This is a genomic window from Rhodococcus sp. AC861 (assembly GCF_979256035.1).
The window spans coordinates 282,538-340,087 of the sequence record NZ_CEEDMW010000006.1 but is presented as its reverse complement, the minus strand read 5'-3'; the positions used below and the strand labels follow the sequence as shown (position 1 = coordinate 340,087).

The following is a 57,550-nucleotide window of genomic DNA, read 5'->3' as shown; positions in this document are numbered from 1 at the left end:
GCTGCGGCGGTACTGTTCGAGCGCGATGAGGTCACCGAACAGCGCGTTGTAGTCGTCGGGCTTGTCGATCGGTGACATCCGCTGCAGCTTCGACTTCAGCTCGGCCACCTGCCGCCCTACCCAGACCTCCTGCAGCCGCGCCAGCACTCCGGAGATGTAGCGGGGGGTGGCCTCGTCGGAAATGGGCATCGATTCGACGGCGAGTTCGGTGACCAGAGAGCGCAGGCCCTTGGGTTCCGCCTTCTTGCCGACGGCGTCGAGCCACTCCCCTCCTCCGAGCCCGGCCGCAGTGCCGCCGGCCTCGCGGACAGCGTCCGACACCGCGGCATACGCGGGGTGGCCGAACGTCTCGGGGGGCAGCGAATCGAACACCGAGCCGGCGATGCCGGGGTGCTGCATGACGGCCTTCAACGCCTCTCGCTGCGGCCACAGCGTGGGATCGTCGCGCTTGGGGTGCGCGGGTCCGACGGGAGCAGCGTCCTCGGTCTCGGTGCTGCGGACGGGTCGACGCAGCGGAGCGGGGGCGCCACCCTTGGCGATCTTCGCGGCTTCCTCGCGGACACGGTTGACCACCATGCGCTCGTCGATCCAGCCGACCCACCCGCTCAGGCGCGTCGCGTAGTTGTCGCGCAGCGCGCGGTCCTTCATCTGAGCGACCATCGGGACAGCGCGACGCAGCGCCTCGACCTGGCCCTCGGCGGTGTCGAGGTTGCACTCCGACAGGGCGCCGCGGATGGCGAACTCGAACAGCGGGGTGCGGCGAGCCACGAGGTCGCGGACGGCCGCGTCGCCCTTCTCGAGGCGTAGATCGCACGGGTCCATGCCGTCGGGCGCGACGGCGATGAACGTCTGCCCCGCCAGCTTCTGATCGCCGGAGAACGCCTTCATCGCGGCCGCTTGGCCTGCCGAGTCGCCGTCGAAGGTGTAGATGATCTCGCCGCGCCAGAACTTGTCGTCCATCAACAGCCGGCGCAGCAGCGCCAGGTGCTCGTCGCCGAACGCCGTGCCGCACGAGGCGACGGCAGTCTTGACACCGGCCTGGTGCATCGCCATGACGTCGGTGTAGCCCTCGACCACGACGGCCTGGTGACTCTTCGCGATGTCCTTCTTCGCCAGGTCGAGCCCGAACAGCACCTGAGACTTCTTGTACAACAACGTCTCCGGCGTGTTGACGTACTTGCCGGGCATGGTGTCGTCGTCGAAGATCTTGCGCGCGCCGAAGCCGATGACGTCGCCCGAGAGGTTGCGGATGGGCCAGAGCAGGCGTCGATGGAACCTGTCCATCGGACCGCGCTTGCCTTCGCGGGAAAGCCCTGCCGCTTCGAGTTCCTTGAACTCGAAGCCCTTTTTCATCAGGTGCTTGGTCAGTGTGTCCCAGCCACTGGGCGCGAACCCGCAGCCGAACTCCTGGGCGACGGCCGCATCGAAGTTGCGCTGCGTGAGGTAGTCACGCGCAGGCTGCGCTTCGGCGGACTGCAACTGCTCGGCATAGAACTGCTGGGCAGCGGCGTTCGCAGCGACGAGACGCGCACGTGTTCCGCGATCGCGCTGGACCGACGTGCCGCCGCCCTCGTACGAGATGGAGTAGCTCAGCCTGTCCGCCAGCTGCTCGACACTCTCGACGAACGTGATGTGTTCGATCTTCTGCAGGAACGTGTAGACGTCCCCGCCCTCACCGCAGCCGAAGCAGTGGAACGTGCCGTGGTTGGGCCGCACGTGGAACGACGGGTTCTTCTCGTCGTGGAACGGGCACAGACCACTCATCGAATCGCCGCGAGGCGCCTTCAGCGCGACGTACTCACCGACGATGTCCTCGATGCGAGTGCGTTCACGAATGGCCGCGACATCGCGTTCAGGTATTCGGCCGGCCACCTGCCCAGTCTAGGTGCACTCGGCGACATCAGCCCCAGGCGGCCTGAGCGCCCAGACTGCCCTGGTCGACGCGTTCGAGCCGGGACTCCGTGTACGACGCGATCTGATCGACGACGACGCGGGTCCGCGCCGCATCGTCCTCCGCAGCGACCCAGGCCGGGACGAACATCGGGTCCAGGCTGGCCGGTGCGGAGTACAACAACCACGCTGCGACGCGGTGGATACGGTCACGCTGGCGGTCCTGCCGCTGACGATGGCCCGCGTCGGACATGACGTACCGCAACGCCATGGTCTTGAGCAGCGCCACCTCCGCACGCACCAGGGACGGCACCGACAGATCGGCGTCGTAACGCCGTACGGGTCGGCCGTCGGAGGCTTCCCGCGTGCTCGAGATGGCGGCGGTGGTGAAGCGGCCGACGAGCTCGCTGGTCATGCGCTTGAGCGCGACGGACCGCACCAGTGTCCCGTCGTAGCCGGCGGCGTCGGTCACGACGGGCATCTCCGAGAGCCGCTGCGCCGCCTCGCGCATGTGGTCGCGATCGAAACCGCGGAACTCGCTGACCGACATGTCCGCCAGCGCAGACTGCTCTGCGGGATCGGCGAGCGACCGCAGATCGATGCGGCCCGCGATGACCCCGTCCTCGACGTCGTGCACCGAGTAGGCGACGTCGTCGGCCCAGTCCATGGCCTGCGCCTCGAGGCTCTGCCGGCCTTCCGGGGCACCCTCGCGCACCCACGTGAGGGTCGCAGCATCGTCGTCGTAGGCGCCGAACTTGGCGCCCGGCCGGGGACGCAGCCACGGGTACTTGATCGACGCGTCGAGAGACGCCCTGGTGAGGTTGAGCCCCGCACTCGCGCCGTCGGCGGTCAGCACCTTCGGTTCGAGGACGGTGAGGATGCGCAGGTTCTGGGCGTTGCCCTCGAATCCGCCGCACGCCTCGGCGACCTCGTCGAGCGCGCGCTCGCCGTTGTGTCCGTAGGGCGGATGTCCGATGTCGTGCGCCAGACCGGCCAGTTCGACCAGGTCGGGATCGCACCCGATGCCGTCGGCGATGCTGCGGCCGATCTGGGCGACTTCGAGCGAGTGGGTCAACCGGGTTCGCGGTGTGTCTCCCTCGCGGGGGCCGGTCACCTGGGTCTTGTCGGCGAGGCGTCGCAACGCCGCGGAGTGGAGGACGCGGGCGCGATCGCGGGAGAAATCCCCTCGGGGGTCGCCGGCGCTGAGCGCTGCGGTCTTCGTGCCTTCGACCACCAACCGTGCGACGTCCGCGGTGTCGTAGGTCGTCACTGGCTGGCCGTGTACTGGAAGTCCGCCGAGTAGTGCGTGAGCTGGTACCACAGCAGAGCGGCTGTCTCCCTGGCAATTCCATGGATCTGCGACTCACGGGTGAACACGGCGGGACCTTGCCTCGTCGGCGACGTCCAGGCGTCGAGACCCGCGTCGCGGGCCATCGTGCGGGTGCGGAGCGAATGCCAGGGATCGCTGACGAGGGTGATGGTGTTCAGCCCGCGCGACGCCAACGTCGCCGACACCGCCTCGATGCTCCGCAGGGTGTCCGAACCTTCCTCGACCGCCACGATGTTCTCGCCGGGTATCCCCTGGTCCATCAGATAGTTTCGGCCCGACGCGGCCTCGGTGTAGTTGTCCCCCACCTGCTTGCCGCCGACGGTCACCACCAGCGGCGCCACGCCACTGACATACAGGGCATGTGCCTGTTCGAGTCGCGCCTCGAACACCGATGACGGAACACCGTCGTACTGAGCCGCCCCCAGAACCACGATCGCGTCGGACGGGGTGTGGTCGTCGATACGGGCAACCTGCCACACGCGTACGGCGGTTCCGCCCACGAGCAGCAGTCCCACGAGCACCACACCGGCGATCACGCGTCGCAGCCAGCGCGCGAGCGTGCCACCGACGCCGAGACGTGCAGGCTGAGGCGGGTAGTCGTACTGGTAGTCGGTACTCACACGGCGATTCTGCCAGTCGGCACCTGTGAGTAGTGGTCGGCGCGCCTTCAGAGCCAGCCGTTGTCCACTGCTGTCCGCACGGCCTCGGCACGCGTCGTGGCGCCCGTCTTGCCGATGGCGGCGGACAGATGGTTGCGCACGGTGCCTTCGGACAGGTGCAGCGCCGACGCGATCGAGGCCGCGGTGGAGCCCGCCCTGGCGGCCGACAGAACTTCCCGCTCACGCGCAGTCAGGGGTGAGGTCCCCGCAGTCAGCGTCTCCGTCGCGAGCTCGGGATCGATTACCCGCAAACCTGCGTGAACCCGTCGCACGGCCTCGGCGAGCTGGCGCGCAGGAGTGTCCTTGACGACGAACCCGCCGGCCCCCGCGTCGATCGCACGTCTGACGTAACCGGGCCGTCCGAACGTCGTCACCACGAGGACGCGGCATGTCGGAAGCGCGGCCCGTAGAAGTCCGGTGGTGACGATGCCGTCGCCGCCCGGCATCTCGACGTCCAGGAGCGCCACGTCCGGTCGGTGCTCGAGAGCCGCGGGAACGACCTCGTCGCCGCGCCCGACTTCGGCCACGACATCGAGATCGTGTTCGAGTCCGAGCAGCGCCGCGAGAGCACCGCGCACCAGGGCCTGGTCGTCGGCAAGCAGCAGGCGGATCGTCATGGCGCTGTCACCGTGAGTACGAATCCGCCGTCACTCCCCCGTGCGGCGCGCACGGTGGCGCCGAGTGCGTCCGCACGGTCGGACAGACCTCTCAGGCCGGTTCCCGTCGATCTACCCTGAGGTCCGACGCCGTTGTCCGTCACGGTGATACGACGCGGTTCCAGGCGGATACGACACTCCGTTCCCCTGCTGTGGCGCACCACGTTGGTCACCGCCTCCCTCATCGCCCACGCGAACAGTTCGCGGCAGTCCTCGTCGACACCCGCCGCGGAACCCTCGATGTGCACCACCATCCCGGCCGACTCGACCGCGCTGCGGACTCCCCGCAGCTCGGTCTCGAGACGCAGGTGACGAAGGCCGCCGACGGTGGACCGTACATCGGCCAACGCTGCACGCGAAAGACTTTCGACGTCGGCGATCTCCGCGGCGGCACGCGCCGGATCCAGCTCGAGGAGTCGACCGGCGAGTTCCGCCTTCACGGTGATGACGGTCAACGAGTGACCCAGGATGTCGTGGACGTCGCGGGCCACTCTCTCGCGCTCCTCGACGACGGCCAGGTCCGACAGGCGGCGACGCGCCTCGTTCAACTGGATGTTGCGGGCGACCAGCTGACTGATCCCCCACGCGGCGAAGGCCGCGACTCCGAGCGTGAACCCTGCGGAGTCGTCCGGCGTCCAGCTCGGGACAATGCGAGGAAGACCCTCGACCGCAACGAAATTCGCAGCCAGCACCACCAGAGCCGACCGGCGCGGCAGCGTCATGACCGCGAGGACCGCGACGAAGACGCACCCGGTCAGAACGGAGTCGCCGGCGGCGGGGGCAGCGGGAACCAGCAGGAGCATCAAGGACACCACCACGGCCCACTGCCGCGGCACCCGTACCTCCTCCGAGGCATGCAAGCGACCACGGAAGTCTCGGAACCCACCGAGGAACACGGCGGCGAAGGCGATCAGCGACAACGCGGCTGCGACCTTCCAGGCCACCGGACCGTCGTAACCGGCCACGGCGCGCACCGGGTAGATCAGATAGATCAACCAGACGGCGCTGAAGACCCAGCCGCGACGCACGGCATCCCGTAGCCGCGTGCCCTCGCTGTCGTCGAGGTTCACCTCGCGCGGCTCGATCACGAAGTGCGACCGTAGCGATCGGTACAGCGTGGCACCGGTGGTCCTGCTCACCGGTGCCACGCTAGACCCGCTGCCCTCGTCCGTGTCATACGCGGGCGGTGTCCTTACGGAACATCGTCCTCGCGCCGACCACGAAGATCGCCGTCCAGACGGCAACGTTGACCAGCGCCTCGATCAGCGAGGACCAGCTGGTGTCGCCGAGCGGCGACCGCGCCAACGTGGCCACACCGTACGTGGGAACGAATTTAGCCACGGTCTCGAACCATCCGCTGGCGGGGACGAACAACCCGCCCGCGAAGGCAAGGACGGCCAGGCCGGGACCGAGGATCTGCATCACGTTCTCCGACGGCAGCAGGTAGCCCATGAAGAGCCCGAAGGCGGCGAACACGATCGAGGTGATCCAGGCGAGCACGAAGCATTCGACCCAGGCGGCCGCGGGAAGTGTTGCTCCGGCTGCCGCGCCGACAGCGAACACGACGGCGACGGACACCAGTCCGAGTGCCATGGCGACGACGACCTTGATCGCGATGTACGCCGTAGGCGTGAGCGGTGTGAGCCTGAGCTGTCGGCTCCACCCCAACCCTCGCTCGATGGACACCATGGCGCCGCCGCTCGTCGTGGCGAGCATCGCCCCGTACAGCGCCATGCTGACCATGACATATCCCGTCACGTTGGCCGACCCGGCGGACTCGGTCTTCAGATCGCCCTGCAACCCGAAGATCAGGAAGAAGATCGGCGGGACCACGAGCGCGAACACGATGGTGCGCCGGTTCCGCAGCATTCGCCGCATCTCGAGCGCGAGAAAGCCTGCGTTGAACCCACCGTGGGCGGGCAGTGAGCGAGAACGGACGAGCGATCCTGTGGTGGTCATGCGTGGCTCCCGGCGGTATCGGTGGTGAGGGTCAGAAAAGCGTCTTCGAGGGTGTGCGCGACGATCTCCACATCGCGGGCTTCGGTGCGCTGGAACAGGTATCGGGCAACCTGGTCGGAGTCCGATGCGTGGACGGTCAGGCGGTCACCCCGGATCTCCACGTCGTCGACACCCGGAATCGAGAGAAACTCGGCAGCGTCGGCCCCCGGCAGCACCGCGGACACGCGGCGACCGGACGCGACGTTCTTGATCTCGGCGGCAGTGCCGTCGGCCACGATGCGACCGTCGCGGATCAACACGATGCGGTCGGCGTAGGCGTCCGCCTCGTCGAGGTAGTGGGTGGCGAACAGCACGGTCCGGCCGCGCGAGGAGTCCTCCTGCATCGCCGACCATAACTCGCGGCGGCCCTCGACATCCATCCCGGTGGTGGGCTCGTCGAGAACGATCAGGTCCGGATCGGGGAGCAACGCGAGGGCGAATCGCAGGCGTTGCTGCTGCCCGCCCGAGCACTTGCCCACCATCCGGCCACCGATGTCGGCGATGCCGGCCCGCGCGAGCACCTCCGACACCGGCCTTGTCGACGCGTACAGAGTCGCGATGAGCCGCACGGTCTCCTCGACGGTGATGTCCTTCAGGAGTCCCCCGCTCTGCATCACCGCGGACACGCGTCCGGTGGCGACGGCGTCCTGCGGGGATTCCCCGAACAGGGACACCGTTCCGTCGTCGGGGCGCCCGAGGCCGAGCATCATGTCGATCGTGGTCGTCTTGCCGGCTCCGTTCGGACCGAGGAACGCGACGATCTCGCCGGGGTGCACGACGAGCGACACGTCGTCGACTGCTTGGACACGTGTACCGCCGGGACCGGGGAACGACTTCCGGAGGCGGTCGAGGTGGATCGCTGGTGTGGTCATGTACGGAACGATGCTCCGTTGCGGCGCCGCGACCCTCGTCCGAGCGTCACGACTACGAGGTGACACTTGTCATGGGTACTCGCAGCAGGCGGCAGCCCGGTAGGTTCCCACCATGACCCGCGCTCGAGTTCTCCTGCGTGCCGCTGCCGCGGCGACCATGCTGCTGTCGGCCGCGCTGCTGCCGTCCGCCGTCGCCTCCGCTGAGCAACCGTTCCAGGTTCCCGAGCAGGTCAGTGACTTGTCGGGTGCCCTCGACCCGAGCGAGCTGTCGGAGGTGCAGTCGGCTGTCGACTCGCTCTACGACCAGCAGGGCTTCCGGCTCTGGGTCGTCTTCGTCGACGACTTCTCCGGCCAGGCCGCGACGACGTGGGGTGACCGCACCGCGACGATCAGTGATTTCGGCGATCGTGACGTCCTGATGGCGGTGGCGACGGAGGCCCGCGCCTACACGCTGAACGTCCCGCAGGCCTTGTCGAGCATCTCGGATTCGGAGATCTCCGAACTGGAGCAGTCGTCCATCGAACCGGCTCTGCGCGAGGAGAACTGGGCCGGTGCGGCGACCGCGGCGGCGACCGGTCTGGGCAAGGCGTCGTCCACGTCCGGATCGGGTTCGGCTGGCCTGTGGGTCGCGGTCGGAGTCGTGTTCCTCATCGTGGTGGGGGCCTTCGCCTTCACCAGGTTGAGGGCGAAGCGACGCCGCGAGGACGCACTCGAGGCCGCCGAGCAACTCGACGGCAGTGACCCCGCAGCCTTCGCGGCACTGCCGCTGGACGTGCTGGACGAGCGGTCTCGCGCCCTGCTCGTGGAAACCGACGAGGCCATCCGGGCGAGCGCCGACGAGCTGTCCACCGCAGCAGGCGAACTGGGCGATGCGGCGGCCCGACCGTTCGTCGATGCCCTCGACGGCGCCCGACGCGCGCTCTCCGAGGCGTTCGCAGTTCGCCAGCGTCTGGACGACGCCATTCCCGAGTCACCAGACGAACGCCGGCAGATGCTCATGGCGATCATCACCTCGTGCAGCGACGCCGACCGCCGATTGGACGAGAAGGTGGCCGAGTTCGACGAGATCCGCAACCTGCTCATCGACGCCGACGCGCGCTTGGACGCCCTGACCCGGGCCCAGGTGGAGCAGACGGCCCGGCTCGATCCGGCCGCGGCCACTCTGACATCGCTGCGGGAGCGGTACGACGCCGCCGTCCTGGCACCTGTCGCACAGAACGTGGACCTTGCCCGCGAACAGCTGGCACTGGCGGACAACAGCATCGACGACGGACGAGACGCCGCGGCACAACCCGTCGGGCATCAGGGTCCGGTCGTCGCCGCGGTCCGCACCGCGGAGAGCGCTCTGTCGCGAGCGCGGTCGCTTCTCGACGCGGTCGAGCACGCGGACGGTGACATCACCGCGGCACGGGACGGGCTGCCCGCAGCGATGGAGGACGCCCGAGCGGACATCGCGTCGGCCGACCGTCTCGCGGAGCACGGCGGCGACCCGCTGGCCGCCGCGAAAGCCGCCGTGGCGGCAGCCCTGGACCAGGCGCAGTCACGCGGTACTCAGGACCCGCTGGGCACCATGAACGCTCTGGTCGCGGCCGACGCGGAACTCGACCGCGCCCTCGCCGCCGCGGCGCAGTCGAAGGAGCAGGACGACCATGCGCGGGCGCGGCTCGACCGCGATCTGGGGTCGGCCCAGGCGCAGGTCCGTGCAGCGGGTGACTACATCGGTTCCCGCAGCGGTGCGGTCAAGGTACAAGCCCGCACACGACTGGCCGAGGCGGAGCGGCACGTGCAGGCAGCGCAACAGCTCGCCGCGACCGACGCTCCGCGTGCGCTGCAGCACGCGGCTGCGGCGCTGTCCATGGCAGCGCAGGCCTCGCATCTGGCGCAGGCCGATGTCGCGGAATGGGAAGCGACGCAACGCCCGCGCCACAGCGGCGGATTCGGCAGTTCGTCGTCCGCCGGAGGTGTGCTGACCGGAGTGCTGATCGACAGTGTGCTTCGCGGCGGCTTCTCGGGTGGTCGGTCGTACGGCAACCGGCGCGGCGGTGGGTACGGCGGATTCGGCGGCGGACCGCGATCGTTCGGTGGATCGGGGAGCTCGGGACGCATCGGACGGTCGTCGGGTGGACGCTTCTGATCGGGTGACCGTGATGCTCCGCTCGCGGCGACTACGCGCGGGATCCCGCGCATTCTGCGCGCGAGAGGAGCACAACGCCCGGTCGCGACACGGAGCCGTGTTCCCCCGCGTGGATCGCAGTGGGTCACGACGCACCGGTCTACACCCGCATCCCGGTGCCCGTGTCGGTGCAGCGCCAGTTGGTGGAGTACCAGCAGCGCTCCTGTGTCCGCTGAGGTGGTGTTTCAGCACTGCGCGCGAACGGGCACTCTGGAGTCACCCACCTAGCATCAGGAGCCCCACCCATGGTCGATGTCACCCGCACGTTCACCGTTTCCCGCGCCCGAGCGGACGTCGCCGCGTACCTCCGCGACTTCGCCAACGCCACCGAGTGGGATCCGGGCACCGTGGCGTGCACGCAGGCCACACCCGGCCCCGTCGCCGTCGGCACGGAGTGGAACAACACGTCCAAGCTGTACGGGATCTCCACCGAGCTGACGTATCGCCTCGAGGTCGACGAGCCCGGCCACATCGTCCTGAAGGGCACGAACAAGACCGCGACGAGTACCGACGACATCACGCTGAACGAGGCCGGCCCGACCTCCACCGAGATCACCTATCACGCGAACATCGAGTTCAACGGCCTCGCGAAACTGGCCGACCCGCTCGCAGGCATCGCCTTCGAGCGGGTCGGTAAAGAGACCCAGGAGCAGATGATCGCTGCTCTGGAAAAGCGCTAGCAGCCCAGCAGTCGGGTAGCGAGGTAGCTCTCGACCTGGTCGAGGGCTATCCGCTCCTGCGCCATGCTGTCGCGCTCGCGGATGGTGACCGCCTGGTCGTCGAGAGTGTCGAAGTCGACCGTGATGCAGAACGGGGTACCGATCTCGTCCTGGCGACGGTAGCGACGGCCGATGGCGCCGGCGTCGTCGAACTCGACGTTCCAGTTCTGTCGCAACTGCGCCGCGAGATCCTTGGCCTTGGGCGTCAGATCGGCGTTGCGGCTGAGCGGGAGAACCGCTGCCTTGACCGGCGCGAGTCGACGGTCGAGGCGCAGCACGGTCCTCTTGTCGACACCGCCCTTGGCGTTGGGGGCCTCGTCCTCGTGGTACGCGTCGACGAGGAAGGCCATGAGCGAACGAGTAAGTCCCGCAGCAGGTTCGATGACGTACGGCGTGTAGCGCTCGTCGTTGGCCTGGTCGTAGAAGCTCAGGTCGGTGCCCGAGTGCTTCGAGTGCGTCGACAGGTCGAAGTCGGTGCGGTTGGCGACGCCCTCGAGCTCGCCCCACGCGCTGCCCTGGAACTCGAAGCGGTACTCGATGTCCACGGTGCGCTTGGAGTAGTGCGACAACTTCTCCTGCGCGTGCTCGTAGAGACGCAGGTTTTCCGGGTCGATGCCCAGATCGGTGTACCACTTCATGCGGTAGTCGATCCAGTACTGGTGCCACTGTTCGTCCTCGCCGGGCTTGACGAAGAATTCCATCTCCATCTGCTCGAACTCGCGGGTGCGGAAGATGAAGTTGCCGGGCGTGATCTCGTTGCGGAAGCTCTTGCCGATCTGGCCGATGCCGAACGGCGGCTTCTTGCGCGACGTGGTGAGCACGTTGGCGAAGTTGACGAAGATTCCCTGCGCCGTCTCGGGGCGGAGGTAGTGCAGTCCGGCCTCGTCGTCGACGGGTCCGAGGAACGTCTTGAGCAGTCCGGAGAACGCGCGCGGCTCCGTCCAGGAACCGGGCTCGCCGGTCTCGGGATCACGGATGTCGGCGAGTCCGTTCTCCGGCGGGTGGCCGTGCTTCTCCTCGTACGCCTCGAGCAGGTGGTCGGCGCGGTAGCGCTTGTGGGTGTGGAGCGACTCGACCAGCGGGTCGGAGAACGTCTCGACGTGTCCGGACGCTTCCCACACCTCGCGCGGCAGGATGACGGACGAGTCGAGACCCACCGTGTCCTCGCGGCTGGTGATCATGTTGCGCCACCACTGCTTCTTGATGTTGTCCTTCAGCTCCACGCCGAGGGGGCCGTAATCCCAGGCCGACTTGGTTCCGCCGTAGATCTCGCCACACTGGTAGACGAGTCCCCGGCGTTTGGCCAGGTTGGCGACGGTATCGATCTTGGACTTCGGTGCCACGGGGCCAGCTCTCCATCTCGGGTGGTCGGTAGTACTGCCGAGCGAGGGGGTGTCCCTCTGCTCGCGACACATCAGACTATCCGGCGACGTCCCGGTCTTCGAGCACCGGTGAGTTGACATGCACGTCCACGCATATCAAAGTGGAGGGTGGAAGTGGTTATTGTTTCCAATAAGGCCTGCAGGACTACCGAGGGGACGCGCATGAGCATCGACGAATCGGTGACCGCTCACCAGGTGCCCACGCCGGCCACACCACTGCCACCCAAGGACGTGCTGAACGACGCCGGCGATCTGCTGCGCGCCCTGGCAGCCCCCGTCCGCATCGCCATCGTCCTGCAGCTCCGCGAGTCCGAACGCTGCGTGCACGAACTGGTGGGTGCACTCGGTGTGACCCAACCTCTCATCAGCCAGCATCTGCGGGTCCTCAAGGCCGCCGGCGTGGTGCACGGGGAACGGTCCGGGCGCGAGGTTCTCTACCGACTCGTCGACGACCACCTTGCCCACATCGTCGTCGACGCCGTCGCCCACGCCCGAGAGGAGAACCACTCGTGACCGCCCCCCGCACCATCGGTGTCCGTTCCACGAAGCAGCGCAGCGCCATCTCCGAGCTGCTCGACACCGTCGGCGAGTTCAAGTCGGCTCAGGAACTGCACGACGAATTGCGCAAGCGCGGAGACGGTATCGGCTTGACGACGGTGTATCGCACACTGCAGGCCCTCGCCGATGCCGGCACGATCGACGTGCTCCGCACCGATTCGGGCGAGTCCGTCTACCGACGATGCTCGGACGGGCATCACCACCATCTGGTGTGCCGGGACTGCGGGTTCACCGTCGAGGTGGAGGGCGCTGCCGTCGAGCGGTGGACCAGATCCGTCGCCACCGAGCACGGTTTCACGGACGTCAGCCACACCGCCGAGATCTTCGGCACCTGCAGCGAGTGCGCCGCCCGCTCCTGACGTCAGCCGTTCACGGCAGGATGCCGCGAACAGTTCGCCGTCCACCCCGACGGGAACACCTGCACCACCATCCGGCGCCCACACCACGCGCAGTACCGCGGTGGCTCCAGAGCCCGCGGGTGCGCCGGTCGCCCGTCGGCCAGCGCCTCCCCGGTCCATCCGTCGAACGCGGGAGCCTCAGATGGCGGCATCGAGCGCCTTCACCGGCATCTTCAGCTCAGCCAGCAGATCCAGGTCGGACTCCGCCGGACGGCCGAGCGTCGTCAGGTAGTTACCGACGATGATCGCGTTGATGCCGCCCAGAATCCCCTGTCGGGCACCGAGATCGCCGAGGGTGATCTCCCGACCACCGGCGTAGCGCAGCGTGGTGCGAGGCAAGGCGAGTCGGAACGCCGCGATGGCACGAAGAGCATCCTGGGCGGGGAGCACGTCGAGATGTGCGAACGGTGTGCCCGGGCGGGGATCGAAGAAGTTCAGCGGCACCTCGTGCGGATTCACCGCCGCGAGTTCGGTGGCGAATTCTGCTCGCTGACGCAGACTTTCGCCCATCCCGAGAATGCCACCGCAGCACACCTGCATGCCGACATCAGCGACCGTCGTCAACGTCTCCTGGCGTTCCTCCCAGGTGTGCGTGGTCACGACGGTCGGGAAGTAGGACCTGGCGGTTTCGAGATTGTGGTTGTAGCGGTGGACACCCCAACTCGCGAGCCGCTCGGCCTGCTCGCGGGTGAGCATGCCCAACGAGCATGCGATATCGATGTCCACCTCCGCGTGGATGGCCGCGATCCCGGCCTGGACCTGACTCATCAATCGCTCGTCGGGGCCGCGCACGGCGGCGACGATGCAGAACTCGCTCGCACCGGTCTTCGCCGTCTGCTTCGCGGCCTCGACCAACTCGGCGATGTCGAGTCGTGCGGCGCGCACCGGGGAGACGAACAGTCCGGACTGGGAGCAGAAGTGACAGTCCTCGGGGCACCCCCCGGTCTTGACGCTGATGATGCTCTCGACCTCGACTTCTTCTCCGCACCAGCGCATGCGCACCCGGTGAGCGAGATCGAGTGCATCGGCGACCCGGTCGTCGGGCAACTCGAGAACGGCGAGGACTCGATCGACGTCGAGTGGGCGGCCCTCGTCGAGAACGATGCGCTCGGCCTCGCGCAGGACGTCGTCGGTCGGTGTGTCGGTCATGCTGACTCCTTCGGTGGGTTCACGCGAACGGCGCGAAATCGGGGACGAACCATGTCGGCGCGGTGGAGACGAAACGTTCCGCCGGCCACGAGCCGACGCCGTCGGGGATGCGGCCGACGATCGGAACGCCGGTGACGGAAGGGAGTTCTGCGAGGTTGGTGACAGCGGCGAGGTCGGGCACCGTCGGCCACGAGCCGAGAACCACGCCCACGCACCACAATCCGGCACGGCGCACAGCGTCCACAGTGAGCTCGGCGTGATTGAGCGCTCCCAGGCCCGGCTGCGAGACGACCAGAACGCGCGCGTCGAGAGCGCGGGCGATGTCCAGCACGGTGGTCCCACGGTCGTCGAAACGAACGGCAACTCCCCCGGCGCCCTCCACGAGCACCGCTCCGGGAAGATCGCCGACAGCGTCGACCACGTCGCCGACGGACAGTGATGCACGCCCTCTGCGCCGCGCCGCGACGCCGGGTGCGAGCGGATCGGGATAGCGCACGCACTCGCGGTACTGCCTGCGACGCAGAGGGTCCGACAGGCCGACGACCGCGTCCAGATCTCCGGCCTCGTCCGGATCGACACCGGTCTGGGCGGGCTTGCACACCGAGACCACGTGCCCGGCGCTTTCCAGCAAGACGGCGAGTGCCGCGGTGACGATCGTCTTCCCGACGTCCGTCGACGTCCCGGTGATCACGAGAACGCTCACAGGGACACCTGCTCGAGCGCCCCCGCGACCACGGTGCACACCCTGGACACCTCGCCGTCGGTCAGATCGGCGCGGGCCGTGATTCGCAGGCGCGAGCGGCCTTCCGGCACCGACGGCGGCCGGAAGCATCCGACGGACACGCCCTGTGCGCGGCACGCGATCGCGGCTCGGAGGGCGGAGTTCGCGTCGCCCACGATCACGGGGACCACCGCCGATTCCGGCAGGTCGGGCAGTCCCAGTTCCGCGGCGAGCCGACCTGCGTGCCGACGCAGCGCCCCTACCCGGTCCGGCTCGCGCCGGAGCACTCCCAGCGCCGCGTGCGCGGCCCCCACCGATGCCGGAGCCGGAGCAGTGTCGAAGATGAAGGTTCTGGCCGAGTTCAGAAGATGCTCGCGCACAACTTCTTCCGCCAGAACCACTCCACCCTGGCTTCCGAGAGCCTTCGACAGCGTCGCGGTGACGACGAGGTCGGGAGCGCCGGCGAGACCGCACTCCTGGACCAGTCCGCGCCCGCCGTCCCCTCGCACACCGAGACCGTGCGCTTCGTCGACGACCAGAACGGCGCCGTGACGCCGGGTCACCGCGTAGAGCTCTCGGAGGGGCGCCAGATCACCGTCCGCACTGAACACCGAGTCGGTGAGCACCAGCGCCCGCGCCTCGGATCGCGTCGACAAGGCCAGGTTCACGGCAGCGACATCACGGTGCGGCGTCACCTCCACGCGCGCTCGCGACAGGCGGCACGCATCGACCAGCGACGCGTGTGATGCGGTGTCGGAGACGATCAGCGAACCCGCGCCGGACAATGCCGACACCACGCCCAGATTGGCGAGGTAGCCGCTCGAGAAGAGCAGCCCGGAGTCGGCGCCGACGAAGTCCGCCAGGTCGAGCTCGAGGGCGTGGTGGTCGGTCGTCGTTCCGGTGACCAATCGTGATCCGGTGCTGCCGGTTCCCCATCGATCCAGCGCATCACGGGCGCCGGCGATCACCGCGCTGTGCCGGCTCAGACCCAGGTAGTCGTTCGAGGCCACGTCGATGACATGGTCATCGGGTGTCCGTGGTCGGAGGACTCTCCGCAGTCCGGCATCGGTACGCCGGACCGCTGCGGCGTCGAGCCACGCCAGTGCCCTGTCGGTCATGAACGCGCAGCCTACGCATGGACTTGAACAGTGTTCAAGTTTGCGTGGCTGCGGCCGCGCACACCAGCGCTTCCCCGATCGCACGGATGTCGTCGGCCGTGCAGACGTAGGGCGGCATCGCGTAGATCAGATTCCGGAACGGCCGGATCCACACGCCGCGGGCCATGGCGGCCGCGGTCGCGAGCGCGACGTCGACCTCACGGTCGAGCTCGATCACACCGATACCGCCGAGCACCCGCACGTCGCGGACGATCGGCAGAGCATTCGCACGGACCAACTCGCGGCTGAGACCCGTCTCGATCGCCGCGACCTCTGCCCGCCAATCCCGTGCCAACAGAAGTTCCGTCGACGCCACCGCCACAGCGCACGCCAACGGATTCGCCATGAAGGTCGGGCCGTGCATCAGACCGCCCGCGGGCCCCGCGCTGATGACCGACGCCACCTCCGCCGTGCACAGCGTCGCAGCCATCGACAGGTAGCCACCCGTCAGCGCCTTGCCGACGCAGAGGATGTCCGGGCCGACACCGGCTTGCTCGGACGCGAACAACGTTCCGGTGCGGCCGAATCCGGTGGCGATCTCGTCGAGGATCAGAAGGACGTCGTGATCGGAGCACGCCTCACGAAGCACGCGAACGTAGCGTGGGTCGTGGAATCTCATACCGCCGGCGCCCTGGACGACGGGTTCGACGATGACCGCCGCCAGCTCGGACGCGCGGCGCTCGATCGTCTCACGCAGCATCGCCGCATAGCTCTCGTCGAACGGTGTGTCCGATCGCGGCGGCGCGTCGACGAACACCTGCTCCGCCAGGACTCCCGACCACGCCGAGTGCATGCCGCCGTCGGGATCACACACGCTCATCGGCGTGAAAGTGTCACCGTGGTAGCCGCCGCGCCATGTCAGGAGCCGGCGTTTGTCGGGGCGTCCCAGGGCACGGTGATACTGGAGCGCCATCTTGACCGCCACTTCGACGGACACCGAGCCGGAGTCGCAGAAGAACACCCGCTCGAGCCCCTCCGGGGTGATCGTCACCAGCAGTTCCGCCAGCCTGGCCGCCGGCTCGTGCGTCAGACCGCCGAACATGACGTGACTCATGGCGCCCAGTTGCGCCGTGACGGCAGCGTCGAGAACCGGGTGTCCGTACCCGTGGACGGCAGCCCACCACGAACTCATGCCGTCGATCAACGAACGCCCGTCGTCCAGCGTGATGCGCACGCCCGCAGCCGATGTCACCACCGCCGGACGCGGAGACGGGAATCCCGAATACGGGTGCCAGATGTGTTCGGCGTCTATGTCGCCGACGCTCCGACGGGTCACGGGACGAGGCCGACGCGCGCCTTCTCGACACCGGAGAGCACCAACACCAGCATCGTCATCAACGGCTCGTCGTCCAGTCCGGACGCGGGGAACGTGTAGCGCATGACGACGTCTGCCTGCGATCCGTGCGTGGTCAGGGAGATGGACCCGAATTGCGATTCACTGTTGCGCACAGCGACTTTCGCACGCAGAGTGCCCGAGGACGGACGATCCCAGGCCAGCACCGCCGTCAACGAGAGGACCTCGAGACCGGGACTGAGAGCCACTGCGCGCAGCGAACACAGTGCTCCGGCATACGAGAATCCGAGCGATCCATCGTCTCCGACGCTGACGTCGGCGAATTGGCCGAGGGCGAGACGGGCACGATCCTGCAGTAGCCTCACGATGTCGTCCTCACTCATTTGACACCACCGAATCTGCGGTCACGAGAGGCGTATTCGACACAGGCGGCCCACAGGTCGCGACGGTCGAAATCGGGGAAGAGCTTTTCCTGGAACACCATCTCGGCGTACGCCGACTGCCAGATCAGGAAGTTGGAGGTGCGTTGCTCGCCGGACGGACGCAGAAACAGATCGACGTCCGGCATGTCGGGCTCGTCCAGGTACTTGGCGAACGACGCCTCGGAGATCTTGTCCGGATCGAGCTGGCCGGCGGCAGCGCGGCGCGCGATCTCCCGCGCTGCGTCGACGATCTCCGCCCGACCGCCGTAGTTGACGCACATCGTCAACGTCATGACGGTGTTGTCCTTCGTCAGCTCCTCCGCCGTCTCGAGCTCGGTGATGACGCTGCGCCACAGTCGAGGACGCCGGCCGGCCCACCGCACGCGCACCCCCATCTCGTGCATCTCGTCCCGCCGACGACGGATGACGTCACGGTTGAACCCCATGAGGAACTTGACCTCGTCCGGGCTGCGCCGCCAGTTCTCCGTCGAGAAGGCGTACGCCGACAGCCAGGTGACGCCGATGTCGATACATCCGCACACGGTGTCCATGAGGACCGCTTCGCCCTGCTCGTGCCCGGCAGTACGCGGTAGGCCGCGATCCTGCGCCCAGCGGCCGTTGCCGTCCATCACCAGAGCGACATGACGCGGGATCAGCTCGGGCTGGATGATCGGCGCCCTCGCTCCCGACGGATGCGGGTCGGGCGCGCGGACCTCCCGCTTCTCAGGCGGTGTGTGCTGCGTTCGTCGACGTATCACGAACCTCATCCTGCCCGACGACGCGAACGACGCCGCCACCCGTGCGTTCGACGAAGGGCAGCGTGCGCAGTTGGCGTTCGAGGTGCCACTGCAGATGGGCTGCCACCAGGCCGCTGGCCTGCGCGCGTATCGAGTCGGTGGACGCCACCGTGCCGTTCCAGTCGCCGCTCTGCAACGCGGACATCAGATCCAGCACCCCCAGGGAGGGCGTGCTCGACCCGGCCGGGCGGCAGTGGGTGCACACCGCTCCCCCGGCCGCGACGTGGAACGCGCGATGAGGGCCGGGAATCGCGCACTTGGCGCACTCGTCCAGTGCGGGCGCCCAGCCGGCGAAGTTCATCGCGCGCAGCAGGAACGCGTCGAGCACCAGTCCCGAGTCGCGCTCACCGGTCGCGAGCGCACGCAGGGCCCCGACCGTCAGGTGGTGCAATCGGGGCGCGGGCGCATGTTCTTCACCCGCGAGCCGCTCCGACGTCTCGAGAATCGCGCATGCGGTGGTGTAGCGGCTGTAGTCCGAGACGATGTCGGACGCGAAGGCCTCGACGGTCTGGACCTGCGTCACGATGTCCAGGTTGCGACCCGGGTAGAGCTGGACGTCGATGTAGGCGAACGGCTCGAGGCGTGCCCCGAACTTGGAGGTGGTGCGCCGCACGCCCTTGGCCACCGCGCGCACCAGACCGTTGTTGCGAGTCAGCAACGTGACGATGCGATCGGCCTCGCCCAGCTTGTGTTGGCGGAGCACGACGGCGTGATCGCGATACGACCTCATCGTTCGTCACCTCCAGCCGGTACGCGGGTGCCGCGTCGGCACCTCGCCATTCTCCCACGTCGGGCGTTAACGGTGATCAGGGAGCGCCGAGGTCCTTCTGCAGATTCTTCAGGGTCGTGGCGATGTTGCGACGCTGGAAGTCCGCGAACGGTCGGCCCGCCGCCACCTTGTCGAACACGGCGGCCACGGCGTCCGGCCACGGGCGATCGTCGGTCCAGATCTCGGTGACCCTCGTGCCGCCGTCGATCGGCTCCATCCGGTATTCCCACGTAGCGTTCCTGGCCTTGACCACTGGCTTGCCGGGGCCGATGACGTCGACGCGGAAGGCGAAGCGGCGGCCCGGCTCGGCGGCCGTGACGACGCACCGGGTACTCCACGTGGCGCGGCCGCGCTTGTTGCGGCCGACGAAGGTCATTCCCTCGTACGCGCCGCCGCGGCGCGGATTCTCGACGACGGCACCGGTGTTCTCGGGACTCCAGCGGTGCACCTGTGTCGGATCGCTCAGCAGCGCATAGACCGCGTCGGGTTCCGCGGCGACGTCGACGTGGTCGGACACCGTCAGAGTTCGTTTCATCTACCCCACGGTAGGGGACGGATTCACCGGTCCCGGCCGGGGGTAAACGTTCGCGGAGGGTGTCGTGTCGGGCGCCCGCTCTACTGTGGGACCGGGGCATGCTCGAAGTATCGAACTGCCGAAGAGGGAAGTTGGGAACGATGACCACGACGCACGATTCACGGGACTACGACGAGGCAGACCTCTCGATCGAGAAGCCGAAGAAGCATGCCGCAGGTCCTACTGCCGTCGCCGTCTCGATGAAGCGCTCGCTCGAGCGCATGGGCCCGGTGCGTACTGCACGGACGCTGCTCGAACTGAACCAGGCCGAGGGCTTCGACTGCATGAGCTGCGCGTGGCCGGACCCCGATCCGGGACATCGCCACACCGCGGAGTTCTGCGAGAACGGCGCGAAGGCCGTGGCGGAGGAGGCCGACAAGCGTCGAGCCACGCCGGAGTTCTTCGCCGGCCACAGCATCGCCGACCTCGACTCGCACAGTGAGCACTGGCTCGGCCAGCAGGGGCGCATCACGCATCCGATGGTCAAGCGCTCGGGTGGCACCCACTACGAGGCGATCGGGTGGGACGAGGCCTTCGACCTCATCGGCAAGGAACTGCGCTCGCTGCACCCGGACGAGGCCACCTTCTACACCTCGGGCCGCGCGTCCAACGAGTCCGCGTTCGTGTACCAGCTCTTCGTCCGCGCGTACGGCACCAACAACCTGCCGGACTGTTCCAACATGTGCCACGAGTCCACCTCCTTCGCCCTGCAGGAGTCGATGGGCATCGGTAAGGCCAGCGTCGTGCTCGACGACGTGTACGGCGCGGATCTCATCATCCTGGCCGGGCAGAACCCGGGCACCAACCATCCGCGCATGCTGTCGGCGCTGGAGAAGGCGAAGCAGAACGGCGCCAAGATCCTCGCGATCAACCCGCTGCGCGAAGCCGGCCTGATCAACTTCAAGAACCCGCAGACGCCGCGCGGCATGGTGGGTCCGGGCACCGACCTCGAGGACATGCACCTGCCGATCCGCATCAACGGGGATTTGGCTCTGTTCCAGGCGATGGGCAAGCTCCTCGTCGAGTGGGACGCCCTCGATCACGAGTTCATCGAGAAGTACACCAACAACTTCGACCTGTGGAAGCAGCACGTCTCCGAGGTCGACTGGGACGAGGTCGAGACGGTCACCGGTCTCTCGCGGGCGCAGATCACCGACGCCGCGAAGCTGCTGCGCGACTCGAAGGCCACCGTCTTCTGCTGGGCGATGGGCATCACCCAGCACCGCAACGCGGTGAACACCGTCAAGGAGATCACCAATCTCGCGTTCGCCCAGGGCAACATCGGCAAGCCGAATGCCGGCGTGCTGCCCGTGCGCGGTCACTCGAACGTCCAGGGCGATCGCACCATGGGCATCTGGGAGCGCGTACCGAAGCACTTCCTCGACGCACTGGAGACCGAGTTCGGGTTCGATCCGCCGCGGGAGAACGGTCTGGACACCATCGACTCGATCCGTGGGATGCGCGACGGCAAGGTCAAGTTCTTCCTCGGTCTCGGCGGCAACTTCGCCCAGGCCACACCGGACAGCACTGTCACGTTCGAGGCGATGCGCAAGACGAACATGACGGTGCACATCTCCACCAAGATCAACCGCTCGCACCTCGTCACCGGTGACGTGGCGCTGATCCTGCCGACAAAGGGCCGCACCGAGAAGGACATCCAGGCCAGCGGGCCGCAGTGGATCAGCGTCGAGGACTCGACGTGTTCCGTGCACTCCTCCCGCGGTCCGCTCGATCCGCCGAGCAAGCATGTGAAGTCCGAGGTCGAGATCATCACGCAGATCGCCGAAGCCACGATCGGCGACCGCTACGGTCTCGACTGGAAGGGCATGCGCGACGACTACCGCACCATCCGTCAGCACATCTCGAGGGTGGTTCCGGGGTGCGAGGGCTACGAGGTCAACGCTCGCCGTCCCGGAGGCTTCGTGCTCCCCCACCCGCCGCGTGATTCGCGGACCTTCCAGACCGAGTCCGGGCTGGCCGAGTTCTTCGTCTCGCCCATCGACGCCCTGCAGGTGCCGCCGAAGCATCTTCTGCTGCAGACGTTCCGGAGCCACGATCAGTTCAACACCACGATCTACGGCCTCAGCGACCGGTACCGGGGCATCGAGGGCGGACGCCGCGTCGTGTTCGTCAACCGCGGCGACATCGCGGAACTGGGCATGAAGGACGGCGACTTCGTCGACATCACCACCAAGTGGGACGACGACGACGTGGTGCGCGTCGCCGAGAACTTCCGGATCGTCGAGTACCAGACGCCCAAGGGGTCCGCGGCCGCCTACTACCCGGAGACCAACCCCCTGGTCCCGCTCGACTCGTCGGCCACGGACAGCAACTGCCCCACGTCCAAGTCGATCATCGTGTCGTTGAGTCCGGCGAAGGCCGGAAGCCCGGGGACCGGGCACGGCGGCCAGGACGCCATGCGATCCGACGAGCACCACAAGACGCAGACGGAGCCCGAGCACCTGTCCTGAGTTCTCACCCGGCTACCGTGTCGCGACGATCTGACGCGGCACGGTAGCCGCGGGGGTCAGAAGCCCAACTTGCCCATCTGCTTGGGATCGCGCTGCCAGTCCTTGGCCACCTTCACGCGCAGGTCGAGATAGATGCGGGTGCCCAGCAACTTCTCGATCTGACTGCGCGCGGCCGTACCGACGTCGCGCAGTCGAGTGCCGCCCTTACCGATCACGATGGCCTTCTGCGACTGCCGCTCGACGTAGAGGATGGCGTGCACGTCGAGCATCGAGTCGGAACCCTCACGGGGACCGATCTCCTCGATCACCACGGCGAGCGAGTGCGGCAACTCGTCGTGGACACCCTCCAGCGCTGCCTCGCGGATCAGCTCCGCCATCAACGTCTCTTCGGGCTCGTCGGTCAATTCGCCGTCGGGATAGAAGGCTGGACCGGGCGGGAGCACCTTGGCGAAGACGTCGATGACGATCTCGATCTGCTCACCCGACGCCGCCGACACCGGCACTACCTCGCACTCCGGACCGAGCAGATTCGAGACGGCGATCAATTGCTCCATCACGCGTTGCTTGGACACCTTGTCGATCTTCGTGACCAGCCCGACGAGCTTGGTGCCGCGGGCGTTGTGGCGCACCTGCTCGAGAATCCAGCGGTCGCCGGGTCCGATCTTCTCGTCGGCCGGGATGCACAGTCCGATCGCGTCGACCTCCGAATACGTGTCGCGCACGAGGTCGTTGAGTCGCTGACCCAGCAAGGTGCGGGGGCGGTGTAGTCCCGGCGTGTCCACGAGGATCAGCTGTGCATGGTCGCGGTGGACGATGCCGCGGATCGTGTGCCGGGTCGTCTGCGGCCGCGACGACGTGATCGCGATCTTGGCGCCGACGAGCGCGTTCGTCAGCGTCGACTTGCCGGTGTTGGGCCGACCGACGAAGCAGACGAATCCGGAGTGGAACTCGCCTGGCTCAGCGTCGGTCATCGTCGTTCTCGTCTCTGTCGTCGTCTGTGCTGTCGTCACCGGATTCGGGTTCCGGGCTCTTCTCCACCAGGACGGTGCTGACCCGGACGCGGCCACGCGCATCCGTTCCGCCCTCCGCCACCAGTATCAACCCGTGTGCCTCCACCCGAGCTCCCGGCAGCGGCACGCGGCCGATCTCGTAGGACAGCAGTCCGCCCACGGTGTCGACCTCGTCGTTGTCGATCTCCACGTCGAAGATCTCGCCGAGGTCCTCCAGAGGGAGTCGGGAGGACACCCGGTACCTCTCGTCGTCCAACTCCTCGATCGGCGCCACCTCGTCGGTGTCGTACTCGTCCGCGATCTCGCCGACGATCTCCTCGAGGACGTCCTCGATGGTCACCAACCCGGCCACGCCGCCGTACTCGTCGACGAGGACCGCCATGTGCTTGCGGTCGCGCTGCATCTCGGCCAGCAGACTGTCCAACGGCTTCGAGTCGGGAACGAACACGGCGGGTCGCATCACCTCGTCCACTCGCACGCTCCGGCCGCCGTCGGACGAGGTGTACGTCTGTTGGACGAGGTCCTTGAGGTACACGACTCCGAGGATGTCGTCGACGTTCTCACCGATGACGGGAATGCGGGAGTGTCCGCTGCGGACGGCAAGGGTCGTCGCCTGACCCGCGGACTTGTCGCGCTCGATCCACACCATCTCGGTGCGGGGAACCATGACCTCGCGGGCCGAGGTGTCACCCAGTTCGAAGACCGACTGGATCATCCGTCGTTCACCGGCCGCCACCACTCCGCGCTCCCCCGCCATGTCGACGAGTTCCCGCAGTTCGATCTCCGACGCGAACGGACCGTTGCGGAAACCGCGGCCCGGTGTGATGGCGTTACCCACCAGGATCAGGAGCCGACTGACCGGTCCGAGCAGAATGCCGATGGCGCGCAACGGATACGACGATCCGAGCGAGATCGAATACGCGTGCTGTCGACCCAGTGTGCGGGGTCCGACACCGATCACGACGTAGTCGACGATCACCATGACTCCGGCGGCGATGGCCAAGGCAGCCGCCGGCTCGAGCAGGTCCAGCAGCGCTCCCGCGAGAACCACGGTCGACCCGATCTCGCACAGGATGCGGAGCAGGACCATCAGATTGACGTACCGGGGGCGGTCGTCCAGGATCCGCAGCAACTCGGAGGAGCCGCCCCGCGACTCCTTGACCATCTCCTCCACACGCGCCGAGGACACGGTGTTGATGGCGGAGTCGACGGCGGCGAACAGGCCACCGAGGGGAACGAGGATGACGGCGAGCACGATCAGTGCCGGAGCGCTGGTCACCGGGCGGACTCACCACCGGAACGGGTGTCGGGTGCCACGAAACCGGTGCTGCCCAACAGCTTCGCGTCCTTCGCCGCCGACGCAGCATCACGATCGGCCTGACGCAGGCTCTCGTACCAGTCCTCGAGGAGGCTGTTCTGGAGTCCGAACATCTCCTTCTCCTCGTCCGGCTCTGCGTGGTCGTAGCCCAGCAGGTGCAGGACACCGTGAACCGTCAGCAGGGCGAGCTCGTGCGCGAGGGGATGGCCGGCCTTCTCCGCCTGGTCCGCCGCGAACGACGGGCACAGCACGATGTCGCCGAGCATGGACGGGCCCGGGTCCGGCGAATCGGGGCGACCGCCGGGCTCGAGCTCGTCCATCGGGAACGACATGACATCGGTCGGACCGGGCAGGTCCATCCATCGCATGTGCAGGTCCGCCATGGTGGCCGAGTCGACCAGCACCATCGACAGCTCGGCCGCCGGGTGCACGTCCATCCGGGCGATGGCGTAGCGCGCCACCGCGATCAGATCTTCTTCGCCGACCTCCATGCCGGATTCGTTGGAGACCTCGATACTCATGCGATCACCGTACTAGTGCAGGCAGAACCCGGACTGATCGGAGCAGTCAGCGGTGCGCGGCCCGAGGACCGGTGCCGCGTCGGGCCGCACGATTGTTCGACGCCGTCTCGGACGCATCGAACCGTTCGTACGCGTCGACGATGGACGACACCAACCGGTGACGGACGACGTCGCTGCTGTCGAGCTTGGCGAAGTGGATGTCGTCGATGTCGACCAGGATCTCGCTCGCCGCACGCAGGCCGGACTTCGATCCACCCGGTAGGTCGACCTGGGTGATGTCGCCGGTCACCACGATCTTGGAGTTGAAGCCGAGTCGCGTCAGGAACATCTTCATCTGCTCGGCCGTGGTGTTCTGTGCCTCGTCGAGGATGATGAACGCGTCGTTGAGAGTGCGCCCACGCATGTACGCCAGCGGCGCGACCTCGATGATGCCCGCGGCCATGAGCTTCGGAATCGCCTCGACGTCCATCATGTCGTGCAGCGCATCGTGCAACGGCCGGAGGTACGGGTCGATCTTGTCGTGCAGGGTGCCCGGCAGGAAGCCCAACCGTTCGCCCGCCTCGACGGCCGGACGAGTCAGGATGATGCGGCTGACCTGCTTGGCCTGCAGAGCCTGAACCGCCTTGGCCATCGCGAGATACGTCTTGCCCGTACCGGCGGGGCCGACACCGAAGACGATGGTGTTGGCGTCGATCGCGTCGACGTAGCGCTTCTGGTTCAGCGTCTTCGGACGGATCGTCTTGCCGCGACGCGACAGGATGTCGAGGCTGAGCACCTCTGCCGGGGACTCGCTGACACCCCTGGTCAGCATGGCGACCGAGCGCCGGACCGCGTCGGGCGTGACCGGTCCGCCGGCGGTGACCACAGCGGCAAGCTCGGTCAACACCCGCTTGCCGACGGCCACATCGGAGGGTGCGCCCTCGAAGGTGACCACGTTGCCGCGGACGTGGATCTCCGCCGACAGGACCTGTTCGAGCGCGCGGAGGTTTCCGTCCGTCGAACCGAGCAGCGGGAACATCACCGCAGGATCGAGTTCCATCGTCTCGGACACACGAGCCTCGGCGAGAACCGGACGGGCGGATTGGCGCTTGGCGGCGCGGGACGAGCGTGAACCGGTCTGGCTGTCGTCGCCTGCGGCGACGCGAGGGGTGTTGTCACTCACGTGGTGGCTATGGCCTTCTCTCGGGTTTCGATACTCGGTTCGTCCAGCGACGGGAACCTTTCACCACTTTAACGTCTCCCCCGAGAAGCGCATTCCTTTATGTCGTGCGGCACCCGCGGCACTAGGTGCTCCGGTTGCCGCAACCTGCTCCGGTTACAACGGGAGCGGGTTGCGGAAACCGGAGCACGTACACACAGCTGGCCCTTCACGCAGGGGGCGCGCCGTCCCACCTGTCGGTCAGGGCGCCCAGGGCCCCGAGCGCCACGGCTGCGGCTGTCGACGTGCGCAACACCGTCGGTCCGAGCAGAGCGGTGACGGCACCGGCGGCGACAAGTTTGTCGATCTCGGAGTCGTCGAGCCCGCCTTCCGGTCCCACGATGAGCACGACCTCGCCCGCGTCACGGAAGGGCAGGGTGACGAACGGTGAGGACGCGGACTCGTGTAGGGCGACCACCAGGCCTCCGCGTGCCACGATGCCCGACACCATCTCGAGCACCATCCTGGTGTCGTGCAGGTCCGCGACATCCGGAACGAACGCGCGCCGGGCCTGCTTGGCCGCACTCGTTGCAGCATTGCGCCATTTGACGACGCCCTTGGCGGCCTTGGGTCCGTCCCACCGCGATACGCACCGCAGCGACTGCCACGGCACGATCGCGTCGACGCCGGCCTCGGTCGCCGTCTCGACCGCCAGCTCCGAGCGCTCCGACTTGGGGAGCGCCTGGATCACGGTGACCGTCGGGGACGGCGGCGCTGCCGACGTGACGGACAGGACCGTGACGTCGAGGCGGTTCTTCTCGACGCCGACCACCTCGACCGTCGCGAACGATCCGTGACCGTCGGACAGCACCAGCCGTTCACCGACCGTGGTGCGCCGCACCGTCGCGGCGTGCCGACCTTCTGCGCCCTCGAGAACACCCGTCTCTCCCGGCGCGGGTAGCGGGTCGAGGAAGTAGACGGTCGCAGCCATCGCCCGAACCGGCTATCGACTGAAGGCGTCGCGCAGGCGCGAGAACAGGCCGCCCGTGTGCTGCGACGCCGTCGTCACCACTTCGGCGTTGTCGCGCTCGCGGTGCGTCCGGAGTTGCTGCAGGAGCTTGGTCTCGGTCGAGTCCAGGCGCGACGGGACGACCACCTCGAGGTGGGCATGCAGGTCACCGCGAACTCCGCTGCGCAGCTTCGGCATTCCGTGTCCGCGGAGAACCTGGACGGACCCGGGCTGCGTGCCGGCGTCGATAGTGATGTTCGTCGGGCCGTCGAGGATCGCGTCGACGCTGACAGACGTTCCCAGCGCGGCGTCCGCCATGGGCACGCGGATGGTGCAGTGCAGGTCGTCGCCGTCGCGCACGAAGACGTCGTGCGACTTCTCCACGACCTCGGCGTAGACGTCACCGGCGGGACCACCACCGGGGCCGACCTCGCCCTGCGCGGCCAGACGGATCCGCATGCCGCTACCGACACCGGCCGGCACCTTGACGGCGAGTTCGCGGCGGGCACGGACGCGTCCGTCGCCACCGCACTTGCGGCACGGATCGGGAATGGTCTCACCGGCGCCGCGGCATGTCGGGCAGGGACGAGCGGTCATGACCTGGCCGAGGAACGACCGCTGGACGGACTGCACCTCGCCGGCGCCGTTGCACGTCTCGCAGCGGACGGGCTTGGAGTCGCCGTTGGTACCGGCACCGGTGCACACGTCGCACAGCACGGCCGTCTCGACGGCGATGTGCTTGGTGACGCCCGTGGCGCACTCCTCCAGGGTGAGGGTGGTGCGCAGCAACGAGTCGGATCCGGGCTGGACGCGCCCGCGGGGACCGCGTGATCCTCCGCCGTTTCCGCCGAAGAATGCCTCGAACACGTCTCCGAGGCCACCGCCGAAGCCGGCTCCACCGAAGCCGCCGGCGCCGCCGCCTCCACCACTCTCGAGGGGGTCGCCGCCGAGGTCTACGACGCGTCGCTTCTCGGGATCGGACAGCACCTCGTAAGCGGCGCTAATGTCCTTGAAGCGGGCCTGGGCCGACTCGTCGGGGTTGACGTCGGGGTGGAACTCGCGCGCGAGCTTGCGATACGCGCGCTTGATCTCCTGATCGGACGCCTTCGAGTCGACGCCCAGAGTTCCGTAATAATCGCGTGCCACGTGAGTACTCATATCCTTCGGTCCGAAACGGGTTCGTGTGAGGTGGTGTGTTCGGTGATGGCCGTCAGCGTTCGGCCAGCACCTCTCCTATGTATCGGGCAACGGCAGCGACGGAGGCGATCGTTCCCGGATAGTCCATCCGTGTGGGACCCAACACTCCCATGCCGCCCAGCACGTTCCCCGCGGAGCCGTAGCCGGTCGAGATGACCGAGGCTCCGCGCATCTCCGGTGCCATGGTCTCCTCACCGATCTGCACGGTGATGCGTCCGGTCTCCTGTGTCGCGGCGATGAGCTTGAGGACGACGACCTGCTCCTCGAGCGCTTCGAGAACGGAGCGCAGCGAGCCGGGGAAGCCGTTCAGCGCCGCGAAATCCGCGGCGTTGCGGGTGAGGTTCGCCGTGCCGCCGAGGACCAGGCGTTCTTCGGGATGCTCGACCAGGGTCTCGACCAGCACGGTCGACGACCGGACGACGGCGTCGCGAAGATCGTCGGGTGCCGTCTCCGCGAGTTCGGCCACGGCGACGGACGCCTGGGCCAGCCGCTTACCTTCCAGCGCGCCGCCCAGCAGCGTGCGCAGACGGCTCAGATCCTCGTCGCCGATGACGTCTCCCAATTCGACGATGCGCTGATCGACGCGTCCGGAATCGGTGATCAGAACCAGCAGCAGCCGCGCCGGTGTCAACGCGACCACCTCGAGGTGTCGCACCGACGATGCCGACAGCGTCGGATACTGCACCACGGCTACCTGGCGGGTGAGCTGAGCGAGCAGACGGACGCCTCGGCGCAGCACGTCGTCCAGGTCGACACCCGAATCGAGGAATTGCAGAATGGCGCGCCGTTCCGCGGCCGACAGCGGTTTGACATCCGCGATGCGGTCGACGAACTGCCGGTACCCCTTGTCCGTGGGAATGCGGCCCGAGCTGGTGTGCGGCTGGGTGATGTAGCCCTCCGCCTCGAGAACGGCCATGTCGTTGCGCACGGTCGCACTCGATACGCCCAGATTGTGGCGGTCCACCAGCGCTTTCGACCCGATCGGCTCCTGCGTCGCGACATAGTCGGCGACCAGAGCACGCAGGACCTCGAAACGTCGATCCTCTGTACTCGACATCGCAACCCTCCTACGCTCGGATTCGGCACCACTGTCGGACGAGGGCACCGGGGACCAGCCGATTCTAGTCGCCGCCGCCGCGGTGCCCCATTCCACTACTGTGACCGGTGTGATCTTCAAGGGAGTGCGCGACGGCAAGCCGTACCCGGAGCACGGTCTGTCGCTGCGCGACTGGTCCAAGATTCCGCCCCGACAGCTGCGTCTCGACGAGATCGTGACCACCACGAAGGTGCTCGAACTCGACCGGCTGCTGTCCGAGGACAGCACCTTCTACGGTGACCTGTTTCCCCACGCCGTGCACTATCACGGCGTCGTCTACCTCGAGGACGGGCTGCACCGGGCGGTGCGCGCCGCGCTCCGGAACCGCGTCGTACTTCACGCCCGTGTCTTCGACTACGACGCGATCGCTGTCTAGGACCGTCACTCGAGGATGTCGCGTACGACCCCGTCGGCGAGCAGTCGTCCACGGTCGGTCAGCACGAATGTCTCGCCCTGCGCGTCGAGTAGTCCCTCCTCCACGAAGGATCGAGCCCGGGTCACCTCGTCCGCGGACAGGTCCGACGCCGCGACACCGGTCCGCAGCCGCGCCGTCAACATCACCCGTTCCATGTGCTGTTCTTCCGCGGTAAGCACCTCGGAGTCCGCGATTGGCAACTCGCCGGTCGACAGCGTCTCGGCGTACCGCGCCGGGTGCTTGACGTTCCAGAACCGGGTGCCGTCCACATAGCTGTGGGCTCCGGGCCCGATGCCCCACCAGTCGCCGCCGTCCCAGTAGCCGATGTTGTGGCGACATTCGGCGTCGCGGTCGCGGGCCCAGTTGGACACCTCGTACCAGCCCAGACCTGCCTCGGCCAGGCGCGCGTCGATCCGCTCGTACCGGGCCGCCAGCACGTCGTCGTCGGGCATCGGGATCTCGCCGCGGCGGACCCGACGCGCGAGCGCAGTGCCGTCCTCGACGATCAGCGCGTAGGCCGACACGTGGTCGACTCCGGCCTCCAGCACCGCATCCAGCGACGCGTCGAGATCGGAGTCGCGCTCGCCGGGCGTGCCGTAGATGAGGTCGAGATTGACGTGGTCGAAGCCGGCCGCCGCTGCTTCACGCGCGGCGTCGACGGCTCGACCCGGTGTGTGGGTGCGGTCGAGGATCGCGAGCACGTGCGGCGCCGCGGACTGCATACCGAGCGACACCCTGGTGAAGCCCGCCGCGCGGATGCCGTCGAAGAAGGCCGGCGACGTCGACTCCGGGTTGGACTCCGTCGTCACCTCGGCTCCGGCGGAGAACTCGAAGGAGGACCGTGCGGCCCCCAGCAGGTCGGCCAGCCCGTCGGCTCCGAGCAGTGACGGGGTTCCGCCGCCGACGAAGACCGTGTCGACACTCGGCACTCGGCCCGATTTCCGCTGGAACGTGGCCGCCGCGAGATCCAGCTCACGGCGCACTCCGTCGAGCCAGGACTGCGGTGACGCCGAGGTGCCCAGTTCACCGGCCGTGTAGGTGTTGAAGTCGCAGTAGCCGCAGCGCGTGGCGCAGAACGGGACGTGCAGGTACAGCCCGAACGGTGTGGACGTGTCGGTGTCGGGTGCGGTGAGTGCAGCGGAGGTCACCGGTACGAGTGTCCTCCACCTGCTGGTGAGCACGTTCCGGAGCCCGCCGTGGTCGGACCGCACTCGGCGTCATGGCAGAATGGACGCCATGACCGTCATCGAGATCATGCTCGTGGCTCGCCGCCACGTCGATCTCGCACGCGTCTGCAGCTGTCTGGAATCCACCGTCTGATCTTCCCGCCAGCCCGCACAACCCCGGCCGGTCAGGGACGAGGTGTGCGGACCAGCCCTCCGAACACTGCGAACCTGTCGGCGCCCGACTTCTGGAGCGCGACTCATGACGACCTCACCCGATGCAGCTGCGCCTCGTGCGCGCACACCCCGATCCGCCAAGCGCAGGTCCGAAGGCCAGTGGGCCCTCGGCTACCGCGAGCCGCTGAACGCGAACGAGCAGAGCAAGAAGGACGACAACCCCCTCAACGTGCGTGCGCGCATCGAGAACATCTACAGCAAGCAAGGCTTCGACAGCATCGACAAGGCCGATCTGCGCGGCCGGTTCCGCTGGTGGGGTCTCTACACCCAGCGCGAACAGGGATACGACGGCACCTTCACGGGCGACGAGAACATCGACCTGCTCGAAGCGAAGTACTTCATGATGCGCATCCGCTGCGACGCGGGGGCGCTCACCGCTCTCCAGTTGCGCACTCTCGGCGAGATCTCGACGGAGTTCGGCCGCGACACCGCGGACCTGTCGGACCGCGAGAATGTGCAGTACCACTGGATCGAGGTCGAGAACGTCCCCGAGATCTGGCGACGCATCGAGTCCGTCGGCCTGAAGACGACCGAGGCGTGCGGTGACTGCCCCCGCGTCGTCCTCGGTTCACCGTTGGCCGGCGAGTCGCTCGACGAGGTGCTCGATCCGACCGCGGCGATCGACGAGATCGTCGAGCGCTACATCGGCAAGCCCGAGTACTCGAACCTCCCCCGCAAGTTCAAGACGGCGATCTCCGGCCAGCAGGACGTGGTGCACGAGGTCAACGACATCGCGTTCATCGGGGTGAACCATCCCGAGCACGGGCCCGGCCTCGACGTGTGGGTCGGCGGCGGACTGTCCACCAATCCCATGCTGGCGCAGCGTCTCGGCGTGTGGGTTCCCCTGCACGAGGTGGCGGACGTCTGGGAAGGCGTGGTGTCGATCTTCCGCGACTACGGCTACCGCCGTCTGCGCGCGAAGGCCCGGCTGAAGTTCCTGGTCAAGGACTGGGGCATCGAGAAGTTCCGCGAGGTGCTCGAGACCGAATACCTGAAGCGTCCGCTGCTCGACGGCCCCGCACCCGAGAAGCCGACCCGCCCCATCGACCACGTGGGTGTGCAGAAGCTGAAGAACGGGCTCAACGCCGTCGGCCTCGCTCCGATCGCCGGACGTGTGTCCGGCACGATCCTGCAGAAGGTTGCCGAAGCCGCCCAGCGCGCCGGTTCCGACCGCATCCGCTTCACCCCGTACCAGAAGCTGATCGTGCTCGACATCTCCGACGAGAAGCTCGAGGACTTCATTGCCGAGATGGACGCGCTGGGCCTCCCGGCTCGCCCGTCGATCTGGCGCAAGAACCTGATGGCCTGCAGCGGAATCGAGTTCTGCAAGCTGTCCTTCGCCGAGACCCGTAAGCGTTCGCAGGTGCTGGTGCCCGAGCTCGAGCAGCGTCTCGCCGACGTCAACGCACAGCTCGACGTGCCGATCACCGTGAACATCAACGGCTGCCCCAACTCGTGCGCTCGCTCGCAGGTGGCAGACATCGGCTTCAAGGGCCTTCTTGTCGACGACGGTGCAGGCGGTCAGGTCGAGGGCTTCCAGGTTCACCTCGGTGGCAGCCTCGGCTTCGACAGTGCCTTCGGTCGGAAGCTGCGCCAGCACAAGGTCACCAGCGTCGAGCTGGGCGACTACATCGACCGGGTGGTCCGCAACTTCGTCAAGCATCGCGACGAGGGCGAGCGATTCGCGCAGTGGGCCGTCCGTGCGGACGAAGCGGATCTGCAGTGACGGGCCGCGGGAATCGCCCGGGTCGAGACCTGGTTGAGCGGTGGACCGTCTCCGCGCGAAAGGTTGCATCATGAGCATCACCACACATCGCCACCTGTCCGAGTCCGAACTCCGCGACATCGCCGAGCGCGGGGCGCGAGAGTTGGACGGCGCCTCCGCGGTGGAGCTCATGCAGTGGACCGAGGACAACTTCGGTGACGACTACATCGTCGCGTCGAACATGCAGGACGGCGCGCTGGTCCACCTTGCCGCGCAGATCCACCCGGGTGTCGACGTGCTCTTCCTCGAGACCGGCTACCACTTCGCCGAGACCATCGGCACGCGCGACGCCGTCGAACAGGTCTACGGCGTCAACGTCATCGACGCTGCCACCACGGTGTCCGTCGCCCAACAGGACCGCCTCGAGGGCAAGGACCTCTTCGCCCGCGATCCCGCACGGTGCTGCGCGCTGCGCAAGGTCGTCCCGCTGAAGCGTGAGCTGAAGAACTACAGCGCCTGGGTCACCGGTATCCGCCGAGTCGAGGCGCCCACACGTGCGAACTCGCCGCTGATCTCGTTCGACGAGGGCTTCGGTCTGGTGAAGATCAACCCGCTCGCCGCGTGGTCCGACGACGAGATGCAGGCGTACATCGACCAGCACGGCATCCTGGTGAACCCGCTGGTGGACGAGGGCTACCCCTCGATCGGGTGCGCACCCTGCACCGCGAAGCCGGCACCGGGAGCAGATCCCCGCAGCGGCCGATGGGCCGGTAGCACCAAGACGGAGTGCGGACTGCACTCGTCCGAGGAAGGAACCCGATGACCGCAGCTCCGGTGGAGCCCGTCGTGGACGTGACGCACGTCGACGAACTCAGGGCTCTCGAAGCCGAGTCCGTCCACATCGTCCGCGAGGTGGTGGCGGAGTTGGAGCGGCCCGTTCTCCTCTTCTCTGCGGGCAAGGACTCCATCGTTCTTCTGCGACTGGCGGAGAAGGCTTTCCGCCCCTCCCCCATCCCGTTCCCGGTGATGCACGTGGACACGGGCCACAACTTCCCCGAGGTCATCGAGTTCCGCGACCGTCGCCTCGCCGAGGGTGGCCATCGACTGGTCGTCGCCTCCGTCCAGGAGTCGATCGACAAGGGGCGCGTGCGTGAAGTCGGCGGGCCGTCCGGCTCGCGTAACCGTCTGCAGACCCGCACCCTGCTGGATGCGTTGGAGGAGAACAAGTTCGACGCAGCCTTCGGTGGTGCACGGCGCGACGAGGAACGCGCCCGCGCCAAGGAGCGTGTGTTGAGCTTCCGTGACGAGTTCGGTCAGTGGGATCCGCGCGCACAGCGTCCCGAGCCCTGGTCCCTCTACAACGGACGCATCAAGCGCGGTGAACAGGTCCGCGTGTTCCCCCTCAGCAACTGGACCGAGCTCGACATCTGGCGCTACATCGAGCTCGAGCAGCTCGAACTGCCGTCGATCTACTTCGCGCACGAGCGCGAGGTCTTCGAACGGGACGGCATCCTGCTGGCCACCTCCGAGTTCACCTCTCCGACCGAGCACGAGAGTGCCGCAGTGGAGATGGTGCGATACCGCACCGTCGGCGACCTCACCATCACCGGCGCGGTCCGCTCGCACGCCACCGACATCGCGGGCGTGATCACCGAGATCTCGGCGGCCACGGTCTCCGAGCGCGGCGAGACCCGCGCCGACGACCGAACGTCCACCGCCGCAATGGAAGATCGCAAACGCGAGGGGTACTTCTGATGACCGCCACCTACGACCTCCCCGCCGACACCGCGTCGGGTGCAGCGTCTCCCCCACGCCAGCTGTTGCGCATCGCCACCGCGGGTTCCGTGGACGACGGCAAGTCCACGCTCATCGGGCGTCTGCTCCACGACACCGACAGCCTGCCGCTCGACCACCTCGACGCCGTGACCGACGAGGAGGGTGTCGCCGACCTGGCAGCACTGTCCGACGGTCTGCGCGCCGAGCGTGAACAGGGCATCACCATCGACGTCGCCTACCGCTTCTTCTCCACTCCCACACGCAGTTACGTCCTCGCCGACACTCCCGGACACGAGCGGTACACCCGCAACATGTTCACCGGGGCGTCCAACGCGAACGTCGCCATCCTCCTTGTCGACGCCCGCGCCGGGGTGCTGCGACAGACGCGTCGTCACGCCAGGATCGCGACGCTGGTCGGCGTCGACCGACTGGTCGCGACCGTGAACAAGATGGATCTCATCGACTTCGACGAGAACCGGTTCCGCGACGTCGAGCGGGAACTCGCCGAACTCGGCGCTCGTCTCGGCACCGAGATCCTTGTCATCCCGATCGCGGCAAAGCTGGGCGACAACGTCGTCGAGCCGTCTACGAACATGCCCTGGTACTCCGGGCCCACACTTCTCGATCACCTCGAGAAGATCGACCTGGTCGCTCCCGCACCGGTGGCGACCGAGCTGCGCCTGCCCGTGCAGTGGGTCTCGCGTCCCACCGACGGCGAGCGTCGCCGCTACACCGGACGCCTGTCGGCCGGCACCATCCAGGTCGGTGACTCCGTGGTGGCCCTGCCGTCGGGATCACGCAGTGTCGTCACCGCACTGGACACCCTCGATGCGGGCCGCGATGTCGCCGTCGCACCTCTGAGCGTGTCCGTCGAACTTGCCGACGACATCGACGTCGCCCGTGGCGATGTGCTCGTCAGCGGCGAGCCGCAGGCCCACTTCCCCACGCTGGCACGCGAATTCGACGCCACAGTGTGCTGGCTGGCCGAAGCACCTCTCGGTGTCGGTGACAGGTTGGCCCTCAAGCACACCACGACGACGGTTCGCGCGACCGTCCAGCGCATCCACTCACGGCTCGATCCGGAGACGCTCGACGAGCACCCCGGCTCGGAGAACCTGTCGCTCAACGACATCGCCCGCGTCACGCTGCGCACCAGCGCGGTCGTGGTGGCCGACGACTACCGCGACAACCGTGACTCCGGAGCGTTCATCCTGCTCGACGAGCACACCAACGACACCGTTGCCGCCGGCATCATCGAGGGTGCGCGAGCAGTCCTCGACCGCTCGGACACCCCGTCCTGGATTCCCTCGTCGCTCACGCGGGACGAACGCGCGCGCCGCACGGGTCAGCGCGGCGCGACCATCTGGCTCACCGGCCACCCGTCGTCGCACAAGGCGTCCATCACGGTTGCCGTCGAAGATGCTCTGACCGCCGCGGGCAGAACTGCCTACATCGTCGGCGGGGACAACGTGCGAAGCGTTCTCGACATCGACGCCTCCGCCGGAACCCGTTCCGCAACTGTGCAGTTGGCGCGCCTGGCCCGGCTGTTCGCCGATGCCGGTGTCGTCGCCGTCGTGCCGGTCTCCTCGACGGATGCCGACGATCTCGCGGCGGCTCGCATGGAGATCGAGGCGGCGGGCATCTCCGTCACGGAGCACCGCGTCGACGCCGACGACACCACGGACCCGTCCGAGGTCGCCGCCTCGGTGCTGCGCGGACTGGAGTAGTAGCCCCCTTCGAGGGGTTCGCGCTGCAGGGTGTGTGCACACGGGTTCTGATGAGCGCACACCCTTTACGGGATGCCGTATCAGGTGTGCACTCGACACAAGAGGTGTCCGCTCGGCCGGTGGGTGCTGCACGGTGTCTGGCGGGGTGCTGCAGGGTGTGTGCACACGGGTTGTGGTGAGCGCACACCCATTACCGCCTGCCGCACCGTGTGTTCGCTTCACGCAGGAGGTGTTCGCTCGACCGGAGAGCGCTGCACGGTGCCTGGCCGGAGGAAGCTGCACGGTGTGTGCACACGGGTTCTGGTGAGCCCACACCCTTTACGGCCTGCCGCACGAGGTGTTCGCTTCACGCAAGAGGTGTTCGCTCGGCCGGAGGGCGCTGCACGGTGCCTGGCGGGTGGCGCTGCACGGTGTGCGCACACGGGTTCTGGTGAGCGCACACCCATTACCGCCTGCCGCACTGTGTGTTCGCTTCACGCAAGAGGTGTTCGCTCGGCCGGAGGGCGCTGCACGGTGTCTGGCGGGGGCGCTGAAGGGTGTGTGCACACGGGTTCTGCTGAGCGCACACCCTCCCCCGCATGCCGCAGCCGGTGTCCACTCCACACAAGAGGTGTTCGCTCGGCCGGAGAGCGCTGCACGGTGTGTACACACCGGGTTCCGGTGAGCGAACGCCCAGCGGCGCGGACTCAGCCCGGGATCACCGGCACGCGGGTGGCGCGCACGTACACGGTTTCGCCGCTCTCCAGACCCAGCGCCTCGTTGTCACCACGGGTGATCTGCGCGAAGAACAGCTCGTTGGTCGCGCCGTTGCGCAGCTCGACCCGGACCTCGAAGCCGAGATGGACGACGCGTTCGACCGTGGCCCGGGTGACGCCGGCGTTCTCGGCGGTTCCGGTCTGCTCGGCACGGGCCAGGTCGGGTGTGCGTCCGACGCGGATGTCGTGCGGCCGCACCAACTGACCATTCAACTTGGAGACCTCGCCGAGGAACGACATCACGAAGTCGTTGGCAGGGGTGTCGTACAGCTCGCGGGGAGCTCCGATCTGTTCGATGCGGCCCTTGTTCATGACGGCGATGCGATCGGCGACGTCGAGCGCCTCCTGCTGGTCGTGCGTCACCAGCACGGTGGTCACGTGGACCTCGTCGTGCAGTCGACGCAGCCAGGTCCGGAGGTCGGCGCGCACTTTGGCGTCCAGAGCGCCGAACGGCTCGTCCAGCAGCAACACCCGAGGATCGACCGCGAGGGCGCGGGCGAGGGCCATGCGCTGACGCTGACCACCCGACAGCTGAGCCGGGAAGCGGGTTTGGAAGCCGGACAGGCCGACGATGTCGAGGAGCTGGTCGACCCGCTCGTCGATCTCCGCCTTCGGCTTCTTCCTGATCTCCAGTCCGAAGGCGACGTTCTTGCGCACGGTCAGGTGCTTGAAGGCCGCGTAGTGCTGGAACACGAAGCCGATGTCGCGCTTCTGCGGGCTGACGGTGGTCACGTCGTCCCCGGCGATGACGACGACGCCGGAGTCCAGTTCCTCGAGGCCGGCGATCGAGCGGAGCAGCGTCGACTTGCCCGAGCCGCTGGGCCCCAGCAGAGCGGTGAGCGACCCGGACGGGATGTCGAGGGACACGTCGTCCAGGGCGGCGAAGTCGCCGTACCGCTTCTGTGCACCGCGGACCGAGATCTCGATGCTGTCCGTGCGCTTCTGCGTCGTCGATGTGGTCACGGTGCTCATTCCTTGGTTCGCTTGCGGTCCAGAACAGTCATCAGCAGCAGCACGATGACGGCGACGACCATGAGAAGTGTCGAGGCGGCGTAGGCGCCGGGTTGGTTGAAGTCCTCGTACCGGGCATTGACCAACAGAGTCAACGTCTGGGAGATGCCGGGCAGGTTGGTGGAGACGATGATGACGGCACCGAACTCGCCCAGGGCGCGCGCGACGGTCAGCACGACTCCGTACGTCAGACCCCACCGTATGGCCGGAAGCGTGATGCGCCAGAAGGTCTGCCACGAGGTGGCGCCCAGGGTGGCCGCCGCTTCTTCCTGTTCCTCACCGATCTCGTAGAGGACGGGCTCGACCTCGCGCACGACGAACGGCAGCGTCACGAAGATCGTCGCCAGCACCATGCCGGGCAGCGCGAAGATGACGGTGATGCCCCACTCCGCGAGGAAGCCGAACCACCCGCCCGCGCCCCAGAGCAGGATCAGCGCCACGCCGACGATGACCGGGGACACGGCGAACGGAAGGTCGACGACGGCCTGCACGAAGCCCTTGCCGCGGAAGTTGCCTCGCGCCAGGGCTAGTGCCGTGACGACGCCGAACACCACGTTCAGGGGAACGACGATCGCGACGATGATCAACGACAACTGCAGAGCCGACTGCGCGGCAGGGGTCGTGATCAGTTGGAAGAACGAGACGATGCCGTTCTCGAAGGTCCGGTAGAGGATCGCGCCGAGGGGGAAGACGACGAGGACGGCCAGGTACAGCAACGCGACGGTGCGCAACCCGATACGGGTGCCGGTGCCGAGCCTCATTTCTGTTCCTCCCGGTGTGCGAGGCGGCTGCCCGCGATCCGCAGCACGAAGAGCACGACGAACGCGATGGCGAGCAGCACCACGGAGATCGCGGCCGCGTCGACGGGCTGGTCGGTCTCGATCTGCTCACGGATGAGCTGCGACGCGATCTGCGTGTTGCCCGGGATGTTGCCGCCGATGAGAACGACGGAGCCGAACTCGCCCAGTGCACGCGAGAATGCCAGACCCGCTCCCGAGAGGATCGACGGCAGCAGCACCGGGAGGACGACCCTGCGGAAGATGACCAGGTTGCTCGCTCCGAGCGATGCGGCGGCTTCCTCGACCTCACGGTCCAGTTCGATCAGCACCGGCTGTACCGCACGGACGACGAACGGCAACGTGACGAAGGCGAGGGCGATCACGACGCCGGTCTTCGTGGCATTGAGCGTGATCCCGACGGGACTCATCGGCCCGTAGAGGGACAGCAGAACAAGGCTCGCGACGATGGTGGGCAAGGCGAACGGCAGGTCGATCAGCGTGTTCACGATGGACTTGCCGGGGAACTCGTCGCGGACCAGAACCCAGGCGATGACGGTTCCCATCACCACGTTGATCAGAGCGGCGAGTACCGAGACCTGCACGGTGACGCGCAGAGTCGCCAGCGCCCGCGGATCAGTTACCGCATCGAAGAATTCCGCGGGGCCCTCGGACAGTGACCGACTCAGAACCGCTGCGAGTGGCAGCAGCACGATGATCGAGAGCCACAGGACGACCGTGCCGAGTGTCAGGGAGCCACCGGGCAGTCCGGAAGCCGCGCGCCGTCTACCGGGCGAACCTTGAGAGGACGCCGGTCGGCGGGTGAAGAGTTTTCGCCGACCGGCGACCTCTGTCGTCATGTCAGCTCGATGCCTTGTAGATCGCGTTGATGGCACCGTTCTCGCCGAACAGGTCACTGTCCACCGCGCTCCACCCGCCGAGGTCGTCGATCGTGTACAGCTTCTGCGGCGTCGGGAACTTGTCGGTGTAGTCGGCGGCGACCGCGGGATCGACGGGACGGAAGCCGTTCTCGGCCCAGATCTTCTGGCCGTCGGCGGTGTACAGGTAGTCGTTCAGCGCGTTGGCCTGCTCGAGGTTGGCGCTGGAGTTGATCACGGCGACGGGGTTGTCGATGCGGAAGGTCTGGTCCGGAACGATGTGCTCCACCGGCTGGCCCTGGCCCTCGAGCAACAGTGCCTCGTTCTCGTAGCTCAGCAGCACGTCACCCTGGCCCTGCAGGAAGGCCTCGGACGCGGAGCGGCCGGAGTCCGGCTGCACGGGGAAGTGCTTGACCAGTTCGGTCACGTAGTCGAGGCCGGCCTGGCGATCCGTTCCGCCGTTGCTGACGGATGCGTACGGCGCCAGCAGGTTCCACTTGGCCGAGCCCGAGCTGAGCGGGCTGGGACTGATGACCTGGACGTCGGGACGGATGAGGTCTTCCCAGGTCTTGATGTTCTTGGGGTTGCCCGGCCGCGTCACGATGGAGACGACGGAGCCGAAAGGCACACCGCCGTAGGCATTCTGGTTCCAGGCCTCGTCGACCTTGCCGGCTTTGACCAAGCGGGTCACGTCGGGCTCGACCGAGAAGTTGACGATGTCGGCGGGTGCACCGTCGGCGACCTTGCGGGACTGGTTGCCCGATGCGCCGTAGTCCGCGTTGATGGTGACGTTGTCACCGTTCTCCGAGGACGCGAACGCCGCGCCGATGGCATCCCACCCGTTCTTCGGAACTGCGTACCCGACGAGGGTCAGCGACGGACCCGAGGTGGATGCCGCTGTTTCTCCGACGGTGTCGGAGGAGCCGGACGAGCAGGCGGTCAGCGCGAGCAGAGCCGCGGCAGCGGCTGTGGACACTAGGCGAACGCGACGTGATGGGAACACGAGTTACCTCTCGGGGACCGCGCCCACCATCGACGGTGGCGCGCGTGAATGTGAAGGGCGGAAAGGTGACGGGACTGATTACGTGCTGACGAGCGGAACGCGCCGGTTCGAACGAACGGGGCGCGGCGTAAGGGTCAGCGACAGTCGACGTCAGCGACCGCGAGCATGCCCACAGCGATCAGCGCCAGCTCATGGCGGATCGGGTGGGAGGATGCGTCGGACACAGCCGAGAATTTAGCAGAAGGTGGGGACGACTTCGCTATCGAGTCAGCAGCCAGGCCACGATCACCAGCAGAATGAGGGCGATCAGGGCCGATGTCACACGCGAGCGGGGCAACGTCTCTCACTTCTCTTCCGGACGGACGGGGGTGGCCGCCGTCTCTCGACGGAACATTCGACGTCGTGCGTCGAAGAGCGTGGACAGCACGATGTCCACGACGTACGCCGTGATCGCGGCGGCCGGGACGACGACAGCCAGCACGACGGCAACCTGCGGGATGAACGGGAGCCCGGCGATCCAGAGTTCCACTCCGTCCCACCACGAGCCCACTGCGTTCACACCCACCGACAGTAGTCGCTCCGACAGTGAGGGCCCAGCAGTGGACTACAGGGGCGGACCACTCCATGATGGGCGAATGAGTCCGTTCGACGAACAGTCCGTGGTTCCCCGCGTCGCGAGCGCCGGTGAAGCCACCTTCGGGCCGGCGTCGGCCGACACACCCGACGAAGGTGGAGCGCTCGACGCGGTGCCCGGCACGTCGCAGACATGGCTGCCCCACCGCACCACGTTTCCACCCATCGACGACTACGCCTTCCTGTCGGACTGCGAGACGACCTGCCTCATCGCCCGCAACGGGGCCGTGGAGTGGATGTGCATCCCTCGCCCCGACTCCCCCAGCATCTTCGGGGCGGTGCTCGACCGGGGCGCCGGGCATTTCCGCATCGGCCCCTACGGTCAGAACGTGCCCGCAGCGCGGCGCTATCTCCCCGGCGGCCTGATCGTCGAGACGACGTGGCAGACCGAGACCGGATGGTTGGTCGTTCGGGACGCTCTCGTCATGGGCAAGTGGCACAACACCGACGAGCGGTCCCGGACCCACAAGCGCGCACCGTCGGACTGGGATGCCGAGCACTGCCTGATCCGCAGCGTGAAGTGTGTCAGCGGCACGGTCGAGTTGGAGATGACCTGCGAGCCCGCCTTCGACTATCACCGCAAGGCTGCGGTCTGGGAATACACCGGCAAGGTGTACGAGGAGGCGACGGCCACCGTCAGTGCGGGCGACGGCTCGGAGCCCACCCTGAAGTTGACGACCAATCTGCGCATCGGCCTCGAAGGCCGCGAGGCCCGCGCGCGTACACGCATGACGGAGGGCGACAACGTCTTCGTCGCGTTGTCGTGGTCGACGCTCGATCCTCCGCGGACGTTCGAGGAGTCCGCCGAGAAGATGTGGCAGACGGCGGAATGCTGGCGTCAGTGGATCACCATCGGCCGCTTCCCCGACCATCCGTGGCGCGGGTACCTCCAGCGCAGCGCCTTGACTCTGAAGGGACTGACGTACGCCCCGACCGGTGCTCTGCTCGCGGCGAGCACCACCTCCCTGCCGGAAACACCGGGTGGCGAACGCAACTGGGACTACCGCTACGCCTGGGTACGCGATTCGACCTTCGCTCTGTGGGGTCTCTACACGCTCGGTCTGGACCGCGAAGCGAACGACTTCTTCTCCTTCATTTCCGACGTCACATCGGGCCCGGACGGCAAACCCGTTCCGCTGCAGGTGATGTACGGCATCGGCGGCGAACGCACGCTGGAGGAAGAAGAGCTGGGCCACCTGTCCGGATACGACGGTGCCCAGCCGGTGCGCATCGGCAACGGCGCGTACAACCAGATGCAGCACGACATCTGGGGCACGATGCTCGATTCGGTCTACCTGCACGTGCGGTCCCGTGAGAACGTGCCGGAGTCGTTGTGGCCCTTGCTCAAACGTCAGGTCGAGGAAGCCATCGAGCATTGGCGCGAACCCGATCGTGGCATCTGGGAAGTGCGCGGTGAACCTCAGCACTTCACGTCGTCGAAGGTGATGTGCTGGGTCGCGCTCGATCGTGGCTCCAAGCTCGCGACTCTGCACGGGGAGAAGGCATACGCCGAGCAGTGGAACACCATCGCCGACGAGATCAAGGCCGACATCCTCGAGCACGGCGTCGACGAGCGCGGGGTCTTCACCCAGCGGTACGGTCACGAATCCCTGGACGCGTCACTGCTGTTGGTTCCGCTGCTGCGCTTCCTCCCGTCGGACGACGAGCGGGTGCGGGCCACCGTGCTCGCCATCGCGGACGAGCTGACCGAAGACGGTCTGGTCCTGCGCTACCGCGTCGACACCACCGACGACGGCCTGTCGGGCGAGGAGGGCACCTTCACCATCTGCTCGTTCTGGTTGGTGTCGGCGCTGGTGGAGATCGGCGAACTGCACCGCGCGAAGCGACTGTGCGAACGCCTTCTGGGGTTCGCGAGCCCCCTGAAGCTCTACGCCGAGGAGATCGACGCGAAGACCGGACGGCACCTGGGCAACTTCCCCCAGGCGTTCACCCACCTCGCGTTGATCAACGCCGTCGTCCACGTCATCAGGGCGGAGGAAGCGGTGCAGGCCGGGCAGTTCCAGCCTGCCCACGGCCACTCCTGACCGGCCCCGTCACTCGGGCGTATCGAGCCTCAGGGCGTTGGCCCACAGCCGAGTCGCGGTGTGGACCAACTGCTCCGAGGAGCACGACGGTGCGACGCCGAGGGCGGGTTCGACGACGAAGTGGGTGAACGCCAACCGGGAGATCATGCCGGACAACGCCAGCGAGGCGACGAACGCGTCGACACCGGTGTCGGCCAGTTCGCGTTCCTGGAGGTCGGCGATGCTGCGAGCGTTCCGTCTGATGAACGCGTCCGCACGGTCGCGGCGTAGCCGGCGGAAGTTCGGATCCACCGCCGCGACCTGCTCGAGAACTTCCATCAGCTTCGCGTTGCGCTCGTACGCCTCGAGATACGCGCGGTTGCTGGCTTCGATGATCGCGACCGGATCACTGTCGTCGGGCACGTGTTCGGTGCCCGGATGCATCATGTCGTCCTGAGCGACCTCCAGGACCGCCGCGAGGATTTCTTCCTTGCCCGCGAAGTAGGTGTAGAAGGTTCCGGACGAGCACTGTGCTTCATCGGTGATGTCCACCAACCGGGCCTCGAGGTATCCGGCCCGCTCGAAGACCACGCGGGCGGCAGCGACCAGCGAGGCTCGGGTGCGCACACCGCGACGGGTGACGGGCGGTGTGCGAAGAAGGCCCGCGTCGGCCAGCGACGGTGGTGCGTCGTCCGGTTCCGACACGGTCCCCGTCACTTCTTGGGCTTGTCCGCCGACGCGTCGGTGGACAGTGCAGCCACGAATGCTTCCTGCGGAACGTCGACGCGTCCGATGGTCTTCATGCGCTTCTTGCCCGCCTTCTGCTTCTCGAGCAGCTTGCGCTTACGGCTGATATCGCCGCCGTAGCACTTGGCCAGAACGTCCTTGCGAATTGCCCGGATGTTCTCGCGCGCAATGATCTTCGAGCCGATGGCGGCCTGGATCGGGATCTCGTACTGCTGGCGCGGGATGAGATCTTTCAGTCGCGTGGTCATCTTGTTGCCGTAGGCGCCGGCCGCATCCGCGTGCACGATCGCAGAGAACGCGTCCACCGCCTCACCCTGCAGCAGGATGTCCACCTTGACCAGGTTGGCCGACTCCTCGCCGATCTCCTCGTAGTCCAGGCTCGCGTACCCGCGGGTGCGCGACTTCAGGATGTCGAAGAAGTCGAAGATGATCTCCGCCATCGGAATGGTGTAGCGCAGTTCGACGCGCGTCTCGGACAGGTAGTCCATGCCGCCCATCTCGCCGCGGCGGCTCTGACACAGCTCCATGATCGAGCCGATGAATTCGCTCGGCGAGATGATGGTGCACTTGACCATCGGCTCGAAGACGGCCTTGGCCTTGCCTTCCGGCCAGTACGACGGGTTGGTGACGATGTGTTCCGCACCGTCGTTCATCTCGACGCGGTAGACCACGTTGGGTGATGTGGAAATGAGGTCGAGGCCGAACTCGCGCTCGAGACGCTCACGGGTGATCTCCATGTGCAGCAGTCCGAGGAAGCCGCATCGGAACCCGAAGCCGAGGGCGACGGACGTCTCCGGCTCGTAGGTCAGCGCCGCGTCATTGAGCTGCAGCTTCTCGAGGGCGTCGCGAAGGTCCGGGTAGTCCGAACCGTCCACCGGATAGAGACCGGAATAGACCATCGGGCGTGGTTCGCGGTAGCCAGTCAACGCTTCGGTAGCGCCGTTCTTCGCACTGGTGACGGTGTCGCCGACCTTGGACTGGCGCACGTCCTTCACGCCGGTGATGAGGTAGCCCACCTCGCCGACACCGAGTCCCTTGGTGGCCTTCGGGTCCGGGGACACGATGCCGACCTCGACGAGTTCGTGCGTCGATCCCGTCGACATCATCGTGACCTTCTCGCGCGGCAGGATCTTGCCGTCGACGACACGCACGTAGGTGACCACGCCGCGGTAGGCGTCGTAGACGGAGTCGAAGATCATCGCGCGCGCCGGCCCGTCCGGGTTACCGACGGGAGCGGGCACCAGGCGGACGACCTCGTCCAGCAGTGCCTCGACGCCCATGCCCGTCTTGCCGGACACGCGGAGAACGTCGTCCGGCTCGCAGCCGACGATGTGCGCGATCTCCGCGGCGTAGCGATCCGGGTCCGCGGCGGGGAGGTCGATCTTGTTCAGCACCGGGATGATCGTCAGATCCTTCTCCAGCGCCAGGTACAGATTGGCCAGAGTCTGCGCCTCGATGCCCTGCGCGGCGTCGACCAGCAGCACTGCGCCCTCGCACGCTTCGAGGGCTCGTGAGACCTCGTAGGTGAAGTCGACGTGGCCGGGGGTGTCGATGAGGTGCAGGACGTGTTCGGTTTCGCCCACCTTCCACGGCAACCGGACGTTCTGCGCCTTGATGGTGATTCCGCGCTCACGCTCGATGTCCATGCGGTCCAGGTACTGGGCACGCATCGACCGGTCGTCGACGACGCCGGTGAGCTGCAGCATGCGGTCGGCCAGCGTCGACTTGCCGTGGTCGATGTGGGCGATGATGCAGAAGTTACGGATCCGAACCGGATCCGTGAACGTCGTGTCCGCGAAGTTGGTGATGGGGTGCTCCTGACGAGACGGCCGTGGTCACCTACAGAATATCTGCACGTCACCACGGCCGGGGTCGCGGGCAGGCCGGAGGCCGGTCGGCTCGGTCGAAGGGGCGGTAGTGCGTGGTCAGGCCGGGGTGTTCGTCGTGGCAGGGCCGCTTCCGGCGAGTGTGGACGAGAACGCCGGAACGAGCGAGTCCAGCAGGTACGGAAGGCTCAGCGGCGAGGTGAAGTAGATGGCTCCCGCGGTGATGCCGTCGGTGAAGACGAGTCGGTTCTCGCGCACTTCCTCCAGCGTGCCGTAGATCGGTTCGGCCTCGAGGGCAGCACGATCCTCCGGTCCCTCGGTGGCCCAGAGCAGGACGTCGGCGGCGTCGAGAACCGAGAGATTCTCGAGCGGGATGTACGCCTGGGCGTCCTCTTCGGTGACGAACGCATCCAGCTCGGACGGGATCTCGAAGCCGAGCGAGGTCAGGAAGTCCGTGCTCAGACCGTCCTGGTACGCGATGGCCTGGTTGTCGTACAGGGCGTTCTGCAGCAGGACCGCCTTCTTACCGGCGAACTCCGGGTGTGCCTGCGCCGCCTCGCGGTACTGCGCGCGTACGTCGTCGACCAGCGCGTTCGCCTCGGCCTCCTTGCCCAGCGCGAGTCCGATGGTGCGCGCCTGCTGATCCCACGGCTCGAAGTACGGCGAGTCGGGGTCACTGTGCGCGATGGTCGGCGCGATGGCACTCAGACGTGTGTAGTCGTCCTCGCTCATGCCGGCGTTGGTGCCGATGATGAGGTCCGGCTCGAGGGCGGTCACCTTCTCGAACTGGATGCCGTCCGTCTGCGACAGCACCTCGGGATGCGCGCCGCCCAGCAGATCGTGCGCCCACGGCCAGGTGGCGTCGGGCTGCTCGCCGTACCACTCGGTGACGCCGACGGGAACGACGCCCAGAGCCAGCAGGGTGTCCTGTTCGGTCAGCCCGACGGAGACGATGCGCTGGGGGTCGTCGGGCACGACCGTCTCGCCGAATGCGTGCGACACGGTCACCGAACCGTCGCTCGCGGAGTCGGCGTCCGCGCCCGACGAACATGCCGACAGCATCGCCGTCACGGCTACACCCAGTGCCAGGACCGCGCGGCCCCTCCGTCGTACTCCCCGTCGAATCACGTCATTCCCTTCAGCTGTCGAGAACCTCTCGAATCGGGCTCAGGGTAGCCTAAGCTCACTAGCCGTGGGTGAGCGTCGATTCGCATCCTCGGTAGCCTGTTCGGATGGCAACGTTGGCGTCGATCGGCAAGAAACTGGGACGACTCGCAGTGGCGGAGGGCCCACGGCTGTTCCGGCAGCTGCAGAGGTCCGGTGCGCTGGACAAGGTGACCCAGTCCATCGGGCAGAGGGTCGGTGCGTCGACAGCGACGCCTCCTCGGACCGCACCGTCGGGACGGCCGGTCAGCTCCACGTCGTCGCCCACCGCGGCACGCGCACGACGCATCGAGTACTCCCCCGCTCTCGACGGAGCAGCGGATCCCGGCGAGATCGTCTGGACGTGGGTCGCCTACGAGGAAGACCCGTCACAGGGCAAGGACCGTCCGGTGCTCGTGGTCGGCCGGGACGGATCCACCCTCCTGGGCCTGATGTTGTCGAGTCAGAGCAAGCACGAGGGCGATCGCGACTGGCTCGGACTGGGCGGTGGATCCTGGGATGTGCAGGGCCGGCCCAGCTGGGTCCGCCTCGACCGTGTCCTCGACGTCCCCGAGGACGGCATCCGCCGCGAGGGTGCCGTGTTGCCGCGCGATCGCTTCGACCTGGTCGCCGGACGGCTGCGCTCCGACTTCTCCTGGCACTGACCGGGCCGTGCCTGAAGGTCCATATCTCCCTCGGATCGACGGGATTCCGTCGATCCGGGCGAGTTGTGGACGCTCCGACTCGATACGCTCGACAGCACGAGTGTCGAGAATCGGACGCGGCAACCCCTGGCGCAGCAGGGTTTCCCGGTGCTACCGTCCTTCTGCGGATGTGAATCTTTCCGCCCATCCCCTCTCACCGGCGGCACATCCCGCGTCACATTCCTTCGAACCATCCGCACTGGTAGTGCGTTCACTGTGACCCTCACGCATTCCCCGGACTCGCTCGACATCGTCAGCGGAGCCCTGTCCCATCTCTCCCACCGTGCCCGTGCACTCGACACCGGACCGCTCGAAGAGCCTGCGCTGCATATCTTCTCGCACCTGGCCGTAACCCCGGATGCGGTGATCTCGCATCGACGGTCCCTTCCCACCTATCAGGCCGCGACCCTCGTCCTCACCGTCCAGGCCTACGCCGACCGCCACTCGGATCCACCGGAAGCTGCAGCGGCACAACGATGGTCGTCACTCCGCGGCCGCGAGGTTCCGCACGAAGACCTCGTCACACTGCTGCGGTCATGTCACCGCGGTGGCCGCGTCCGAGGAGGCCCCGTCGAGTACCGGTCGGTGGACACCGGTCCCGAGTCGACGATGTCCGTCCCGGCCTTCGGGTTGCTCGACACCTACTCACCCGGCGGAATCCCCGTGGCGGTTGCGGTCCACATCCCGGACCCGGCGCATCAGGCGCCACTGCAGATCGAGGTGATCTGCGGCGAACGGGACGCCGGCGCGAGCACGCTGGACAGCATCGTCTCGCTCATGGACGAGCACGACGTCATGCGCGGCCAGGTCCTCACGCTGGGGAGCAGCGGCGGACGGGGCAACGGGCTCGTGGGATTCATGACGAGACCCACCGTCGCGGCCGAGGACTTGATCCTTCCCGACGGCACTCTCGAGGCGATGACCCGTCATCTCGTCACCGTCGGATCCTCCGCAGCACGACTACGTGAAGCCGGCCAACACGTGGGTCGCGGCATACTCCTCTATGGCCCACCGGGAACCGGCAAGACCCATACGGTCCGCCACCTCCTCGGACTCGTGCCGGACAGCACCGTCATCGTGCTCACCGGGTCCGCGATGCGCCACATCGCGGAGGCCACCACTCTGGCACGCCGCCTGAGCCCGTCGGTCGTGGTGGTCGAGGACGTCGATCTCATCGCCCGGGAGCGCGAGGAAACGGGTGTGAACTCGCTCCTGTTCGCATTGCTCGATGCGATGGACGGCATGGACGGCGACGCGGACGTGACGTTCGTGCTCACCACGAACAGGCCCGATTCCATCGAGCGAGCGGTCCGAGACAGACCCGGACGCATCGATCTCGCGGTCGAGATCCCGCTGCCCGACGCACGCGGTCGCGCCCGGTTGGCGGAGCGCTATCTGTCGGCAGTGGACATGGCAGCCGACCTCACGCCGCTCCTCGACGCGACCGAGGGCGGAACCGCCTCGTACGTACGGGAACTCGTCCGCCGCATCGTGGTCGCCGCGATCGAGCGCGACGACCACGATGTCGACGGACGCAGAACGATGATCACCGACAGTGACATCGCCGCGGTTCTGACCGCCTGCGTGGACGAGCGTCAGAGACTGACCCGCTCACTGCTCGGCGGATCGAGCGTCACGCCAGGCGGGTGATCTCCACGACCACGTCGAGTTCGGTGGACCCGCCACCGGAGAAGATGCCCTTCAGCGGCGGCACGTCGGCATAGTCACGCCCGATGCCTACCGACACGTGCTGCTCGTTGACCGGAACGGCGTTGGTCGGGTCGTAGCCCCACCAGGATCCGGTCCACGCCTCGATCCACGCGTGCGACTGCCCCTCGACCGAATCACCCACCACCGCTTCGGCATTGGGGTGCAGATATCCGGAGACGTAGCGGGCAGGGATGCCGATGCTGCGGAGCAACACCAGCGTGAGGTGTGCGTAGTCCTGGCAGACGCCCTTCTTCTCGGCCCACGCCTCCACTGCGGACGTGTGCACCCCGGTGGTGCCGGGAACGTAGGACATCTCCTGATTCACCCAGTTGCAGACGGCCACCACGGCGTCGTACGGCCCCAGATCCTTCGCCAGCTTCTTCGCGACGGCCGTCAGCTGGCGGTTGCGGGGGACGTAGGTGCTGTGGCCGAGCAACTCGTTGAACCTGTCCACCACGGGGGCGGCGGCCAGGTCCTCCCAGTCGAGGGTCTCCTCCGGCGGGACGAACGCGTCCGTCTCGACGACGGAGGAACCCGCCACCTCGAGGGACGTGTGCGGTGCGTGGAGGTCGAATGCCGTGACCGCGGTGCCCCAGTAGTCGGTGTACCGGTACGACCTGGTCGCGGGATCTGTCTCGACGCGATTGAGAATGACGTTCTGCCGGGTGTCGCTCCGCGGCGTCAGTCGGGCCTCGTTGTACGAGGACGTGACCGGTGCGTCGTAGTTGTACCCCGTGGTGTGCACGACGCGCATCCGCCAGCTCACAGTTCACCCTCCAATTGTGCTTCGTCCGTTCGGCTTCCGGCGTCGGTCCAGGCGACCCAGGGCGCTGCGTGGAAGTACTGCTTGGAGATCGCCTCACCCACCTCGCGGCAGGTCTCCTGCAGCGACATCAGACGGTCCTGCAGGTCTTCGAGCAGAACGCCAGGCTGCAGGAACTCGAGTTCACTGCGCGCGCGGCCGAGCAGGCGCTGCGCCTCGGCCCGGGAACCGACGCGCATGTCCGGGTGGTGGTCCAGGCTGTCCAGGGAGTGCTCGGCCTCGCTCAGTGCGTAGAACACCGAGCGCGGGAACAGTCGGTCGAGCAGCATGAACTCCAGGACGCGCTGGGCGTCGAGAGCACCGCGGTAGGTCCGCAGGTAGGTGTCGTGCGCACCGGCCGACCGCAGCACCGTGACCCACGCGGGAGACGAGGGGCGGTCGCCGGCACGAGCGAGCAGCAACCGGACGGTCATGTCGATGCGCTCCACGGAGCGACCGAGCAACAGGAACCGGTAGCCGTCGTCGCGACTCAGCGTCGAGTCGGCGAGGCCGGCGAACATCGCTGCGCGCTCCTCGATGAACCCGAGGAACTCGTGCGGGCCCAGACGCTTCGACGCTCGAATGCGGTCGCCGAGTGCGTTGTACGTCGTGTTGAGGCACTCCCACATCTCGCTCGACGTGACCTCGCGGGCACCTCGGGCATTCTCGCGGGCACTGGACAACGAGTCGACGATGGATCCGTTGCCCTCGCGGGAGAACGCGACCAGTTCCGTCAACGACCACACGTCCAGGCGCTCGTCGGGAAGCTCGAATCCCAATACGCGCAACAGCACTCGTGAGGTGTGGTCGGGGTCGACCGTCGCGTCCTCGAGCAGCTGGTGCACCGTGACGTCGAGGATGCGCGCGGTGTCGTCGGCACGTTCGACGTAGCGTCCGATCCAGTACAGCGATTCGGCGTTGCGAGCCAACATCAGCGGGCACCGTCCTTCGGGGAGTGGGTCAGCTGTTGCTGCTGCTGTTGGATCTGCTGGCTGTTGAGCTCGGGGCCTTGCTCCGCGGTGGGTGACGACGGGGGTTCGGACACGATCTCCGCCCCACCGAGCTCACGCTCGTCCTCCTTGGTCGCGCGGCCGGCCAGGACCCAGGTGTCCTTGCTGCCGCCGCCCTGGCTCGAGTTGACCACCAGGGATCCCTCGGGAAGCGCCACGCGGGTCAGGCCGCCGGGCAGCACCCAGACGTCGTCGCCGTCGTTCACGGCGAACGGCCGCAGATCGACGTGCCGCGGCGCGAGCTGGTCACCGATCTTGGTGGGCACCGTCGACAGCTGCACCACGGGCTGCGCGATCCATCCGCGCGGATCGGCCCGGATCTTCTTGCTGATCGTGGCCAGTTCCTTGGGCGACGCGTCCGGGCCGAACACGATGCCGTATCCGCCGGAGCCCTCGACGGGCTTGATCACCAGTTCGTCGACTCGGTCGAGCACCTCTTCGCACTCGTCCGGCAGCCAGCACCGGAACGTGTCGACGTTGGCCAGGAGCGGCTTCTCGCCGAGGTAGTACTCGATGATCGTCGGCACATACGTGTAGGTGAGCTTGTCGTCGCCGACACCGTTGCCGATGGCGCTGGAGATGACGACGTTGCCGGCGCGCGCGGCGTTGACCAGTCCGGCCACACCGAGCACCGAGTCGGGTCGGAACTGCATGGGATCGAGGTAGTCGTCGTCGATGCGGCGGTAGATCACGTCGACCTGACGCTCACCCTCGGTGGTGCGCATGTAGACGACGTTGTCTCGACAGAAGAGGTCGCGGCCCTCCACCAGCTCGACGCCCATCAGGCGGGCGAGCAGGGAGTGCTCGAAGTACGCGGAGTTCGCCACCCCGGGCGTGAGGACGACGACGGTGGGATCCGCCTCGTTGATGGCGGCGGCAGCACGCAGCGCGCGCAGCAGGTGTGTGGCGTAATCGCCGACCGCGCGCACACGGTGGCTCGCGAACAGGTCGGGGAAGACGCGCGCCATGGTGCGGCGGTTCTCCATCACATAGGAGACGCCCGACGGCGACCGCAGGTTGTCCTCGAGGACGCGGAAGGTGCCCTCGGCGTCACGGATCAGGTCGATGCCCGCGACGTGGATGCGCACTCCGTTGGGGGGCACGATGCCGAACGCCTCGCGGTGGAAGTGTTCACACGACGTCACCAGGGACTTCGGGACCACGCCGTCGCGCAGGATCTCCTGCTCCCCGTAGATGTCCGCCAGGAAGAACTCGAGTGCCTTGACCCGCTGCTTGATCCCGCGCTCGAGCTTGTTCCACTCGGACGCCGCGATGACCCTGGGCACCTGATCGAGGGGGAACGGACGCTCCTGCCCCTCGAGGGCGAACGTGATGCCCTGGTCGACGAACGCGCGACCCAGAGCGTCGGACCGCGCCTCGAGTTCGGCGGCGTCGGACGGTGCGAGCGCTTTGTGGATCCCTTTGTAGGGACCGCGGAGCCCGCCGTCGCCGTCGAACATCTCGTCGAAGGCGAGCCCGTACTTGCCGATATCGGCGTACCCGTCGAACACACTGGGCCCGGATTGGGACTGTGTCTGCCTGCGAGCCTTCTTCGCCTGTGGCGCTGCCGCTGATCGAGGACTCATGGTGGCCATGCTGCCTCACAGTTCACAATGGGGCACGGTGGACACGGTAATTCTCTGCAACCTCACGAGCCTCCCCGCTCCCCGAGGTCACCGAATTGGGTTCCGTCCCGGGCGCTGGTAGTCTCGTACGTCGGGCGTGGGGACGGTTGTCTGTTCCCGCCGCTACAAGCTTTCACAAGCACTGCACGTACGGCTCGAGAGTGTTCCCCGGAGTCAGCCGTCCCGGACCGAGAAGAGACGAAGGATAACTACGCGTGGCCAACATCAAGTCCCAGGTCAAGAGAATCGGCACCAACGAGCGTCAGCGTCTGCGTAACCAGTCGGTGAAGTCGTCGCTGCGGACGGTCATCCGTTCGTTCCGCGAGGCCACCGAGGCCGGCGACAAGACGAAGGCCGAAGAGATCCTGCTGACCGCGAGCCGCAAGCTCGACAAGGCTGCCAGCAAGGGTGTCATCCACAAGAACCAGGCTGCCAACAAGAAGTCGGCACTCTCGCTCGCCTTCAACAAGCTCTGATCGTTCGACAGGTACGTCCGCCGAGCAGACTCATCTCGAGAGTCCCGGTGCAGTAGCTTGATCGGATTCCGCCCCGGGTGTTCACTCCCCCGGGGCGGTTTCGTGTCTGCGGGTCAGCTTCCGGAGCTCAAGCCGGCGACCACGTTCACGGCCCGTTCGACCGCGTAGTCGGCGTCGGCCGCCTGACCTTTGACGTCCGCATTCAAGGCCGCGACGATTCGCAGTGCCTCACCGATCCGCTGCGGATCCCACAGACGCGCCTGCGCCTGCGCCTTCTTGACCTTCCAGGGCGGCATTCCCAACTCCGACGCCATCCGGAACGGGTCTCCCCGCCCCGCGGAACCGACGCGCGCCACCGTGTGGACCGCATCCGCCAGTGCGTCCGCCAGCAGGACGTGAGGGGTGCCGCCGAGCATCGCCCAGCGCAGCGCCTCCAGCGCACCGGCCCGGTCCCCCGACACCGCCTTGTCCGCGATGTCGAACCCGGTGACCTCGGCTCGGCCGGAGTAGTAGCGACGCACGGCGGCCACATCGACCTTGCCCGCCGTGTCGGACACCAGTTGCGAGCACGCCGCGGCGAGTTCCCGCAGATCCGAGCCGATTGCATCCACGAGTGCGGCGATGGCATCGGGCGCCACACGGGTCTCGTGATGCGACCGGAACTCGGCGCGGACGAAGTCGACGCGGTCACTGGCCTTGGACAACTTGGCGCACTCGTGCACGACGGCGCCGGCCTTCTGCAGCACACCCACCATGGACTTGGCGCGACCTCCACCCGAATGCAGGACGACGAGAACGACTCCGTCGATCGGCGAGGCGGCCGCATCCTGCACCAGCGCCACCGCGTCCTTGCCCGCCTCCGCGGCCGAGTCGAAGATGACCACGCGGTCCTCCGCGAAGAGGGACGGGCTGAGCAGCTCGGCGAGTTCGGCGACAGTGGTGTCGCCGGCGCGGAGCCTGTCCACCGGGACGTCTGCCCCGTCGCCGACCGTCGCCTTCTTCATGTCGGAGACGATGGACGACACCGCGCGTTCGACGAGAAGTTCCTCGTCGCCCAGGACGAGGTGCAGGGGTGCGGGACGATCGGATGCGGAACTCACCGGTCGATGGTGCCATGTCTGCCCGACAGGGAACGGTCGCCCGACGTGAGCCTCCTGCCCGACGCGATTCTCCGGATCAGCACAGCCGCCGCGAGCCCGGCCGCTATGGCGACGCCGACCACGACTGCCCCGGCAGGCCCCGTCGGCGTCGACACGGAGGAACCGGGCACGGATGCGGTCCACGCCGCGACGTTCACCAGCCATCGCAACGGCAGCCACGCCACACCGGCGACGACCGCACCCGCATCGACGTTCACGACGGCGACGACCGCGGCGAGCGCCCCCACCACCGTGACCGGTCCGACCACCGGTGCCGCCACGACGTTGGCGATCACCGAATACAGCGAGAACGTCCCCACCATGGCCGCGACCAGCGGAGCCGTCACGACATGGGCGGCGAGAGCAACGGCAACCGCATCGAGGACCGGACGCCGACGCGGCTCGTCGTCGGGTCCCGTGCCCGCGAGGAACTGTGTGATGACCGGTGCCACGACGACCAGGGCCGCCGTTGCCGTCACCGACAGCGCGAACCCCCACGACACCGCCAGCGCGGGGTCCACGGCCAGCAGGAGGAGAACCGCGGTACACAGCGCGGGCATGACGTGACGGCGCCGACCCGTCATCACCGCGAGCAGTCCCAGCACACCCATGACCGCCGCGCGCAGCACACTCGGCGAGGGCCGGGCCACGACGACGAAGACGACGAGAACGATGCCGGCGACCACCGCGGTCGTGCGGGGACCGACCGTGAGCAGCCGAGCGAGGAGAACGACCGACCCGACGAGGAACGTGAAGTTCGCGCCGGACACGGCCGTCAAATGTGACATTCCGGCTGCGGCGAACGAATCCTCAACGGCAGGAACGAGACCGGAGCGATCCCCGACTACCATGCCGGGCAGGAGACCCGCCTCCTCCGCGGGCAGCGCTGTCTCCGACGCGTCGGCGAGGGCGGCGCGGATGCGTCCCGACCACCTCAGCGCGGCGGAGGGTTGTCCTGCATCGGGAGGACCCGTGGCGCGGGCGACAGCGTCGACGGCACCCACCCGGTCGGGTACGGCCAGGATCGCGCGGAACGTCACTGCCGCACCGGGTTCGAGGTCGATCCACCCGTCGGGGGCACCGAAGACGGTGATGCGGGCCGACCCGTCCACGACCTGTCCGCGCAGTGTGACGCGATGGGCGCGCACCGGGACGACGACCTGATCGGCGAACGATCCCGTGATGCGCCGGGGATCGTCGGTGACGACTCCGACCACGGTCGCGGACGATCCACGCTCGGCGCCCTCGCGCACCGGACCGGTGGTGACCGAATGGAGCCGTAGAGACGCCGCCACGGCGAAGCCGGCGGTCACTCCCAGGGCCGTCAGGAGGACGAGGGCAACCGCTGGGGCCCGGCCACGGCGCCGGAGTGTCGCTGCGACACCGGCTCCCACGACACATACCATCGCGAGCACGAGCGCCGACACCCAGCCGAAGGCCACCGCCACGATGCAGGCAGCCCACGCCCCGATCGCGGCGGGAACGAGCCGCAGGTCGGTCGCGGGACGTTCCGTCACGGCGTCACCAGATCTTTCAGGCGGCTCAGACGCGTGGGCCCGATTCCCGGCACCTCGGACAGCTGATCCACCGAACTGAACTGCCCGTTCTCGGTGCGCCACTCCACGATTGCGCTCGCCGTCACCGGTCCGACTCCCGGCAACGCGTCCAGTTCGGCCTCGGTTGCCTCGTTGAGGGAGACGGTGCCACCGACGGGCTCGGCGGCGTCGCCGTCCGCACTCGGTGGTCTCGCGGGACTCGCCGTGGGCACCGAGCCGGTCGTGGATCCGACGACGATCTGGTCCCCGTCCGACACCTTCTGGGCCCAATTCAGTCCGAACAAGTCCGCGTCGTCGCGCCGGCCTCCGGCTGCCGCGACAGCATCGGCGATGCGGGCCTCGGCCGGCACGGTGACCAAGCCCGGCCGCACGACGGCTCCGAGCACGCTGACCACGAGCAGGGACGGTGGTTCGACCGGTGACGCCACTGCCGCGGGCACCGCGTCGAGTGCGGGAAGTGGGGGAACCGGAGACACCTGCGGCGAGTCCCGCCAGACCAGTGCGGCGGTCGCCGCCACCACGACGGCGACCGCGACGGCCAGGGCACGCGCACCGCGCGAGCCGGGGTTCACCCGCAGGCGTGGGCGCGCTCGTTCGGGAGGGTCGAGTGCCGTATCGGGGACGTCGGCGTCGGTCTCGAGGGACATGAGCGCGACGCTAGGCCACGCCTGCGACTCCTCGGCCCCTCCGCGGCACACCCTGTGGATGACCGGGGTGCCTGTGGACAGGCGGCCGGATCAGGCCCGGACGGACGCCCGCACCGCGGCGAGGACGGCCTCGGCGACGCGCTCGTGAGCGTCCCAACCCCAGTGGATTCCATCGGGATTGGCGTTGCCGGACACGATGTTCTCCTCGACTGCGTCCTTCAGATCCACCAGCTCGAGACCGTGTTCGGCAGCCCAGGCCGTCGTCGCACGGACCGCTGGTTCCCGACCGGCGTGTACGCGACCGTACGCATCGCACCGGTGGACGGAGGGAAGCGTCGCGACCACCGGGATCTCGGGGCGGACGGCGGCAACGGCGGCGCGGATCTGCTCGAGGTAGTCGACGCTCAGGTGCGGAGGCAGAGCCACCGGTCGACCGAGGTGCGAGAGACGAGGCTGCAGCCAGCCGTACGCGGCGCGGACTCCCCGTCGCAGGATCGGCGGCCGGACGTAGCGGATCTGCTCCCGCAGCGCGGTGGGCAACGGTGACGGGAGCGAGTCCATACCGCCCGTCGCGAGGACGAGGGCAGCGGCATTCGGGATCGCCGCCCACACCCGCGGATCCTGCGTCAACGCCCACCACGCGTCGCGACACGTCCATCCGATGCGTCCGACGAGCTCGACGTCCCAGCCCAGTTCACGCCCGACGATGGTCGGCCAGATCTTCGGGTGATCGGCCGCGAGGCCGCCCTCGGGACCGTAGTAGGCGAGCGAGTCGGCGATGACG

56 protein-coding genes (2 of these 56 running past the window's edge) are annotated in these 57,550 nt (G+C 67.6%); 15 read left to right on the top strand and 41 right to left on the bottom strand.

Annotation, left to right across the window (positions count from 1 at the left end):
- The 7 genes in view from dnaG to AC0IX4_RS20010 are tightly spaced (at most 47 nt apart) and all read right to left on the bottom strand, a layout consistent with a single transcriptional unit that may run on beyond the window.
- Positions 1-1,872: the 5' portion of a DNA primase gene (dnaG, locus tag AC0IX4_RS20040; protein WP_471830673.1), read on the bottom strand. The gene continues 54 nt to the left of window position 1, outside the view; 1,872 of the gene's 1,926 nt are visible here — the first part of the coding sequence; its start codon is at positions 1,870-1,872; the stop codon falls past the left edge of the window.
- A gap of 28 nt (positions 1,873-1,900) precedes the next feature.
- The gene (locus AC0IX4_RS20035; RefSeq protein WP_471830672.1) at positions 1,901-3,160 is read right to left on the bottom strand and encodes a deoxyguanosinetriphosphate triphosphohydrolase; all 1,260 of its coding nucleotides are present in this window, start codon (positions 3,158-3,160) and stop codon (positions 1,901-1,903) included.
- On the bottom strand, positions 3,157-3,840 hold the full coding sequence (locus tag AC0IX4_RS20030; protein ID WP_471830670.1) for a YdcF family protein: 684 nt from the start codon (positions 3,838-3,840) through the stop codon (positions 3,157-3,159). The genes AC0IX4_RS20035 and AC0IX4_RS20030 overlap by 4 nt, the downstream gene beginning before the upstream one ends.
- Before the next feature lie 47 nt (positions 3,841-3,887).
- The gene (locus AC0IX4_RS20025; protein WP_471830668.1) at positions 3,888-4,496 is read right to left on the bottom strand and encodes a response regulator transcription factor; all 609 of its coding nucleotides are present in this window, start codon (positions 4,494-4,496) and stop codon (positions 3,888-3,890) included.
- Entirely contained in the window at positions 4,493-5,674 is a 1,182-nt protein-coding gene (locus AC0IX4_RS20020; protein WP_471830667.1) for a sensor histidine kinase, read from the bottom strand. The genes AC0IX4_RS20025 and AC0IX4_RS20020 overlap by 4 nt, the downstream gene beginning before the upstream one ends.
- Positions 5,675-5,708: 34 nt before the next feature.
- Positions 5,709-6,494 carry an ABC transporter permease gene (locus tag AC0IX4_RS20015; protein WP_042572833.1) on the bottom strand — a complete coding sequence of 262 codons (786 nt, stop codon included), beginning with the start codon at positions 6,492-6,494 and terminating at the stop codon, positions 5,709-5,711.
- The gene (locus tag AC0IX4_RS20010; protein ID WP_471830665.1) at positions 6,491-7,405 is read right to left on the bottom strand and encodes an ABC transporter ATP-binding protein; all 915 of its coding nucleotides are present in this window, start codon (positions 7,403-7,405) and stop codon (positions 6,491-6,493) included. Before AC0IX4_RS20010 ends, AC0IX4_RS20015 begins: the two co-directional genes overlap by 4 nt.
- A 112-nt stretch (positions 7,406-7,517) precedes the next feature.
- On the opposite strand from AC0IX4_RS20010, the gene AC0IX4_RS20005 reads away from it, so the two are divergent.
- Positions 7,518-9,539 (top strand): TPM domain-containing protein, encoded by a 2,022-nt coding sequence (locus AC0IX4_RS20005; protein ID WP_471830664.1) that lies wholly within the window; start codon positions 7,518-7,520, stop codon positions 9,537-9,539.
- Positions 9,540-9,823: 284 nt separating this feature from the next.
- Entirely contained in the window at positions 9,824-10,258 is a 435-nt protein-coding gene (locus AC0IX4_RS20000) for an SRPBCC family protein (protein ID WP_471830662.1), read from the top strand.
- Here the strand turns inward: AC0IX4_RS20000 and AC0IX4_RS19995 are convergent.
- Positions 10,255-11,640: a glycine--tRNA ligase gene (locus AC0IX4_RS19995; RefSeq protein ID WP_042572830.1), complete on the bottom strand. Its 1,386-nt coding sequence runs from the start codon at positions 11,638-11,640 to the stop codon at positions 10,255-10,257. The two genes, AC0IX4_RS20000 and AC0IX4_RS19995, sit on opposite strands and share 4 nt — an antisense overlap.
- A 201-nt stretch (positions 11,641-11,841) precedes the next feature.
- Here AC0IX4_RS19995 and AC0IX4_RS19990 point away from each other — a divergent pair, with 201 nt between their 5' ends.
- Positions 11,842-12,192: an ArsR/SmtB family transcription factor gene (locus tag AC0IX4_RS19990; RefSeq protein WP_471830661.1), complete on the top strand. Its 351-nt coding sequence runs from the start codon at positions 11,842-11,844 to the stop codon at positions 12,190-12,192.
- Complete coding sequence (locus AC0IX4_RS19985; RefSeq protein ID WP_042572828.1) at positions 12,189-12,596, top strand: Fur family transcriptional regulator; 408 nt, start codon at positions 12,189-12,191, stop codon at positions 12,594-12,596. The genes AC0IX4_RS19990 and AC0IX4_RS19985 overlap by 4 nt, the downstream gene beginning before the upstream one ends.
- A gap of 2 nt (positions 12,597-12,598) precedes the next feature.
- On the opposite strand, the gene bsaP is transcribed toward AC0IX4_RS19985, so the two are convergent.
- The 9 genes from bsaP to AC0IX4_RS19940 all read right to left on the bottom strand — a co-directional run bounded on the left by bsaP (position 12,599) and on the right by AC0IX4_RS19940 (position 19,479).
- Positions 12,599-12,787, bottom strand: a complete 189-nt coding sequence (gene bsaP / locus AC0IX4_RS19980; protein ID WP_471830659.1) for a biotin synthase auxiliary protein BsaP — start codon at positions 12,785-12,787, stop codon at positions 12,599-12,601.
- Positions 12,774-13,784: a biotin synthase BioB gene (bioB, locus tag AC0IX4_RS19975; protein WP_471830657.1), complete on the bottom strand. Its 1,011-nt coding sequence runs from the start codon at positions 13,782-13,784 to the stop codon at positions 12,774-12,776. Before bioB ends, bsaP begins: the two co-directional genes overlap by 14 nt.
- Before the next feature lie 19 nt (positions 13,785-13,803).
- Positions 13,804-14,487: a dethiobiotin synthase gene (gene bioD / locus AC0IX4_RS19970; RefSeq protein WP_471830656.1), complete on the bottom strand. Its 684-nt coding sequence runs from the start codon at positions 14,485-14,487 to the stop codon at positions 13,804-13,806.
- Positions 14,484-15,623 (bottom strand): 8-amino-7-oxononanoate synthase, encoded by a 1,140-nt coding sequence (locus AC0IX4_RS19965; RefSeq protein WP_471830655.1) that lies wholly within the window; start codon positions 15,621-15,623, stop codon positions 14,484-14,486. Before AC0IX4_RS19965 ends, bioD begins: the two co-directional genes overlap by 4 nt.
- Positions 15,624-15,657: 34 nt before the next feature.
- Entirely contained in the window at positions 15,658-16,938 is a 1,281-nt protein-coding gene (locus AC0IX4_RS19960; protein WP_471830653.1) for an adenosylmethionine--8-amino-7-oxononanoate transaminase, read from the bottom strand.
- Positions 16,935-17,339: a hypothetical protein gene (locus AC0IX4_RS19955; protein WP_471830652.1), complete on the bottom strand. Its 405-nt coding sequence runs from the start codon at positions 17,337-17,339 to the stop codon at positions 16,935-16,937. Before AC0IX4_RS19955 ends, AC0IX4_RS19960 begins: the two co-directional genes overlap by 4 nt.
- Positions 17,336-18,145 (bottom strand): isoprenyl transferase, encoded by an 810-nt coding sequence (locus AC0IX4_RS19950; protein ID WP_042572822.1) that lies wholly within the window; start codon positions 18,143-18,145, stop codon positions 17,336-17,338. The genes AC0IX4_RS19955 and AC0IX4_RS19950 overlap by 4 nt, the downstream gene beginning before the upstream one ends.
- Positions 18,102-18,905 (bottom strand): DNA repair protein RecO, encoded by an 804-nt coding sequence (gene recO / locus AC0IX4_RS19945; protein ID WP_471830650.1) that lies wholly within the window; start codon positions 18,903-18,905, stop codon positions 18,102-18,104. The genes AC0IX4_RS19950 and recO overlap by 44 nt, the downstream gene beginning before the upstream one ends.
- A gap of 76 nt (positions 18,906-18,981) precedes the next feature.
- On the bottom strand, positions 18,982-19,479 hold the full coding sequence (locus AC0IX4_RS19940) for an SRPBCC family protein (protein ID WP_056075585.1): 498 nt from the start codon (positions 19,477-19,479) through the stop codon (positions 18,982-18,984).
- 140 nt (positions 19,480-19,619) lie between these two features.
- Here AC0IX4_RS19940 and AC0IX4_RS19935 point away from each other — a divergent pair, with 140 nt between their 5' ends.
- The gene (locus AC0IX4_RS19935) at positions 19,620-21,989 is read left to right on the top strand and encodes an FdhF/YdeP family oxidoreductase (RefSeq protein WP_471830649.1); all 2,370 of its coding nucleotides are present in this window, start codon (positions 19,620-19,622) and stop codon (positions 21,987-21,989) included.
- A 56-nt stretch (positions 21,990-22,045) separates the two neighbouring features.
- On the opposite strand, the gene era is transcribed toward AC0IX4_RS19935, so the two are convergent.
- The 7 genes from era to hrcA form a co-directional block, all read right to left on the bottom strand.
- On the bottom strand, positions 22,046-22,960 hold the full coding sequence (gene era / locus AC0IX4_RS19930) for a GTPase Era (RefSeq protein ID WP_042572818.1): 915 nt from the start codon (positions 22,958-22,960) through the stop codon (positions 22,046-22,048).
- Positions 22,947-24,278, bottom strand: a complete 1,332-nt coding sequence (locus AC0IX4_RS19925; RefSeq protein ID WP_042572817.1) for a hemolysin family protein — start codon at positions 24,276-24,278, stop codon at positions 22,947-22,949. The genes era and AC0IX4_RS19925 overlap by 14 nt, the downstream gene beginning before the upstream one ends.
- A complete protein-coding gene (gene ybeY, locus AC0IX4_RS19920) occupies positions 24,275-24,838 on the bottom strand; it encodes an rRNA maturation RNase YbeY (RefSeq protein ID WP_471830647.1) in 564 nt (187 codons plus the stop codon). The genes AC0IX4_RS19925 and ybeY overlap by 4 nt, the downstream gene beginning before the upstream one ends.
- Positions 24,839-24,884: 46 nt before the next feature.
- Complete coding sequence (locus tag AC0IX4_RS19915; RefSeq protein WP_471830741.1) at positions 24,885-25,877, bottom strand: PhoH family protein; 993 nt, start codon at positions 25,875-25,877, stop codon at positions 24,885-24,887.
- A 328-nt stretch (positions 25,878-26,205) separates the two neighbouring features.
- Positions 26,206-26,967: a 16S rRNA (uracil(1498)-N(3))-methyltransferase gene (locus tag AC0IX4_RS19910; protein ID WP_471830645.1), complete on the bottom strand. Its 762-nt coding sequence runs from the start codon at positions 26,965-26,967 to the stop codon at positions 26,206-26,208.
- 12 nt (positions 26,968-26,979) lie between these two features.
- Positions 26,980-28,131, bottom strand: a complete 1,152-nt coding sequence (dnaJ, locus tag AC0IX4_RS19905) for a molecular chaperone DnaJ (RefSeq protein WP_042572814.1) — start codon at positions 28,129-28,131, stop codon at positions 26,980-26,982.
- Positions 28,132-28,195: 64 nt separating this feature from the next.
- Positions 28,196-29,239, bottom strand: a complete 1,044-nt coding sequence (gene hrcA, locus AC0IX4_RS19900; RefSeq protein ID WP_056075576.1) for a heat-inducible transcriptional repressor HrcA — start codon at positions 29,237-29,239, stop codon at positions 28,196-28,198.
- Positions 29,240-29,348: 109 nt separating this feature from the next.
- On the opposite strand from hrcA, the gene AC0IX4_RS19895 reads away from it, so the two are divergent.
- Positions 29,349-29,654 carry a type II toxin-antitoxin system VapB family antitoxin gene (locus AC0IX4_RS19895; protein ID WP_042572891.1) on the top strand — a complete coding sequence of 102 codons (306 nt, stop codon included), beginning with the start codon at positions 29,349-29,351 and terminating at the stop codon, positions 29,652-29,654.
- 5 nt (positions 29,655-29,659) lie between these two features.
- Here the strand turns inward: AC0IX4_RS19895 and hemW are convergent, their stop codons facing one another.
- Entirely contained in the window at positions 29,660-30,841 is a 1,182-nt protein-coding gene (gene hemW / locus AC0IX4_RS19890; protein ID WP_471830643.1) for a radical SAM family heme chaperone HemW, read from the bottom strand.
- A 79-nt stretch (positions 30,842-30,920) separates the two neighbouring features.
- Here hemW and AC0IX4_RS19885 point away from each other — a divergent pair, with 79 nt between their 5' ends.
- The 5 genes from AC0IX4_RS19885 (at position 30,921) to AC0IX4_RS19865 (ending at position 36,301) form a co-directional block, all read left to right on the top strand.
- The gene (locus AC0IX4_RS19885; RefSeq protein ID WP_471830641.1) at positions 30,921-31,013 is read left to right on the top strand and encodes a putative leader peptide; all 93 of its coding nucleotides are present in this window, start codon (positions 30,921-30,923) and stop codon (positions 31,011-31,013) included.
- Between the two features lie 105 nt (positions 31,014-31,118).
- Positions 31,119-32,819, top strand: coding sequence for a nitrite/sulfite reductase (locus tag AC0IX4_RS19880; RefSeq protein ID WP_471830639.1), 1,701 nt, complete (start codon positions 31,119-31,121; stop codon positions 32,817-32,819).
- Positions 32,820-32,889: 70 nt separating this feature from the next.
- Positions 32,890-33,621 (top strand): phosphoadenylyl-sulfate reductase, encoded by a 732-nt coding sequence (locus tag AC0IX4_RS19875; protein WP_471830637.1) that lies wholly within the window; start codon positions 32,890-32,892, stop codon positions 33,619-33,621.
- Positions 33,618-34,553, top strand: coding sequence for a sulfate adenylyltransferase subunit CysD (gene cysD, locus AC0IX4_RS19870; RefSeq protein ID WP_471830636.1), 936 nt, complete (start codon positions 33,618-33,620; stop codon positions 34,551-34,553). The genes AC0IX4_RS19875 and cysD overlap by 4 nt, the downstream gene beginning before the upstream one ends.
- Entirely contained in the window at positions 34,553-36,301 is a 1,749-nt protein-coding gene (locus AC0IX4_RS19865; protein ID WP_471830634.1) for a GTP-binding protein, read from the top strand. The genes cysD and AC0IX4_RS19865 overlap by 1 nt, the downstream gene beginning before the upstream one ends.
- Before the next feature lie 686 nt (positions 36,302-36,987).
- On the opposite strand, the gene AC0IX4_RS19860 is transcribed toward AC0IX4_RS19865, so the two are convergent.
- The 6 genes from AC0IX4_RS19860 to AC0IX4_RS19835 all read right to left on the bottom strand — a co-directional run bounded on the left by AC0IX4_RS19860 (position 36,988) and on the right by AC0IX4_RS19835 (position 41,274).
- Entirely contained in the window at positions 36,988-38,019 is a 1,032-nt protein-coding gene (locus AC0IX4_RS19860) for a sulfate/molybdate ABC transporter ATP-binding protein (protein WP_231568561.1), read from the bottom strand.
- Between the two features lie 5 nt (positions 38,020-38,024).
- Positions 38,025-38,828 (bottom strand): sulfate ABC transporter permease subunit CysW, encoded by an 804-nt coding sequence (gene cysW / locus AC0IX4_RS19855; RefSeq protein WP_056075573.1) that lies wholly within the window; start codon positions 38,826-38,828, stop codon positions 38,025-38,027.
- Positions 38,825-39,703, bottom strand: a complete 879-nt coding sequence (gene cysT, locus AC0IX4_RS19850) for a sulfate ABC transporter permease subunit CysT (RefSeq protein ID WP_082042814.1) — start codon at positions 39,701-39,703, stop codon at positions 38,825-38,827. Before cysT ends, cysW begins: the two co-directional genes overlap by 4 nt.
- Before the next feature lies 1 nt (position 39,704).
- The gene (locus AC0IX4_RS19845) at positions 39,705-40,697 is read right to left on the bottom strand and encodes a sulfate ABC transporter substrate-binding protein (RefSeq protein WP_471830632.1); all 993 of its coding nucleotides are present in this window, start codon (positions 40,695-40,697) and stop codon (positions 39,705-39,707) included.
- 161 nt (positions 40,698-40,858) lie between these two features.
- Positions 40,859-40,948, bottom strand: a complete 90-nt coding sequence (locus AC0IX4_RS19840; protein ID WP_442970429.1) for an Ms4533A family Cys-rich leader peptide — start codon at positions 40,946-40,948, stop codon at positions 40,859-40,861.
- 119 nt (positions 40,949-41,067) lie between these two features.
- Positions 41,068-41,274 (bottom strand): hypothetical protein, encoded by a 207-nt coding sequence (locus tag AC0IX4_RS19835; RefSeq protein ID WP_442970430.1) that lies wholly within the window; start codon positions 41,272-41,274, stop codon positions 41,068-41,070.
- Positions 41,275-41,359: 85 nt separating this feature from the next.
- Here AC0IX4_RS19835 and AC0IX4_RS19830 point away from each other — a divergent pair, with 85 nt between their 5' ends.
- Positions 41,360-43,402 carry a glycoside hydrolase family 15 protein gene (locus AC0IX4_RS19830; protein ID WP_471830630.1) on the top strand — a complete coding sequence of 681 codons (2,043 nt, stop codon included), beginning with the start codon at positions 41,360-41,362 and terminating at the stop codon, positions 43,400-43,402.
- Between the two features lie 9 nt (positions 43,403-43,411).
- On the opposite strand, the gene AC0IX4_RS19825 is transcribed toward AC0IX4_RS19830, so the two are convergent.
- The 3 genes from AC0IX4_RS19825 to AC0IX4_RS19815 form a co-directional block, all read right to left on the bottom strand.
- Entirely contained in the window at positions 43,412-44,086 is a 675-nt protein-coding gene (locus AC0IX4_RS19825; RefSeq protein WP_471830629.1) for a TetR/AcrR family transcriptional regulator, read from the bottom strand.
- 8 nt (positions 44,087-44,094) lie between these two features.
- Entirely contained in the window at positions 44,095-45,936 is a 1,842-nt protein-coding gene (lepA, locus tag AC0IX4_RS19820) for a translation elongation factor 4 (protein WP_082042812.1), read from the bottom strand.
- A 117-nt stretch (positions 45,937-46,053) separates the two neighbouring features.
- Positions 46,054-47,016 carry an iron-siderophore ABC transporter substrate-binding protein gene (locus tag AC0IX4_RS19815; protein ID WP_056076269.1) on the bottom strand — a complete coding sequence of 321 codons (963 nt, stop codon included), beginning with the start codon at positions 47,014-47,016 and terminating at the stop codon, positions 46,054-46,056.
- Positions 47,017-47,186: 170 nt separating this feature from the next.
- Here AC0IX4_RS19815 and AC0IX4_RS19810 point away from each other — a divergent pair, with 170 nt between their 5' ends.
- A complete protein-coding gene (locus tag AC0IX4_RS19810; RefSeq protein WP_471830628.1) occupies positions 47,187-47,762 on the top strand; it encodes a type II toxin-antitoxin system PemK/MazF family toxin in 576 nt (191 codons plus the stop codon).
- Positions 47,763-48,017: 255 nt separating this feature from the next.
- On the top strand, positions 48,018-49,451 hold the full coding sequence (locus AC0IX4_RS19805) for an AAA family ATPase (RefSeq protein ID WP_471830626.1): 1,434 nt from the start codon (positions 48,018-48,020) through the stop codon (positions 49,449-49,451).
- On the opposite strand, the gene AC0IX4_RS19800 is transcribed toward AC0IX4_RS19805, so the two are convergent.
- The 3 genes from AC0IX4_RS19800 to AC0IX4_RS19790 are packed head-to-tail and all read right to left on the bottom strand — an operon-like array spanning position 49,435 to position 52,909.
- Positions 49,435-50,265 (bottom strand): transglutaminase family protein, encoded by an 831-nt coding sequence (locus tag AC0IX4_RS19800; RefSeq protein ID WP_082042811.1) that lies wholly within the window; start codon positions 50,263-50,265, stop codon positions 49,435-49,437. The genes AC0IX4_RS19805 and AC0IX4_RS19800 overlap by 17 nt on opposite strands.
- 8 nt (positions 50,266-50,273) lie before the next feature.
- On the bottom strand, positions 50,274-51,245 hold the full coding sequence (locus tag AC0IX4_RS19795) for an alpha-E domain-containing protein (RefSeq protein WP_042572802.1): 972 nt from the start codon (positions 51,243-51,245) through the stop codon (positions 50,274-50,276).
- The gene (locus tag AC0IX4_RS19790) at positions 51,245-52,909 is read right to left on the bottom strand and encodes a circularly permuted type 2 ATP-grasp protein (protein ID WP_442970428.1); all 1,665 of its coding nucleotides are present in this window, start codon (positions 52,907-52,909) and stop codon (positions 51,245-51,247) included. Before AC0IX4_RS19790 ends, AC0IX4_RS19795 begins: the two co-directional genes overlap by 1 nt.
- Before the next feature lie 254 nt (positions 52,910-53,163).
- Between AC0IX4_RS19790 and rpsT the strand changes: the two genes are divergently transcribed.
- Complete coding sequence (gene rpsT / locus AC0IX4_RS19785; RefSeq protein ID WP_042572800.1) at positions 53,164-53,424, top strand: 30S ribosomal protein S20; 261 nt, start codon at positions 53,164-53,166, stop codon at positions 53,422-53,424.
- Between the two features lie 113 nt (positions 53,425-53,537).
- Here rpsT and holA read toward each other — a convergent pair whose 3' ends face one another.
- The 4 genes from holA to octT all read right to left on the bottom strand — a co-directional run.
- A complete protein-coding gene (gene holA, locus AC0IX4_RS19780) occupies positions 53,538-54,524 on the bottom strand; it encodes a DNA polymerase III subunit delta (protein ID WP_042572799.1) in 987 nt (328 codons plus the stop codon).
- Positions 54,521-56,080, bottom strand: coding sequence for a ComEC/Rec2 family competence protein (locus AC0IX4_RS19775; protein ID WP_471830624.1), 1,560 nt, complete (start codon positions 56,078-56,080; stop codon positions 54,521-54,523). The genes holA and AC0IX4_RS19775 overlap by 4 nt, the downstream gene beginning before the upstream one ends.
- Positions 56,077-56,766, bottom strand: coding sequence for a ComEA family DNA-binding protein (locus AC0IX4_RS19770; RefSeq protein WP_042572797.1), 690 nt, complete (start codon positions 56,764-56,766; stop codon positions 56,077-56,079). The genes AC0IX4_RS19775 and AC0IX4_RS19770 overlap by 4 nt, the downstream gene beginning before the upstream one ends.
- A gap of 90 nt (positions 56,767-56,856) precedes the next feature.
- A protein-coding gene (gene octT, locus AC0IX4_RS19765; protein ID WP_042572796.1) for a diglucosylglycerate octanoyltransferase crosses the window boundary here: on the bottom strand, positions 56,857-57,550 show its 3' portion. Its footprint extends 23 nt past the window's final position; the window shows 694 of its 717 coding nt (coding positions 24-717); the start codon falls outside the window, past its right edge; the stop codon is at positions 56,857-56,859.

Coding starts and splice junctions, on each gene's coding strand:
- AC0IX4_RS20015 (WP_042572833.1), bottom strand. CDS start 6,494: ATGACCACCACAGGATCGCTCGTCCGTTCTCGCTCACTGCCCGCCCAC.
- AC0IX4_RS20000 (WP_471830662.1), top strand. CDS start 9,824: ATGGTCGATGTCACCCGCACGTTCACCGTTTCCCGCGCCCGAGCGGAC.
- hrcA (WP_056075576.1), bottom strand. CDS start 29,239: ATGTCGAGTACAGAGGATCGACGTTTCGAGGTCCTGCGTGCTCTGGTC.
- cysW (WP_056075573.1), bottom strand. CDS start 38,828: ATGAGGCTCGGCACCGGCACCCGTATCGGGTTGCGCACCGTCGCGTTG.
- AC0IX4_RS19875 (WP_471830637.1), top strand. CDS start 32,890: ATGAGCATCACCACACATCGCCACCTGTCCGAGTCCGAACTCCGCGAC.
- AC0IX4_RS19800 (WP_082042811.1), bottom strand. CDS start 50,265: ATGCGCGTCGTGCACACCACGGGGTACAACTACGACGCACCGGTCACG.
- AC0IX4_RS19955 (WP_471830652.1), bottom strand. CDS start 17,339: ATGAGTGAGGACGACATCGTGAGGCTACTGCAGGATCGTGCCCGTCTC.
- AC0IX4_RS19790 (WP_442970428.1), bottom strand. CDS start 52,909: ATGAGTCCTCGATCAGCGGCAGCGCCACAGGCGAAGAAGGCTCGCAGG.
- AC0IX4_RS19830 (WP_471830630.1), top strand. CDS start 41,360: ATGAGTCCGTTCGACGAACAGTCCGTGGTTCCCCGCGTCGCGAGCGCC.
- recO (WP_471830650.1), bottom strand. CDS start 18,905: ATGAGGTCGTATCGCGATCACGCCGTCGTGCTCCGCCAACACAAGCTG.
- cysT (WP_082042814.1), bottom strand. CDS start 39,703: ATGACGACAGAGGTCGCCGGTCGGCGAAAACTCTTCACCCGCCGACCG.
- AC0IX4_RS19935 (WP_471830649.1), top strand. CDS start 19,620: ATGACCACGACGCACGATTCACGGGACTACGACGAGGCAGACCTCTCG.
- AC0IX4_RS19965 (WP_471830655.1), bottom strand. CDS start 15,623: ATGACCGACAGGGCACTGGCGTGGCTCGACGCCGCAGCGGTCCGGCGT.
- AC0IX4_RS19910 (WP_471830645.1), bottom strand. CDS start 26,967: ATGGCTGCGACCGTCTACTTCCTCGACCCGCTACCCGCGCCGGGAGAG.
- AC0IX4_RS19990 (WP_471830661.1), top strand. CDS start 11,842: ATGAGCATCGACGAATCGGTGACCGCTCACCAGGTGCCCACGCCGGCC.
- AC0IX4_RS19880 (WP_471830639.1), top strand. CDS start 31,119: ATGACGACCTCACCCGATGCAGCTGCGCCTCGTGCGCGCACACCCCGA.
- AC0IX4_RS19885 (WP_471830641.1), top strand. CDS start 30,921: ATGGACGCCATGACCGTCATCGAGATCATGCTCGTGGCTCGCCGCCAC.
- AC0IX4_RS19865 (WP_471830634.1), top strand. CDS start 34,553: ATGACCGCCACCTACGACCTCCCCGCCGACACCGCGTCGGGTGCAGCG.
- bioB (WP_471830657.1), bottom strand. CDS start 13,784: ATGACCGACACACCGACCGACGACGTCCTGCGCGAGGCCGAGCGCATC.
- AC0IX4_RS19795 (WP_042572802.1), bottom strand. CDS start 51,245: ATGTTGGCTCGCAACGCCGAATCGCTGTACTGGATCGGACGCTACGTC.
- AC0IX4_RS19950 (WP_042572822.1), bottom strand. CDS start 18,145: ATGAGGTTCGTGATACGTCGACGAACGCAGCACACACCGCCTGAGAAG.
- AC0IX4_RS19815 (WP_056076269.1), bottom strand. CDS start 47,016: ATGCTGTCGGCATGTTCGTCGGGCGCGGACGCCGACTCCGCGAGCGAC.
- ybeY (WP_471830647.1), bottom strand. CDS start 24,838: ATGAGTATCGAGGTCTCCAACGAATCCGGCATGGAGGTCGGCGAAGAA.
- AC0IX4_RS20025 (WP_471830668.1), bottom strand. CDS start 4,496: ATGACGATCCGCCTGCTGCTTGCCGACGACCAGGCCCTGGTGCGCGGT.
- bsaP (WP_471830659.1), bottom strand. CDS start 12,787: ATGCCGCCATCTGAGGCTCCCGCGTTCGACGGATGGACCGGGGAGGCG.
- AC0IX4_RS19915 (WP_471830741.1), bottom strand. CDS start 25,877: ATGGAACTCGATCCTGCGGTGATGTTCCCGCTGCTCGGTTCGACGGAC.
- era (WP_042572818.1), bottom strand. CDS start 22,960: ATGACCGACGCTGAGCCAGGCGAGTTCCACTCCGGATTCGTCTGCTTC.
- AC0IX4_RS20010 (WP_471830665.1), bottom strand. CDS start 7,405: ATGACCACACCAGCGATCCACCTCGACCGCCTCCGGAAGTCGTTCCCC.
- AC0IX4_RS19770 (WP_042572797.1), bottom strand. CDS start 56,766: ATGTCCCTCGAGACCGACGCCGACGTCCCCGATACGGCACTCGACCCT.
- AC0IX4_RS20005 (WP_471830664.1), top strand. CDS start 7,518: ATGACCCGCGCTCGAGTTCTCCTGCGTGCCGCTGCCGCGGCGACCATG.
- cysD (WP_471830636.1), top strand. CDS start 33,618: ATGACCGCAGCTCCGGTGGAGCCCGTCGTGGACGTGACGCACGTCGAC.
- AC0IX4_RS19940 (WP_056075585.1), bottom strand. CDS start 19,479: ATGAAACGAACTCTGACGGTGTCCGACCACGTCGACGTCGCCGCGGAA.
- AC0IX4_RS19810 (WP_471830628.1), top strand. CDS start 47,187: ATGGCAACGTTGGCGTCGATCGGCAAGAAACTGGGACGACTCGCAGTG.